This window comes from Achromobacter sp. D7-1, assembly GCF_059760445.1.
Window position 1 is genome coordinate 1 of sequence record NZ_JCBAMT010000041.1, and the last position, 56,230, is coordinate 56,230.

Here is a 56,230-nt window from a genome sequence, read left to right on the forward strand (position 1 = left end):
GCCGAGGACCCCGGAGCCATCCGAAGCGCAGCCCCACCGGGGCGAGCATCGGAATGGCGCAGGGCAGCCTCGGCGGCTTAAGAACCCTGACGTCCGCAAGCTCGAAGCCCTGCCGCCCCAAGCCGCCCGCATCTGCGGCAATCAGGCCTGCGGCCCGCCAGGCAGCACCAGCTTTTCCAGGTAATCCAGATCCTCGCGCACCAGCCGCAGCGATTCGCGCACGTCCGGCGAGCGCGGTCGCCGGGCGGCGTCGCGCAACAGTGATTGCACGGCCATGTCGGCCATGATGGCCGCAACTTCCGCGCGGCCCAGCCTGCCGTCCGGCTTGTACCACCATGCCGACCAGTTGCACATGCCGATGAGGCTGAAAGCCGCGACGTGGGGATCGACCATGCGGAACTGGCCGTCGCGGATGCCGTTTTCGATGACCCGGCTGAAGTTCTCCAGCACGTTGCGCCGCGACGCCTGCACGGCCGCGCGCTGCTTGGGCGTCATGTCAGCCTCGGTCCGGTCGGCCACGCGAAATTCGGCGGTGCGCGACAGGATCAGGTCGGCGTGCTGCGTGACCAGGGCGCGCAGCGCCTCGACCGGATCCAGGTCCTCGCGGGTGGCGGTTTCGCCGGCCATTTTCTTGGCCGCGCTCAGCACGTCTTCAGTCAGCGAACGCAGGATCGCGTCCTTGCTTTTGAAGTAGTAGTAGACGGCGGTGCGGCTCAGGCCCAGGGACTCGGCGATGTCCTGGATGCTGGTGCCGCCGGAGCCGCGCTTGATGAAGAGCGTGGCGGCGGCGTCGAGTATGGCGGTGCGCAGCGCTTCGCCCTTCAGCGCTCCCTTGGTGCTTGCGTCGTTCACGTTGCGATGTTCCTCGAATAGACCGTCCGGGACGGCCCCGTCCCGAAATTATGGCATGCGCGTTTCGGCTTCCCGGTCGCGCCGGGCATTGTTTTGCCCCTGTTGAGTCCCTCATTTTTGACGCTACTGTCAATTTTTTAAATTTAATTGACACTAAAGTCAAATATTCGTCTAATACGTCAAACCGAGGTCCACAGAACCTCGCCACAGGAGACGAATGTGACTACCGCCGCCCCCTCCAGCCAGATCACCGCAGGCTTTCTCAACACCGATTGGAACCCCCGCGACCTGCCCGCCGGCGCCTCGACCCGCAACGTCGTGCTGCGCACCGCGGACGGCGCCGCCACCTCCGGATCGCTGTACCAGCCGGCCGGCCCGCGTCCCGACACCGTGGTCTGCGTGATGCATCCGCGCGAGTTCATGGCCTGCCACTACCTGATTCCCGACATCGTCGGCGCCGGCTTTGCCGCCTGGTCGCAAGGCGCCCGCTCGGTCGGCAACGACCTCAGGCTGGAACATGAACAGGCGCTGCAGGACGTGGCCGCCGGCCTGCGCTTCCTGCGCGAGCAGGGCTTCAAGAAGATCGTGCTGCTGGGCAATTCCGGCGGCGCCGGCCTATATGCCTTCTACGCGCAGCAAGCCGGCCTGCCCGCCGGCGAACGCGTCGCCCGCACGCCGGGCGGCAAGGCCTGCGGACTGGATGAACTGGACATGCCCGAGGTGCACGGGTTGGTGCTGGTGGGCCCCCACCCCGGCCAGGGCGCGCTGCTGCTGAACTGCATCGACCCCTCGGTCGGCGACGAGAACGACGCCCTGTCGGTGGTGGCGGAACTCGATCCGCTGGCGCCCGAAAACGGCTACCGCCCCAAGGGCCAGGCGCGCTATGCGCCGGAATTCGTCGCCCGCTACCGTCAGGCGCAGCGCGACCGCGTGGCCCGCCTGGACGCGCAGGCGCGGCAGATCATCGCCGACCGCCTGGCGGCCCGCGCCGACGTCAAGAGCGGCGCCGACGCTTCCGCCGGGCGCCGTCGCCAAGCCGCGCACACGCCCGTGCAGGTGGTCTGGCGCACCGACGCCGACCTGCGCTGCCTGGACCTCAGCCTGGATCCTTCCGACCGCCACCCGGGCTCGCTCTGGGGCAAGGATCCTTACGCGTCGAACTACGGCGCCGTCGGCTTCGCCCGCTTCTGCACGCCCGAGAGTTGGCTGTCGACCTGGTCCGGCCTGTCGTCCAACGCCAGCATGGAACGCACCGCCGGCGGCATCGTCCAGCCCACCCTGATCATCGAATACACCGGCGACCAGGCCTGTTTCCCTTCCGACGTGCGCGCCATCCATGACGCCATCCCCGCGCCGGACAAGACCCACCTGCGCATCCGCGGCGACCACCACGGCCGCGCCCTGGCTGAAACCGAAGAACCCGGGCGTTACGCCGCCGGCCGCGAACTGGCCGCCTGGCTGCGCCAGCGTTTCCTCTAATCCGAATGTCGACGGAGCAAGTCATGACTGCAACCCCCAAGCCCCCCGCCCCCCTGCGCCTGCACGGCGTGGACCACACGGCGCGGCCCACCTGGCGCCTGCGCGAAACCGTCGCCTTCTACCGCGACATCCTCGGCCTGCCGCTGGTCCATGTGATCTCGGCGCGCGGCTGGGGCCCCGCCACGCACCCGGACTTCCTGCACTTCTTTTTCGATAGCGGCCAGGGCAGCACGATTGCGTTCTTCTACTACCTGGGCTCGGACGAACCGGAGGCGCTGCGCGGACGCAGCAGCATGCGGCCGCTGCCCGAGGACCATGTGTTCGACGCCACCCATACCGCCTGGCTGGTCGATAGCGAAGACGAGCTCAAGGCCTGGAAGCAAAAACTGCAGGACGCCGGGCTAGAGGTCTCCGTCGAAACCCGCCACGAGGTGATCGAATCCATCTATGTGCGCGATCCCAACGGCTACTTCATCGAATTCACGCGCAAGCTGCGCCCGTTGGGCGAGGTCGACGCGATCGACGCCGACCTGACGCTGCGCGCGGCCATGCAGGCCGAAGCCGATGCGGAATCGGCCGGCGGCCGCATCCGGCATATCGACGACGTCTGGGCGCGCAAGGCCGCGCTGCTGGAAGACCGGCTGCAGATGGCGGACAGCGCCGCCGAGCCGCGCGTGCGGATCTTCGTGCCCCGGGTCGAGGAATTCTCTTCCCTGGTGCAGGACGCTTCCGAGCGCGAGAACTGCACGGTGCTGCCGGGCGAGCATTTCGACTGCATCGTCGCCGACGGCCCGCTGGAGTTCCAGCGCAAGGCCCTGGGGCTCAAGCCCGCCGTCTGGTACGGCTTGTTCACCGGCGGCGTCAGCGGCACGATCGACGTATTGGATCGGGACCGCGTCCTGATCTCGGCCGTGCGCCACTGAGACACGGGCCAGGAGGAGACAACCATGCGAGATATACGCCACCCCATAGAGGGCGTGATCTACCACCACGCCGAACGGGCCCGCCAGTACTTCGCCAGCGGCGCGTGGGAGCGCTCGACCGTGGGCGCGGCGCTGCACGCCACCGCCCTGCGTTGCCCCGAGCGCACCGCGCTGATCATCGACGAAGGCAGCCTGAGTTTCCGCGAACTGGATGAACAGACCGATCGGCTGGCCGCCGCCTTGCTGAAACTCGGCCTGGCGCCGGCGGACCGCGCCATCTTCCAGATGGGCACCACGCTGGAAACGGCGCTGGCCCTGCTGGCCTGCTACAAGGCGGGCATCGTACCCGTCTGTTCGCTGCCGCAGCACCGCGAACTGGAGATCGGCCAGTTGACGCGCCAGACTCGCGCCCGCGGCTATTTCGTGCAAGCCGACTTCGGCAAGTTCGACCTGCCGGCCTTCGCCGCGGGCATGCTGGCCGCGAGCGACACGCTGGAGCACCTGGTCGTAGCGCGCGGCGACTCGCCGCACGGCGTGTCGCTCCATGCGCTGCTGGACGCGATGCCGCTGGCCGAGGCCCGCCTCATCCTGGCGGACCAGGGCCCCGGCTGCGAAGACGTGCTGAGCTTCCAGCTGTCGGGCGGCACCACCGGCATGCCCAAGATCATCCCGCGCTTCCATGCCGAGTACCTGGGCCATTCGCTGGCCTGCGCCCGGCGCTACAAGATGCAGGACGACGACCGCATCATCTGGGCGCTGCCCCTGCTGCACAACGCCGCCCAGGTCTATGTGCTGATTCCCGTGATCGCCATGGGCGTATCCGCGGTGCTGATGCCACGGGTCGACGTGCCGCGCATGCTGGAGCTGATCGAGCGCCACCGCGTCACCCGCGCCATGTCCATCGGGCCGATAGCGCCGCAGCTCATGGCCTTCCCCGACCTGGCGCGCTACGACCTGTCCACGCTGCGCCTGTTCATCACCATGAGCGCGGCCGACCGGCTCGAAGCCCATCTGAACGTGCCCTGCTCCAATCTGTTCGGTATCACCGAAGGGCTGCTGCTGGGCTCGCCCGCCGACGCGTCCGAGTACGAGCGGCACCACACCCAGGGACGCTCGGGCTGCGCCGAAGACGACATCCGCCTGCTGGCGCCCGGCACTGAGGAGCCAGTGGCCGAAGGGCAAATGGGCGAACTCTGCTTCCGCGGCCCCGCCACCCTGCCGGGGTTCTTCGACGCTCCCGCCGCCAACGCCTCGGCCTACACCTCCGACGGCTATTACCGCACCGGCGACATGATGACGGCGCGCGTGGTGGACGGGAAAACCTGCTACGCCTTCGAGGGCCGCCTGCGCGACAACATCAACCGCGGCGGCGAGAAGATCGGCTGCGAGGAAGTCGAGGCGCTGGTGGGCGCGCATCCGGCCATTTCCGAGGCGCGGCTGGTGGCCATGCCCGACCCTTTCTATGGCGAGAAAGGCTGCGTCTTCGTCATCGTCCGGCCCGGGCATAAGGCGCCGAGCCTGACGGAACTGGCGGATTTCCTCACCGGCCAGGGGCTGGCCAAATACAAGTGCCCGGAACGCATCGAACAGATCGAGGCCTTTCCCGTGACCAAGGTCGGCAAGCTCGACAAGGCCGCCCTGCGCCATAGCGTCGCGGAAATGCTCAACCAGGAGGCCGCCAAGGCCAGGGAGAACGGCAATGACCAGCACTGAATACGTAGTGAGCGAGACGCCGTTCATCGTGCGCCGCCGCGTCAAATGGGGCGATTGCGATCCCGCCGGCGTGGTTTACACCGTCACCTTCGGCGAATACGTGCTGTCGGCGGCCGAACTGTTCTACGGCCATCTGTTCAACGGCACGCCGCAGCGCATCAAGGACGAGCATGGTTTCGGCACGCCGACGCGCGCGCTGGCCTTCGACTTCCAGGCCTCGCTGTGGCCGGACGAGGAATTCGACATGTGCGTCAGGGTCGAGGAAATCCGCACCCGCACCTACACCCTGCACGTCGCCGGCAGCGTGCGCGGCCAGCCCGCCTTCGATGCCCGGCTGACCCCGATCTGCGTGGCGCGCGGCGAACGGCGCGCCATCGAAGTGCCCGCCGCGCTGCGCGGCGCCTTGCAGTCATATCAGGAAGCCTGCGCGCAGGCCGAAGCAAACAGGAGCCAAGCAAAATGAAGATCGCCATCATCGGAGCAGGCCCCGCCGGCCTGTACTTTTCGCTGCTGGCCAAGAAGCATGCCCCGCAGCACGACATCACCGTCTACGAACAGAATCCGCGCGGCGCCACCTACGGCTGGGGCGTGGTGTTCTCGGACATCGGCCTGTCCTTCCTGCGCGAGGCCGACCCGGAATTCTTCAAGGCCTTCGTGGCGCACCACGAACGCTGCGACTACATGGAGATCATCCACCAGGGCGCCCGCGTCCAGGTCCAGGGCAACCATTTCTCGCGCACGGCCCGCATCGACATGCTGGAAGTCCTGGAAAAAGCCTGCCTGGAAGCCGGCGTGAAGATCCTGCACGAGCAGCGGATCGAGGACATCGGGCGGCTGGCCGCGGAAGTGGACATGGTAGTGGCCGCCGACGGCAGCAACAGCGCCGTGCGCAAGCAGTACGCCGAGCACTTCCGCCCCAGCTTCGAACGCCGCCGCAACAAGTTCGCCTGGTATGGCACCCGCCAGCGCTTCCATCCGGTATCGCTGATCTTCCGCGAAACAGACCACGGCATCTTCATCGCCCACAGCTACCAGTACAGCAAGGATCTCAGCACTTTCCTGGTGGAAGTGGACCCGGACACCTGGCAGCGCGCCGGCCTGGACTCGGCCAGCGAGGACGCCAGCCGCCGCTATTGCGCCGAGGTGTTCCGCGCCGACCTGGGCGCGAACGAACTGCTGGGCAACCGCTCCTTGTGGTTCGAGGCCAGCATCGTGCGCAACGAGCGCTGGTCGCACGGCAACATCGTGCTGCTGGGCGATGCACTGCGCACCGTGCATTTTTCGCTGGGCTCCGGCACCCGGATGGCGATGCAGGACGCGATCGCGCTACATCAGGGCCTGACGCAGCATCCCGACGACGCGCAGGCCGCGTTCGCGCACTTCGAGGCGCAGCGCCGTCCGGCTTCGGCCAATTTCCAGACCGCCGCCGCGCGCAGCCTGGACTGGTACGAGAACGTGGCCGAGAAGATGCACCTGGACCCGGTGTCCTTCGCCTACGACTACATGCGCCGCACCGGCCAAGTCAGCCACGACGACCTGCGCCAGCGCGATCCGGGCTTCGCCGCTGCCTACGAGGCGCGGCATCCGGAAGCGGCCGCCGTGTCCTGAAGCGCTGTTTTGAGTACCCGGCCGCGGCGCTTTTATCCGCGCTTGCGGCCTCAACGATAAGCGGCGCCGGGAAGCGCCGCGAACCATCCATGGAAAGTGGAGGAGACATGAAAAATACCCTCTGGTGCATGGCGCTGACCGGCGCCCTGGCCTGCGCCTCGGCACAGGCCCAATCCGACAAATACCCCGAACGGCCGGTGCGCATCGTGCTGCCGTACTCGGTGGGCAGCGGTCCCGACGCCGTCGCCCGCATGCTGGGCGAACAGCTCACGGCGGCCTGGAAGCAGCCGCTCATCGTCGAGAACAAGCCCGGCGCCAACGGCTGGCTGGCGATCGGCGAGGTCAAGCGCGCCACGCCCGACGGCTACTCGCTGGCCGTGGTGGACAACACCCACATGACGCTGCAGCCGCAGCTCTACCGCAACCTGCCCTTCGATCCGGTCAAGGATTTCGTGCCGGTGGCGCCGATCTACACCACGCATTTCTTCATGGTCGTATCGGCCTCCTCGCCCTGGAACAATGTCACCGATCTGATCGCGGCGGCCAAGGCCCAGCCCGGCAAGCTGACCTACGGCACCTGGGGCATGGGCAGCGTGGCGCACGTGGGCACGTCCATGTTCCAGACCGCCACGCAGACCAACATGACCCACGTCCCCTTCAAGGACCTGGCCCAGCTCTACACGGCAGTGGCCAACGGCGAAGTGGACTGGGCCTTCGGCACCGCCGCCACGGTGCAGAACCTGTACCAGGCCAAGCGGGTCAAGCTGCTGGCGCTGGCGGCGCCGTCGCGCCTGGGTTCCTACGCCGACGTGCCCACGGTCAGCGAGGCTGGCGGCCCCAAGGACTTCGAACTGAAGACCTGGGTCGCAGCCTTCGCGCCCAAGGGCACGCCGGATGCCGTGGTCAAGCGCATCAATGACGCCATCGCCCAGGCCGTGGTGACGCCCGCGGTGCGCAAGCGTTTCGAGACCTATGGCTTTGACGCCTGGCCGCAGGATGCCGCCGCGCTGGCCCAGGCCCGCGACGCGGACTCGGCGCGCTTTGCGGCCGTGGTCAAGGAGGCCAATATTTCTTTGGACTGACGCCGGTCCGGGGGCCGCCCGCGCGGCCTCCCTCTCGGACGAGCGCCGATGACATCTGCCTCTGGCCGCCCCCTCAGGCCTTCGCCTCAGGCGCCCGCCTCAGGCGTCCGCCTCCGGCGCCTTGGGCGTGGCCGTCAGACGCTGCGCCATGAACTCCAGGAACTCGCGGGCCAGCGCCGGCAGCGTCCGGCCCTGCAATGTCAGCACCTGGATGCTCCGCTGCCGCATCTCCGGATTGCTGAACGGCACCGCGGCCAGACCCTCTCCGTCGCGCTGTCCCAACATGGTCAGGTAGCCCGACAGCGCCACGATGTCGCTGCCGGGCAGCATGGGCAGAAAGGCCGCGGAATGGTTGGATACATAGGCCGGCTCGATGTGCAGCCCCGCGTTCGCGCAAGCCGCGTCGAACAACTGCCGCACCGTGGTGCCCTGATCGCCCAGCGACAGCGGCACCTTCGCCAGGTCGCGCATGCTGAGGCTGCGCCGGCTGGCCAGCGGATGGTTCCGGCACATCACCGCATAGACCGGGGCGCGCACCAGCAGTTCGGTCTTGAGGCGGTCATCCTGCGCGGTGGTGTAGCGCAGCGCCAGCTGCGACAGGCCTTCCAGGATCTGGCGGCTGACTTCCTCGGGGCGTTCCACGTGCAGATGGAAACGGGCTTCGGGCCGGACCCGCTTGAACTCGGCCATGCACATGGGCAGGAAACGGTGGGCGAAACCCTCGGTGCAGGCCAGGCGTATGGTCACGTCGCCCAGGTGGCTGCGCTGGCGTATCTCGGTGGTGACGCGCTCTGCTTCCAGCGCCGCGGCATTGGCATAGGCGGCCAATTGGCGGCCGGCCTCGCTCAGTTCCATGCCGCGCGCCTGCCGCTCGAACAATGCAATGCCCAGCCCGTCCTCCAGCTTGGCGATCTGCCGGCTGACGGCCGAGGCCGCCACGTGCTGCGCAGCCGCGGCGCCGGCGATCGAGCCGCAGCGCGCGACCTCCAGGAAGTACCTCAAGCCCAGCGAAATCATGGCGCCCCTTTTATCCATGCCTTTATGGCAATGAAAGAATGCTAATTATCTAATTGTGGCATGCGGTGAAGCGTAATAACTTTGTGCCCCCCTCAGCATCCCAGGCAACGAAGTGATACGCGAACAAGCCCTGCTCCAAGCCGTTCAAGCCTATGACAACGGCGACCTTCAAGCCGCCCTGGCCCGCCGCGTCGCCTACGCGACGGAAAGCGAAGTGGCTGACCAAGCCCCCGCCCAGCACGCCTACCTGGACGAAGAGCTTGTTCCGCTGCTGCGGGACTTGGGCTTCGCCTGTGAGGTGCATCCCAACCCCTCCGGCGCCGACCTGCCTATCCTGGTGGCGCGCCGCATCGAGCAGGCCGGCCTGCCCACGGTGCTGATGTACGGCCATGGCGACGTGGTGCGCGGCAATGCCGCCAAATGGGAAGCCGGCCGCGATCCCTGGCGCCTGCAGGTCGAGGGCGACCGCTGGTACGGGCGCGGCACCGCCGACAACAAGGGCCAGCACAGCATCAACCTGGAAGCGCTGCGCCAGGTCATCGCCGCACGTCGCGGCGCGCTCGGCTTCAATACCATCTGGCTGATCGAGACCGGCGAGGAAGCGGGCTCCCCCGGACTGGCCGCCTTCTGCCAGGCCCAGCGCGAGGCGCTGGCGGCGGACGTGTTCATCGCCAGCGACGGGCCGCGCCTGAGCGCGCAGCGCCCGACCCTCTTCATGGGCTCGCGCGGCGCGGTGAACTTCGAACTGAAGCTGCGCTTGCGCGAACGCGGCTATCACTCAGGCAACTGGGGCGGCCTGCTGGCCAACCCGGCCATCGTGCTGGCGCACGCCATCGCCACGCTGGTCGATGCGCGCGGCCGCATCACGGTGCCGGGCCTGCGCCCGCCCCCCATTCCGGACGCGGTGGCCGAGGCGCTGGCCGACCTGGAAGTCGGCGGCGGCCAGGACGATCCCGACATCAACGCCTGGTGGGGCGAGCCCGGGCTGAGCGCGCCCGAGAAGGTATTCGGCTGGAACAGCCTGGACGTCCTGACTTTCGGCGCCGGCGATCCGGCCAAACCGGTCAACGCCATACCGCCCGAAGCCGTGGCCTGGTGCCAGTTGCGCTTCGTGGTAGGCACGGATTGGCGAGCGCTGGAGACCCACGTGAAGGAACATTTGCGCGCGGCGGGCTTCGAGGACGTGCAGGTACGCATCGGCATGCAGGCCGGCGCCACCCGCCTGTCACCCGACAATCCCTGGGTGCGCTGGGCCGCGACCTCGCTGGAGCGCAGCACCGGCAAGCGCCCGGCGCTGCTGCCAAACCTGGGTGGATCGCTGCCCAACGACATCTTCGCCGACCAGCTGGGCCTGCCCACCTTGTGGGTACCGCATTCCTATCCCGCTTGCGCCCAGCACGCACCCAACGAACACCTGCTGGGCAGCGTCGCCCGCGAGGGGCTGGCGATCATGGCTGGCCTGTTCTGGGACCTGGGCGATCAGGGCAACGCCCTGCGCCAGGCGGCCGCCAGCCCGTCTTCCAACGCCAACTGACCGGGACCTCCGTCATGACCGTCAAACTCCGCGCCGCCCTGGCGGCCGCAAGCCTTGCCGCCCTCGCGTATGCCGGCGGCGCCCACGCCGCCTATCCCGAACAGGCGATCAAGATCGTCGTGCCCTTTACCCCAGGCGGGGCGACCGACGCCGTGGCGCGGCTGCTGGCCAACAAGCTGTCCGGCAAATTCGGCCAGGCCGTCATCGTGGAGAACCGTCCCGGCGCCTCCACCGTGATTGGCGCGGAAGCGGCAGCGCGCGCGCAGCCCGACGGCTACACGCTGATGCTGTCGGGCAGCACCACCTACACCGTGCTGCCGGCGCTCAAGCCCGGCCTGCCCTATGATCCGCAGAAGAGCTACGAACACATCGCCATCGTCGCGATGGCGCCCGTGGTGCTGCTGGCCAAGAACGGGCTGGCGGCCGGCACCATCCAGGAAGCGGCCGCGCTGGCCAAGCAGCGCAGCGGCAAGGACAGCCTGATGTACGGCACCTTCGGCGCCGGATCGGCCCCCCATCTGGCAGGCGAAATGTACGCGGAGGCCGCGGGCGCGAAGATGACGCCGGTGCCCTACAAGGGCAGCGCGCAGCTGGTCACGGCGATGATAGGCGGCGAGGTCGACCTGGGCGTGGACACCGTGTCTTCGGCCGCGCCGCAGGTCCGCGCCGGCAAGATCCGCGCCTTGGCCGTGACGGGCGAGCGCCGCATGCCGCAGCTGCCCGACGTACCCACCTTCACCGAAGCGGGCATGCCGGATGTGTCTTTCGTCGGCTGGTACGCGCTGGTGGCGCCGGCGCGCACGCCGGCCCCGGTGGTCGACACTCTGAGCCGCGCCGTGGCGGAAATCATGCAGGATCCGCAAGTGCGCAAGTCGGTCGCGGACCTGGCGCTGGATCCCGTCTATTTGCCCGGGCCGGCATTCAAGGCGCAGATCACCAAGGAACTGCGCACCTTTTCAGAGGTCGCGGCGCGCGCCGGCATCACCCTGGACTAGCGGTAGCGGGCTGGCGCCTGCCCTCAGTCGGGCTGGGTGCGGGTGATCTTGGACCCTTGCAGGCCCATGCCGGCCATCAGTCCCTGTCCGCCGAATGGCACGGCGTATACATCCTGGCTCAGGGTGGTGGTGGTAATGCTGGCGGCATAGCTATCGTCCACCACGACCAGGCTGGGGCCGGCGCCAAGCGACCAGCCGTCGCTCTGGTCCAGGTACTGCAGCGCCGGCTCGTTCATGAAGAACAGCGCATAGCTGAACTCCTGCGCGCCGGCCTGAAGGCCGAACGAGACCGCCGATATGTTGTAGTAACCCTGGACCTTGCCGCCCCGGATGAGCGCGCCGTTGCCGGTTTCCGCGCCGACCAGCAGGCCGCCCTTCAGGATGCGGGGGAACACCAGCACGCCCACCGCCTTCTTGCCCAATTCACGTGTCCTGGGTTCCTGCTGGTACAGGCGATCCAGCGCGCTGCGCGCCTCCCGGCTGAGCTCGGCCGCGGACTCCGCCCTGGCCTGTGGCGCCAGGAAAAAACAGGCAGCCCACAAAAAAAGGCTGGCCGACAGCCAACCCCAACGGTACATAGGCAAAACGGACGCGCGACGCATACAGCCCCCTTGTCTGAAGGACGGCAAGCGCCAAGCGCGCTCGCCCCGACTTGCCAGTGCAGTATTGGCAGGCGCATGTGGCTTGTCAAGAGGCGTCCGCACCCGTGCTGGCGCCTGGGCATTCTCACACCATGGGCGGCGACGTCTCCCTTTCGGGATGGCGGTGCCTGGCCAGGGCATCGATGAATGCGGACACGCTCTTGGCCGCAGCCGCCGCGTCCACGATCAGCAGGCCCGCGTCGGCCTGGCCCGGTGCGATGCCTGCCGCAGCAAAGAGCTGCGCGCCTGCGCCCACGCCCATCAGACTCTTCCCGTGGCGGAACGCATCGCGCAGGAACTCCAGCGCACGCCCGTCCTCGCGCAGGCGCGCCACGGCGGCCTCGCCCCCCGCCACCACCGCCCCATCGAATAGCGCGGAAGGATGATTGTCGAGGGAGGCGTCGGCGTCCACGGCCCCGCCCTCATCCGTTGGGACGGGACCGATGCGCTGCCCCACCAGGCGCACCACGGCGCCGGCCGCGATCAGCCCTTGCGCCACGGCGGCCACGGCTTTGCCGTCCGCGCCTTCGGCCACCAGGATCGCAACCTTTCGAGTCGCGATGCCGGCCTCGCCAGGGCGCGCAGTCAGCGACAAGGCCGGCGACACTTCGATTTCCGGTTTGGGCGGGCGGTCGATCGCTCGCGGCAACGGGGCCGGCAAAGCCATGCCCAACTGATCCGCCACACCCTGAGCCAGCGCTTCGGACACATTGCGCAGCGACGCGACCATGCGCTGGCGCACCGCAGGCACCGTGACCTTGCTCAATTCGAAGGCGTAGGCATCGACGATGTGGCGTTGTTCCCAGTCCGCCTGGCTTTCATAGAACAGCGTTGCCTGGTTGTAGTGCTCGGCAAACTTCTCGGGATGTCCGCGCAGTTCGTCGCCCGTCTCCGGCTCCGGAAACGACACGAAGCCCTCCATGCCGGCCTGGAACGGACAGCCGCCGGCGAGCGAATTGGGCTCGTAGGCCACGCGTCCGCGATGGATGGCCTGGCGGTGCATACCGTCGCGCTGGTTGTTGTGCACGGGAGCCAGCGGCGCGTTGATCGGGATTTCGTGGAAGTTCGGTCCGCCCAGCCGCGATATCTGGGTGTCCACATAGGAATGGATGCGCCCCGCCAGCAGCGGATCATTGGTGAAGTCCAGGCCGGGCACGACGTGGGCCGCGCAGAAGGCAACCTGTTCGGTCTCGGCGAAGAAATTGTCGGGATTGCGGTCCAGCACCATACGCCCGACCGGCATCACGGGCACCAGTTCTTCCGGCACGATCTTGGTGGCGTCCAGCACGTCGAAGCTGAATCCTTCCGCCTGCTCCTCGGTGAACACCTGCACGCCCAGTTCCCATTGCGGGCCATTACCGGCATCGATCGCCTCCCACAGATCGCGGCGGTGGAAGTCGGGGTCGGCGCCGGACACTTTGACAGCCTCGTTCCAAACCTGCGAATGCGTGCCCAACAGCGGATTCCAGTGGAACTTCACCAGACGCGACTCGCTGGTGGCGTTGACGAAGCGGAAGGTATGCACGCCGAAGCCCTGCATCATCCGGTAGCTGCGCGGGATGGCGCGATCCGACATCAGCCACATCAGCATGTGGGTGGATTCCGGCATCAGCGACACGAAGTCCCAGAAGGTGTCGTGCGCGGATGCGGCCTGGGGCATGCCATGGTGTGGCTCGGGTTTGACGGCATGCACCAGGTCCGGAAACTTCATCGCGTCCTGGATGAAGAACACGGGCATGTTGTTGCCGACCAGGTCCCAGTTGCCCTCGTCCGTATAGAACTTCACGGCGAAGCCGCGCACGTCCCGGGCCGTGTCCTTGGAGCCGCGCTCGCCTGCCACGGTCGAAAAGCGCACGAATACCGGCGTGCGCTTGCCGGCTTCGGCGAACAGCGACGCGGCCGTCAGGTCAGTGAGCGGCTTATAGCATTCGAAGTAGCCATGCGCGGCTGAACCGCGCGCGTGCACGATGCGTTCCGGAATCCGCTCGTGGTCGAAATGCGTGATCTTCTCGCGCAGGATGAAGTCCTTGAGCAAGGCCGGCCCGCGCAGGCCGGCCTTCAGCGAGTGCTGGTTGTCGCTGACGCGCACACCCTGGTTGGTGGTCAGCATTTGTCCGCTCGAATCGGCCCGCACACGCTCCAGCCGTCCGTCGGCCGCATTGACCCCGGCCGCGGCTGCGCCCCCAGTCTTGTCCGAGGTCTCGGCTTCGGACAACGAACTGGCCGTCGCGGCAGGATCCGCGTCAGCCACGTGGGCGCCGGCATAGGGACAACGCGCCCCTTCCTCGCCATATTCCGCGGCCTTGCCGGCATTGTGGGGGATGGCCGCGGCCGTCGCGCCCACGGCCGCGGCGCGCTTGAGCGCCGGGTGGCTGGGCTTGCCCGCGGGGCCGGACGCCGGACCGCTGTCCGTATTCATGTAGGCCGTGTCCACGGCCGCGCCCGCGCCGCGCTTGCCTGCTGCTTTCTTGCCTGGCATCGCAATCTCCTAGTGGCTCAGCATCTTGCCGCGCGCCTGCTCGGCCCGAGACGCGCCAATGGCGCTCTCTACCTGCTTGACCTCTTCTGGAGGCGGCAGCACCGCAGGGAATCCCAGGGACTGGATCCACAACTCGCGCGACCAGCCTTGCGTGTGATAGAGGTGATGGTCCTCGTCCGTGGCGACGGCGTCGTACGCCTGCTTGAGCACCTTGGCCTGGTCGCCGCTGTGCTGTTCGGCAATCACGCCGATCAGGGACCAGTTGGCGTGGTCCTTGGTCTCGGCCAGCACCACGCATTCGGTGGCCACCAGTTGGGCCGCGTCCGGGTCGCCGGCGTTGATCGCCATCTTCATGGCCTTGACCAGCGATTCGCCGATATGGCGCACCACCTGCCTGCCCGGGGGTTGCGCCTCCGGATCCAGGCGCAACTGCTCGAATACGGTCAACAGTACGCGGCGATGGGTGCGCGTTTCTTCCAGGTAGCCGAGCCATTCCTTCTTCAGATCCTCATTCACCGCGCAGGTCACGGCGGTTTCATAGACGGCCAGGCCGCCTATCTCGGTCTCCAGGGCCTGGTACAACAATTCCTCGATTTGCGAGGTATTTCCGGCTTTGCGTTTCATTGGGCGCTCCTCTTTCGTTCACATGGGGCATCCGCGCATGCCCGCGGCGGATATGCGGATGGAGCGCCTACCCAGCAATTGCCATGCCCGGTCCGTGCTCGCTCGCGCTATGTCCAGGGCGGCCCGCGCCGGTTGCCGCCCGCGGCACGGAAAATACAAGTCGACGACGCGGTCTGCCTCGTCCCCATTTAGACTAGAATTGGAACTATTCTCAATAAAATCAGACCGTCCGGCTCGCGGCGGCACCAACAAGAAAGAGGCTCGTCCTGAAATCCGGTTTCCGCCTGTCCATGGCCTGGCTCCACACCTGGGTCGGCCTGTGGTTTTCCTGGCTGCTGTTCACCGTCTTCCTGACGGGCTCGCTGGCCGTTTTCTCCGAACCCATCACGCACTGGATGACGCCCGAGCACCAGGAGGCGGAAGCACGGGCCGCGCAAAAGGAAAGCGTCCCGGTAGACCGCGCCCGCCGGCTGGAACTGGCCGTGGACTATATGGCGCGCAACCATGCGGGCGCGGGTATGTGGGAAATCTGGCCGGTCGACCGCTTTCACAACAACGGGCTGACCGCCTATTGGTTCGACAAGAACGGCCAGTATGCCGACGCCGAACTGGACCCCGACACCGGCGCGGAACTTGACGACCACCACGAGGCCGAAGCCCGCGCAACGCAGGGCGGCTCGCATTTCGTGGATTTCCACTACACCTTGCACGACGCCGGCCTGGGCCTGTGGATCGTCGCCTTTGCCAGCATGGCCATGCTGGTCGCCCTGATTTCGGGCGTGGTCACGCACAAGCGCATCTTCAAGGACTTCTTCACCTTCCGCGCGAAGAAGGGCCAGCGCTCCTGGCTGGACGCGCACAACGCGGTGGCGGTCCTGACACTGCCCTTCCAGTTCATGATTGCCTACACCGGCATCGTGATATCGAGCGCGATATTGATGCCCGCCCCCGTCGCGGCAACCTATGGCGCCGACCCGCGGGCCAGCCGCCTCTTCCTGGCCGAACTGTCCGGCGAGGACCGGCCTGCGCGCACCGGCGTGGCTCAGAGCATGCCGGCGCTGGAACCCATCGTGGCCCGCGGCGAGCAACTGATCGGGCAGACGGCGCGCGCCATCGTCATCAACAACCCCGAAGACAGCTCCATGCGCATCGGCGTCTATGGCTGGAATGAAGCCACCGACGACGCCAGGAACATCAGCGCCACCACCGGCATGGCCGAATTTTCCGCCAGCGGCGAACTGCTGCGCGTACGGCCCCCAGGCGGGGTCCACGGCGGCGCGCCTTCCCTGACATTCCAGGTGATGAGCGGTCTGCATATGGTCAAGTTCGGCGGCCTGGCCATGAAATGGCTGTACTTCATCTGCGGCCTGGCCGGTGCGGCCATGATGGGCACGGGCGCGCTGTTGTTCATGGTCAAGCGTCGCGCCAAGCATGGCGGCGAATTCGGCAGCGCGACGGCGCGCGTGTACCGGTTGATAGAAGGTTTGAACGTGGCCGCGCTGGCCGGACTGGCCATCGCCTGCATCGGCTACTTCTGGGCCAACCGCCTGCTGCCCGTGGCGCTGGAAAACCGCGCGCTGTGGGAGCTGCGTTGCTTCTTCGCGATATGGGCGCTGACCCTGGCGCATGCCTGGCTGTGCAGCCCGCGCCGCGCCTGGATCTCGCAACTGGCCCTGCTGTCGGCGCTGTGCCTGCTGCTGCCGGTGCTGTCGCTCGTCACCCTGGGCGACCATCCCCTGGCGCAGATCGCCCGCGGCGACTGGGAAAGCGCGGGCGTCGAACTGACGTCCGTCGCGTTCGGCGTACTATCGGGCTGGGCGGCCCTGTTGTTGTGGCGACGGCCCGCAAGCGCGCCCGCCCGGCGCAATCCCCGCAGTGACGCAGAGGCGGCCGCATGAACATCAACGACCTGTACGCAATTTCCATGGCGCTGCTGCTGACCTACTCCGGCATGGCTTGCCTGAGCCTGGCCATGCCGCGCCATTACGACCAAATCTGGGGACGCGATCCGTCCGCCGGCCACACCCGCGTGCTGCGCGGCGCCGGCGTGCTGTTGCTGGCGCTGGCCTTGCTGCCCTGCGTCGGGCTGTGGGGCAATACCGTGGGCGTGGTGGCATGGCTGGGCTGGCTCTCGGCCGGCGCCCTGCTCTGGGTCGGCATGCTGTCCTGGGCGCCCCGCCCGGCCGCCGGCACCGCCGCGCTGGCCGTGGCGATATCCCTGGCCGGGGTCGGCATCGGCTTCTGAAGCTTCCGAAGCGCGCGTTTGATGCGCATCAAGCAAGACTGACATCCCAGCCGCGCGAGGCGATACGCGCACCATATGTGGTGGTAGAGTTTTCACACCCTACTACATATGGTGTCAGTCATGCATATCCAGCACATCCTCAAGCGCGACGGCCGGATCGCGGCGTTCGACCGCGACAAGATCGCCCAAGCCATGGCGGCGGCCGGCCAGAGCACCGGGGAACTGGACTTGGCGGGCGCACAAACGCTGACCGACGGCGTCATCGCCGCGCTGGCTGGCAGCCCCTGCCCTGGCGTCGAAACCATCCAGAACCGCGTCGAAGAAGCCCTGGTCCAGGCGGGCCACTGGCGCACCGCGCGCGCCTACATCGTGCACCGCGAACAGCACGCCCGGCTGCGCTCGCTGCGCCACACGCTGGTGGACGTGGAAAGCGCCATGGAGGAATACCTGGATCAGCGCGACTGGCGCGTCAACGCCAACGCCAACCAGGGCTACAGCCTGGGCGGCCTGATCCTGAACGTGGCGGGCAAGGTCACCGCCAACTACTGGCTGTCCAACGTGTTCGCGCCCGAAGCCGGCCGCGCCCACCGCGAAGGCGACATCCACATCCATGACCTGGACATGTTGAGCGGCTATTGCGCCGGCTGGTCGCTGCGCCAACTGCTGACCGAAGGCTTCAACGGCATCCCCGGCAAGGTGGAAGCGACTCCGGCGCGCCACATGTCGGCGGCCATCGGCCAGATCGTCAACTTCCTGGGCACGCTGCAGAACGAATGGGCCGGCGCGCAGGCGTTCAGTTCCTTCGACACCTACATGGCGCCCTTCATCCGCCGCGACGCCATGACGTACGCGGAAGTGAAGCAGTCCATGCAGGAACTCATCTATAACCTCAACGTGCCCAGCCGCTGGGGCACGCAGACGCCCTTCACCAACCTCACGTTCGACTGGACCTGCCCGCCGGACCTGAAGGAGCAGATCCCGTACATCGGCGGCGAGGAAATGCCGTTCTCCTACGGCGAACTGCAGACCGAGATGGACATGATCAACCGCGCCTACATCGAGGTCATGATGGCCGGCGACGCCAAGGGCCGCGTATTCACTTTCCCCATTCCCACCTACAACATCACGCCCGACTTCGACTGGGACCATCCCAACACCGAGCGCCTGTTCGAGATGACGGCGCGCTATGGCCTGCCCTACTTCCAGAACTTCCTGAACTCGGACCTGGAACCGCACATGGTGCGCTCGATGTGCTGCCGCCTGCAGCTGGACCTGCGTGAATTGCTCAAGCGCGGCAACGGCCTGTTCGGCTCGGCCGAGCAGACCGGCTCGGTCGGCGTGGTCACGGTCAACTGCGCGCGCCTGGGGTATACCTGCCGCGGCGACGAAGCGCGGCTGATGCAGCGCCTGGACCATCTGCTGGAGCTGGGCCGCGATGTGCTGGAAACCAAGCGAAAAGTGGTGCAGCGCTATATCGACCAGGGTCTCTATCCCTATACCCGCCGCTATCTGGGCACTCTGCGCAACCACTTCAGCACGCTGGGTGTGAACGGCATCAACGAGATGGTCCGCAACTTCACGGACGACGCCGAGGACATCACCTCTGCGGCGGGACACGCCCTGGCCGTGCGCCTCCTGGACCGCGTGCGCGCCCGCATGACCGAATTCCAGGAAGAGACCGGCCATCTGTACAACCTGGAAGCCACGCCCGCCGAAGGCACCACCTACCGCTTCGCCCGCGAGGACCGCAAGCGCTATCCCGCCATCTTGCAGGCGGGCAGCGAGACTCAGCCCTACTACACCAACTCCAGCCAGTTGCCGGTGGGCCACACCGACGATCCCTTCCATGCGCTGGAGCTGCAGGAAACGCTGCAAGGCAAGTACACCGGCGGCACCGTGCTGCACCTGTACATGAACGAGGCCGTGTCTTCCGCCGCCGCGTGCAAGCAGCTGGTGCGCCGCGCGCTGTCGAACTTCCGGCTGCCCTACATCACGGTCACGCCGACTTTCTCCATCTGCCCCAACCACGGCTATCTGGCGGGGCACCACGAGTTCTGCCCGAAATGCGATGCCGAGCTGCTGGCCAAGCAATCGGCATGCTGCACCCCGGCCTAGGACCTGGTCACCACGACAGGCCCCAACCGGACCGCCGGGCAGCCGCCCGGCATTCACTCCCTGAGGAACCGCCATGCAAACCTTGATCGCTCCCGAAGTCACCACCGCTCCCGCCCTGCGGCTGGACGACAGCCAGCGCGTGCGCTGCGAAATCTGGACCCGCGTCATGGGCTACCACCGCCCCGTCGCTTCCTTCAACACCGGCAAACAGGGCGAATTCAATGAACGCCGCTTCTTCGTCGAACGCAGCGCCTGAAGGCGCGCCACAAGCCGCCGCGTCCACCCCGGGCTGCGGCCCGGGCACGCGGCGGCTGACCGCGCGGCCGGCCTACCCGGCGCCGCCGCAACCGGTGGCCCAGCCCCTGCCGCGGCATTCGCCCGCGGTCGGCGGGCTGGTGCCTTTTTCCACCGTGGACTGGCCGGGGCAACTGGCCGCGGTCGTGTTCATCGCGGGCTGCCCCTGGCGCTGCCACTACTGCCACAACGTCGAACTGCAGACCCGCGCCGCGCGCTACGACTGGCGCGAGACGCGCGCCTTCCTGGAAACGCGCAAGGGCCTGCTCGACGCCATCGTATTTTCCGGCGGCGAACCCTTGAGCGAGCCGCGCCTGCCGCAGATGATCCGCGACGTCAGGCGCATGGGTTACCGCGTCGGGCTGCATACCGCCGGCATCTACCCCCTGCGCCTGGCCGACGTGCTGCGGTACCTCGACTGGGTCGGCCTGGACATCAAGGCCGACGCCCAGGGCTATGACGACATCACCGGCCGGCGCGACTCGCAGCGCCCTGCGCTGGCGTGCCTGGCGCAGCTGCTGGCTGCCGACATCGACTTCGAATGCCGCATCACCTGGCATCCGGACTGGCTGGACGAAACCCGGCTGCTGGCCCTGGCGCGCGAGCTGGCGCGCCGCGGCGTGCGCCGCTTTGCCGTGCAGGGCGCGCGCCGCTCGCCCGACGCGCCGCCGGTGCGCGCGCTCGGCGCGCCGGCCCTGGCGCTGCTGATGCAATGGTTCGAGGAGTTCGCCTATCGCTGAGCGGGGTGCTGCTCCGCTTGATCCTGCGCAAGGCGACCCTCTCCCCCTTGCTCTAGCCTCTGTCCACTTGAAAAGAGGAAAGACTCATCATGACGTGGTTCAAATCACTCACCCTCGCCGGACGCGAATTGCTGCCCATTGTCCAGGGCGGCATGGGCGTCGGCGTATCCGCCCATCGCCTGGCCGGCGCGGTCGCCAGCCAGAACGCCATGGGCACCATCGCCAGTGTGGATTTGCGCCATCACCATCCCGATCTGATGGAAAAAACCGAGCGCTGCCATGACCGCGACGTCATCGACGGCGCCAACCAGGTAGCCCTGGACCGCGAAATACGCGCGGCGCTGGACACGGCGCAAGGCCGCGGCCTGGTGGCCGTAAACGTGATGAAGGCGGTGCGCGACCATCCCGCCCTGGTGCGCCAGGCCTGCGAAAGCGGCGCCCATGCCATCGTCATGGGCGCCGGCCTGCCGCTGGACCTGCCCGAGATGACGGCCGACTATCCCAAGGTGGCGCTGGTGCCGATCCTGTCCGAGGCGCGCGGCGTGGCCGTGGTGCTGAAGAAATGGATGAAAAAGGGCCGCATGGCCGACGCCGTGGTGATCGAACACCCCGGCCACGCCGGCGGCCATCTGGGCGCAGCCCGCCTGGACGACATCCACAGCGAACGCTTCGACTTCCAGCACGTGCTGGCCGATTGCCACAAGCTGTTCCAGGAACTGGCGCTGGGTTCGGACGCGCCGCGCCTGATCGTGGCGGGCGGCGTCGGCAGCCACGAGCAGGTGCGCCATTGGCTGGCCAACGGCGCCGACGGCGTGCAGGTCGGCACGGCCTTTGCCGTCACCCAGGAAGGCGATGCGCACGAGAACTTCAAGCGTGTGCTGATCGACGCCGATCCGGACAAGCTGGCCGAATTCACCAGCGTGGCGGGCCTGCCCGCCCGCGCCGTGGAAACGCCCTGGCTGACGCGTTATCTGCGCCAGGAAAAAACGCTGCAGGCCAACACCCGCTGCGACGCGCGGCGCTGCAGCCAGCGCATGGACTGCCTGACGCAATGCGGGTTGCGCGACGGCCTTTCGCGCTTCGGCCAATTCTGCATCGACCTGAAGCTGGCGGCCGCCATGCGCGGCGAAGTCAGCCGCGGGCTGTTCTTCCGCGGCGCCTCCAAGCTGCCCTTCGGCAGCGCCATGCGCTCCGTGCGTGAATTGATGGACTACCTGCTGCACGGCGAGATGCCCGCCACCGCTTGAGACCGCCGGCTTCGCTGAGGGCGGACTTTCGGATAATAATTGAACGACGTACAATATTATTCGTCGTTCAATTATTTCCGCCACCATGGACTCTTCCGCCTTTCCCCCCTCCGAATCCACGGCCCCCGAAGCCGGGCGTCGCGAACGCAAGCGCCTGCAAACCCTGGACCATCTGGCGCAAACCGCCTGGCGGCTGTTCGAAACCCTGGGCTATGACGCGGTCACCATGGAACAGATCGCCGCCCAGGCGGACGTATCCAAGGGAACGCTCTACAACCATTTTCCCGTCAAGGAAGCCCTGCTCGCGCATCGCTTCCATGAGGAACTGGCCGCCAGTGTCCACGCGCTCCAGCCCGCGCTGCGTGCCCTGCCGTCCCTCGCGCAGCGCCTGACGCGGCTGCTGCATGCCTCGGCGCACTGGTCCGAATCGCACCGCGCCTATCTGGGTCCCTACCTGCGCTACCGGCTGTCGACGCTGCAGCCCGGCACACGCGACGACGACCGCTATCCGCGCAGCGGCATGCAGGCGCTGTACACCGCGCTGATCGAAGAGGCGCAGGCCGCTGGCCAGGCCCGGACCGATCTTGCCGCCAGTCAACTGGCCCACCTGCTTCAATTCCTGTATCTGGGCGCGATGCTGCGCTGGCTCGACCTGCCCGGCGCCAGCCTGAAGGCGGAGTTCGACGCCGCCATCAGCCTCTTCGTGCGCGGCGTGGCGCCCGCGGCCGCGCCATGACTGCCGCCGTGCTGGATTGGGCCGGCGCAGCGCTGGCCGGCCCCCAGGCCGCGGGCGGCAAGGGCTGGCAGCTGGGCCGCATGGCGCAATTGGGCGTACCTGTGCCGGACGGCTTCGTGCTGCCCGCCACGCTCAGCCTGAACCGCGAGCCGGGCCAGGCGCCGCTGCCCGCCGTGGCCCAGGCTCTGCGCGATGAACTCGCCGCGCGCGGCTGGCTCGAGCGGCCGTTGGCCTTGCGTTCGTCCGCCCCTCAGGAAGACTCGGCGGGCGCTTCGTTCGCGGGCATCCATCTGTCCTGCCTCAATGTGCACGGCGCCGAAGCGGCAATCGACGCCGTCCGGCAGATCTGGGATTCGCAATGGACGCCGCAGGCCTGCGCCTACCGGCAGAAACTGGGACTGAACCCGGCCGGCATGGCGGTGGTCGTCATGCCGCTGATCGACGCCGCCGCCTCCGGCATCGCCTTCACCATCGACCCGGTCTCGGGACGGCATGACGAGATACTCATCCACGCCAACAGGGGCTTGGGCGAATCGCTGGTCGACGGCGAGGCGGACGGCGACGAATACCGCCTGCGCGAAGACTATTTGCGCCAGGCATGGCCCCTGGCCGCGCGCCGCATCGGCGCCAAGCGCCACGCCAGCCAGCCCGCCGGCGCCTCGGGCACCGTGCTTGCGCCCACGCCCGCCGCGCGCGCGGCCCAGGCCGTGCTGACCGACACGCAGGCCGAAGCCCTGGGCGACATCGTGCGCGACGCGGCGCGCGCCCTGGACTATGCCGGCGGCGGCTATGACATCGAATGGGTCTGGGATGGACGACGCTTCTGGATCGTGCAGGCCCGCCCCATCACCGCGGCGGCGCGCCACACCTATCCGGCGCTGCGCGCGCAGCCCGCGTACTGGTCGCGCGGCAACACCCGCGAGGTCCTGCCGCTGGCCATGTCGGCGCTGGAATGGGATACGGGCCGCGTCATGGCGCAACGCATGCTGACCACGGGTTTTGAACTTAGCGGCTACTCCACCCTGCCAGGCGTGCGGCTGGCGGCGCTGTTCCAGGGCCGGGTCTATCTGGACGCCTCCGTCATCCAGTGGGTCGGCCATGACGCGCTGGGCGTGCCGCCGAAAGCCATGAACGCGCTGCTGGGCGGCCCGCAGCCCGAGATCGCGGTGCCGCCCCTGACGCTGGCGCAACGCCTGCGGCATGGCGCGCGCATCCTGCGCTACCTGCGCCGCGCGGCCCCCTTGCGCAAGCAGGCGGAACTGGACCTGCCGCGACTGTTCGCCCGCGCCCAGGCCTGGCTGGACCAGCCCGCGCCCGCGTCCAACGCCGAGTTGGGCGCCCGTTTGCGGGAGCAGTTCCACACAGTGCTGGCGGCGGACCAACTTTTCTTCCTGCAGGGTTCAGGCGGCGGCGCGCTGCATAAGCTGCTGGAAATGGTCGAGAAAGCCTGCCCGGGCGAAGGCCACGCGCTGACGGCCGCGCTGCTGGCCGGCGGCGAACCCAGCGTGACGGCGGCACAGAGCTACGCCCTGATGGCGCTGGCCAGGCTGGCTGCCGCCGACGCGCAGGCCATGGACTGGCTGCGCGATCCGGCGCGCGACAGCGCCGGCTGGCACAGCGCCTTGCAGGACGGCAGTCCCTTCAAGCAGGCCTTCGCGGACTTCCTGCGCCAGTATGGCCACCGCGCCGTTTATGAAACCTATCTGCGCAACCCGCGCTGGCGCGAAAACCCCGCCTACCTGCTGGACAGCGTGCTGCAACTGGCCGACGCCGATCTTGCCGCCTTGCGCGCCCGGCAGGACAGCTCGGCCAGCCAGGCCCGCCAGCGCCTGCGCGCGGCATTGCCCTTCTGGCAGCGCCCGCTGGCCGCCAAGCTGCTGACCGCGGCCGGCCTCGAAGGCAGGCAGCGCGAAGCCGCGCGCAGCGTGCTGGTGGCCTATCTGGCGGTGGCCCGCAAGAATGCCCTTGCGCTCGGCCGGCGCTTCGTCCGTCCAGACGGCCTGGCCGCCGCGGACGACGTCTTCCATCTGACCGCCGCCGAACTCGTCGCCCTGGCCGAAGCCAGGCTGGCTCCCGCCGCCGCGGGCCACCGCGCCGCCCTACGCCGCGCGCAGCTGGAGTCGTGGGCCTCGACCCCGGATCGCGACGTCATCGCCGAATACGCCGAATACGCCGAGGCCCGCGCGGCCGTACCGACGTCCCCCGCAACTGGCGATTCCGGTTCCGCCGCAGCCTGGCACGGCACCCCCGCCGCTGGCGGCCGCGCGCGGGCAAGCGCCTTCGTGGCCCGCACGCCGTCCGAAGGCCTGGCCATGCCGGCGGGCGGCATCCTCGTCGCCGCGTCCACCGACCCGGCCTGGACGCCGCTGTTCCTGCGAGCGGGCGCGCTGGTCATGGAGGCTGGCGGCTATCTGTCGCACGGCGCCATCGTGGCGCGCGAGTTCGGCATCCCGGCGGTGGTCAATGTGCAGGGCATCATGCAACAGGTCGCCACGGGCGACGTCCTGGAGGTGGACGCATCGCGCGGCACGGTGCGGCGGCTGGTTCGCGCTGCCAACCCCGGCGCTCGCGACGAGTAAATGCAGCCCAGCGCCTTCTGGCGTCCTGTGCCACAGGGCCAGGACGCTAACGCGCCGCAGCCAGGTCGAACTGGAACACCGCGCCCGATCCGGCGTGGTCCACCAGCCTGATCTCGCTGTGATGCAGCTGCAAAATGCGCTGCACGATCACCAATCCCAGACCGCCGCCATCGCCCGGGCCGCGGTTCAAGGCGCTGGCCCGGGTGAAGAGGCCGGCGCGCAGCGCCTGCGGAATCCCCTCGCCGGTATCGCTGACCTGCACCTGCACCAGGTTCTGCGCGCTGCCCAACCGCAATTCGATGAGCCCCCCTGGCGGACTGTGGCGGATCGCGTTGTCCAGCAGGTTGGTCAGCACACGCTCGATCAGACCCAAGTCCGCGCGCACCGGCGGCAGCTCCTGCGGGATATCCGTGGTCAGGCGCTGCTGGCGGGCCTCGGCCGCCAGTTCGAACTTCTGGATCACGTCCTGCACCAGTTCCGGCAAGGAAAAGGTTTCGGGCTCCAGCCGCACCAGCCCGGACTCCAGGCGCGCCAGCTCGAAGAGTTCCTGCGCCAGGCGGCCGACCTTGCGGCTTTGCGCCAAGGCAATGTCCAGGTAGCGGCGGCGTTCGTCGGGATCCAGCGACTGGTCCTTCAGCCTCAGCGTTTCCAGATAGCCGTGCAGCGAAGTCAGCGGCGTGCGCAGATCGTGCGAGATGTTGGCGACCAGGTCGCGCCGCTGCTGGTCCTGGCGCGTCAATTCGCGCCACTGGTCCGAGATGCGCTTGCCCATCTGCACGAAGCTGCGCCGCAGCACCGCGATCTCGTCGCCATTGCGGTCCGAGGCGTCGCCCGGACGCTCCAGCGCGGCCAGGGCCTGCCCGTCGTCGCCGTCGAAGGCGCGCACAGCCCGCGTCAGGCCGCGCAGCGGGCGCGTGATCAAGGCGAAGGCCGCCAGGCCCGCCACCAGCCCCAGCAGAGCGACCAGCGCAATGGACCACAGCGTCGTGCGCAGCACGGAGCTGCGCGACACCGCCATTGCCAGCGCGTCGTGCGCCTGGCCTTGCAGCACCACGTAGACATAGCCCTTCTCCTGACCGCCCACGCGCACCGGCGCGGCGCTGAAGACCTTGCGCGCGTCCAGGCTGCGCGGATCGTCGCCCGTGATGGGCAGCATCTCGCCCGCCAGCAAGCGCTGGACGGGGCCCAAGTCGACGCGGTCGCGCTTGATCTGGCCGGCGGGCGCGGCATCGCCCACGATGCGGCCGTCGTTGGACAGGAGATAGACCTCCACCGCGGGGTTCACCGCCATCAGCATGTCGAACAGCGAGCGCACCGCGGCGGGCTTCCAGCCATTGGTGTCCATCAATTCGTTGGCGCCGGCGATGTGCTGCGCCAGGCCGCTGGACAGGCGCTGCACGACCTCTTGCTCGTAGCGGGAGTTGGCCGCGATCTGCAGCCACGCCGAAGCGCCGCAGCAGGCCAGCAACAGCAGCGCGAACACGGCCGACAGCCGTTGGGTGAGCGTGAACCGCTTCATGATGCGCCTCCCGCGCCGGCCGGTCCCGCGGCGAATTTGTAGCCCTTGCCCCAGACCGTCAGAATGCGTTGCGGATCGGACGGGTCCGCCTCGATCTTGGTGCGCAGCCGGTTGATGTGGGTATTGACCGTGTGTTCATAGCCTTCGTGCTGGTAGCCCCATACCTGGTTCAGCAGATCCATGCGCGAGTAGACCTTGTCCGGATGCCGCGCGAAGAAATGCAGCAGGTCGAACTCGCGCGGCGTCAGGTCCAGCCGGCGGCCGTCGACCTCGGCCGTGCGCGCCACCGGATCGAGGGACACGCCATGCAGGGCCAGGCTGCCGGCGTCGATGCGCGCATTGCGCTCCAGCGCGTCGCTGCGGCGCAGCAGCGCCCGCACCCGCGCCACCAGTTCCAGCATGGAGAACGGCTTGGCGAGGTAATCGTCCGCACCCAGCTCCAGGCCCAGGATGCGGTGCACCTCGCTGGAGCGCGCGCTGGTGATGATGATGGGGGTGTAACGCGCCATGGCGCGGGCCCGCTTGCAGATCTCCAGGCCGTCGATGCCGGGCAGCATCAGATCCAGCACCAGCGCGTCCCAGCTGCCTTCCTCCAGCCGCCGCATGCCTTCGTTGCCGTCGGCGGCATGTTCGACCGCATAGCCTTCGTCCCGCAGATGCAGGCGCAGCAGTTCAGCGATGTGGGCGTCGTCTTCGACGATGAGTACGCGTCGGGGCGTGTCCATGGGCGGGAAACTCTATAGAGGGGCTATGCGCCTATTGTCGCCAATCCGCGCCGCCGAGTTATCACAATTAATTTAAGTTTGCGTGAGGACTTCGGTATCGGCCCCGGAGAAGAATGGCTCCAACGACAACAAGCCCTCCGGAGCCCCGCCATGTTGGCCACTCCCGCAAGCCACGACGCGCCGTCCATGCCGCCGGCAAACGCTCCCATCCATCCGGGCTGGCTGCGCATCATGCACTGGCTCAATGCCCTGGCCGTGGTCATCATGGTCACCAGCGGCTGGCGCATCTACAACGCCTCGCCCCTGTTCGACTTCGTGTTTCCCCGTGAGATCACGCTGGGCGGCTGGCTGGGCGGCGCCCTGCAATGGCACTTCGCCGGCATGTGGCTGCTGTTCTTCAACGGCGTCCTGTACCTGGCCATGAATCTGGCCACCGGCCGCCTCTGGCGCAAGTTCTTCCCCTTGAGCATCCGCGGCCTGGCCGCCGACCTGGGCGCGGCACTGCGCGGCAAGCTCGCCCACGCCGACCCGCGCCGCTACAACCAGGTGCAGCGCCTGGCCTACCTGTTCGTGATGGCCGATATCGCCGTGCTGGTCCTGTCCGGACTGGTGCTGTGGAAGTCGGTGCAGTTCGACCTGCTGCGCGAACTGATGGGCGGATACGAAGCCGCGCGCCGCGTGCATTTCATCGCCATGGCCTTGCTGACGGCGTTCGTGGCGGTCCACCTGGTGATGGTAGCGCTGGTGCCGCGCAGCCTGATCGCGATGATCCGCGGCAAATAAGGAGCCCACCGTGAGCCAGCACAAACGTCCCTCCCTGCCCGGCCTGGACGGCCCGGCCGTCCTCAAGGAAGCCGGAAAGATCCTGGAAAAGCGGATCGAACAACCCTCGCGCCGCGCCTTCCTGCGCAGCAGCCTGACCCTGGGCGGGCTGGCCATGCTGTCGGGCTGCTCGCTGTCGGACGATGAAAGCGTGGAAAAGGCGCTGACCGCTGTTTCGCGCTTCAACGACCGGGTGCAGGGCTGGATCTTCGACCCCAACAAGCTGGCGCCGACCTATCCCGAATCCATGATCACGCGGCCCTTCCCGTTCAACGCCTATTACGGCATCGACGAGGTGCGGCATGTGGACGAGGAATCGTTCCGGCTGGAAGTCAGCGGCCTGGTCGCCGACAAGCGCCGCTGGCGGCTGGAAGAACTGCGCGCCATGGCGCAGATCGACCAGGTGACGCGGCACATCTGCGTGGAAGGCTGGAGCGCCATCGGCAAATGGGGCGGCGTGCCGTTCTCTGCCTTTCTCAAGCGCGTAGGCGCGGACCTGAACGCCAAGTACGTCGGTTTCAAGTGCGCCGACGACTACTACACCAGCATTGACATGCCCACCGCGCTGCATCCCCAGACCATCCTGGCGCTGACCTACGACGGCCAGACGCTGCCACCCGAGTACGGCTTCCCCATGAAGCTGCGCATGCCCACCAAGCTTGGCTACAAGAACCCCAAGCATATACAGGCAATTTTTGTCACCAACACCTACCCAGGCGGTTACTGGGAGGACCAGGGCTACAACTGGTTCGGCGGCAGCTAGGTGGAATCTTTCATACTCCATAAAGGAACGCATCATGAAGAAAATCGCTACCACCGCCGCGCTGTCCCTGTGCCTGGCCTTCGGCGCCACGGCCGTCCACGCCGCCGACAATATGAGCAAGGACGCCGCGGGCGGCGGCTCGATGTCCAAGGATTCCATGTCCAAGGACGGCATGTCGAAGGGCGGCATGTCCAAGGATTCGATGTCCAAGGACGGCATGTCGAAAGACGGCATGTCCAAGGGCTCCATGTCCAAGGAAGGCATGTCGAAAGACGGGATGTCCAAGGATTCAATGTCCAAGGACGGTATGTCGAAAGATGGCATGTCCAAGGACGGCATGTCGAAAGGCGGCATGTCCAAGGACGGCATGAGCAAATAACACCCACCCGAGCAGCCCTGATCCGGAGCATGTCATGAGACTACACCGCAGGCAGTTCCTGGGCCTGGGCGGCGCGGCGGCCATCGCCGCCGGCCTGGCCCCGGTCCTGACCGCGCGCGGCGGCCCGGCCGCCGCCGCCCAGACCTTTCCCTACACGCTGAGCGACGCGCAATGGCGCGAACGGCTGTCGCGCGAGCAATATGACGTTCTGCGCCGCGAAGCGACCGAGCGCCCCTACTCCAGCCCGCTGGACAAGGAGTATCGCAAGGGCGCCTACGCCTGCGCCGGCTGCGCCCACCCGCTGTTCTCCTCTTCCACCAAGTTCGACAGCGGCACCGGCTGGCCCAGCTTCTGGCAACCGCTGGATGGCGCCGTCGGCGAGACCAAGGACCGCAGCTTCGGCATGACGCGCGTCGCCGTGCATTGCGCCAACTGCGGCGGCCACCTGGGCCATGTCTTCGATGACGGCCCGCGCCCGACCGGACTACGCTATTGCATGAATGGCGTGGCCCTGGCGTTCACTCCCCAGGCCTGAATATCTGGCCCCACCTTCCGGCCTTCCGCCACCAGGAGACATCATGTCCGCCACCCGCCTGCCCCACAAACTCTGCGCCGCGCTGGCCGCCGCCTGCGGCCTGCTGGGCGCCGCCGCGGCCAACGCCGCCGAACAGGCCTTCATCATTCCGCCCCCGGCCCTGGACCAACCCGCGGCCGCCGCGCCACAGAAAGCCGTCATCGCCGGCGGCTGCTTCTGGGGCGTGCAGGCCGTGTTCCAGCACGTCAAGGGCGTGACCTCGGCCGTCTCCGGCTATGCCGGCGGCCAGGCATCCACCGCCAACTACGACACCGTCAGCGGCGGCCGCAGCGGTCACGCTGAAGCCGTGGAGATCACCTACGACCCCGCCCAGGTCAGCTACGGCCAGCTACTGCAGATTTATTTCTCGGTGGCCCACGACCCGACCCAGCTCAACCGCCAGGGTCCCGACAGCGGCACCCAGTACCGGTCCGCGGTCTTCCCCGCCGACGACAGCCAGCGCAAGGTCGCCGAAGCCTACATCGCGCAGTTGAACAAGGCCGGCGCCTATCCCAAGGCGCTGGCCACGACGATAGAGCCGCTGAAGGCCTTCTACCCCGCCGAGGACTACCATCAGGACTATCTCGTGCGCCATCCGTACAGCATGTACATCATGGTCAACGACGTGCCCAAGGTCGAGAACCTGGCCAAGACCTTTCCGCAGCGGTATCGGGACAAGCCGGCGTTGGTGATGAAAACGGAGAAGTAATGCTGCGTCCGGCGCGTTGCGATGCTAACGTGCCGGATCGTTCCGCCGTTTCCGGAATGCGCTTTCTCTAAAGCGCAGCCACCCGCCCGATGCCCCCTCGATCCCATCACATTCCTCCTGCGCACCCCTGGCTCGCCATTACCGTGCTGGGCCTGGCATCCTTCAGCATGGTCGCGACCGAGTTCGCGCCCATCGGCCTGTTCTGGGCCTTGGCCGCCGCCGCCGCCACGCGCATCGCGGCGCCCGGGCGCGCCGGCCTGGCCACCGCCATCCAGCTGAACTTGCCTGGCGGCCGACCAAACTGGAAAATCCGCGCATGACTGACACGCTTCTCGTTTTCGCCGTGGTTGCCTTCGTGGGCATTGCGACACCCGGCCCGACGGTTCTGCTGGCACTTGCCAACGGCGCGAATCTCGGGGTCCGCGCGTCGCTGCCCGGCATGATGGGCGCGGTGCTGGCGGATTTCGTACTGATCAGCGCGGTGGCGCTGGGCTTGGGCGCCTTGCTGGCGGCCTCCGAATTCTGGTTCTCGGCCATCAAATGGATTGGTGTCGTCTATCTTGCGTACCTGGGTATCCGGCTATTCCGGTCGTCCGGTTCGGTGACGCTACCCGCCGAGTCTTCCGCGCAAGCGCCCGCCGGCCGCTCGGTCTTTCTACGGAGCTTCCTGGTCGCCGTCACCAATCCCAAGGGCTATCTGTTTTTCTCGGCCTTTCTGCCGCAGTTCATTTCCACGCAGGCGCCCCAGATACCGCAGTACGTCACGCTGGCGACCGTTTTTTCGGCCATTAACCTTCTCGTCATGTTTACCTATGCGTCCGCTGGCGCCAAGGCGATCCGCTTGCTCAAGCGCGACGGCGCCCTCTGGTTGGATCGCGCCTGTGGCGGCGCATTGCTGGCCTTGGCCGGCTCTCTGGCGCTGTATCGCAGGAATCCCTGAGTACACGTTCGGCAAGGTGACTTGCGTATTTTGTGGGCTGAATTCGACGGCGGGTCAGAAAACCGCCCAAGCCACCTGCTATTTTGGCAGGAAGCCGTGATGCGCCACAATCATGGGTTGGCGAGCAAACGAATTCAGGAGAAAACCAGCAGTGAACGACGCCCGCATGCCGGATATTGATGCCCCCGAAGACCGCAAAGAGCAGCTACCCACGCTGTGGCGCGACGACGGCTGGACCGCCCGCATCATCAAGAACGAGGAAGACGACGGCTGGGCCGTGGAAATGACCATGGACGGAGAGGCCGAGCCGGCGCTGGTCGGTCCATGGACCATGGGCCGCGACAAGAAGAACCCCAAGCCGCTCGATTCCCCCGCCTTCATCACCCTGGTCAAGACCGCCAGGGAAGTCCTGCGCCGCCACGAGCAGCAATTGCACGCCACGCTGCACAAGAGCGTGAAAATCGACGCCGCCGCCGGCCGCCTGACCGTCAAGCTGGATATCGTTCCCGATGAAGACGAGCCGTACGCCGTACTGAGCGCCTACGATGAATCCGGCGAGCAACTGGCACAAACCCATGTTGCGCCGACGTACAAGCTGAGCGTACAGCGCGCATCGGAGTGGGCCAGCGGCGGTTTCGGGAAGCACGGCTGAGGCGGGCAAGCCGGCCTGGCAGGACGAGGGCGCCCGGCTGGCTGGCGCCTCAATGCCCCGTCGAATCCCCCTCCCGGCTGGCTTCGAACAGGAACCACGTGCGCCTTTCGGTTTCATCGATCCAGTTTTCGATCAAGCTGGAGCTGGCGATGTCGCGGTGCTCGTCGGTGATGTTGTGCGCTTCGCGCAGCGCCGCGGCCAGGACCTTGTTGTCCTCGCGCAGCTCGGCCAGCATGTCCAGGGGCTGCACATAGTCCGCGTCGTTGTCCGAGATACGCTGCGAGCGTGCGATATGCCCGATGGACCGGAGCGTCGTGCCGCCGATCTTGCGGATGCGTTCCGCGATGGGGTCCGTCATCGCGAACAACTGGTCGCCCTGCTCGTCCAGCAACAGATGGTAGTCGCGGAAATGGGGCCCGCTGACATGCCAGTGGAAGTTCTTGGTCTTGAGATACAGCGCGAACACGTCGGCCAGTATCTGGTTCAGCGCGGCGGAAATATCCCTGGTGGCCGCCGACGCCAGGTCGGTCGGCGTCGCCAGCGGGCGCTTGCGCCGCTCTTTCAGGGCTTTGGTGGTCTTCTCATCCAGTTTCTTGGCCATGGGTCGCAACTCCTAGGAATGATGGTGAAAACGCACGCGCGGCGCAGCTCATACACGCCACGACTACGCTAGCGTAATTCCGCCCGTGCACTTTTGCCAATGTCCTGGATCAAGGCGCGGCCTCTTCTTTGACCATGCCCTGCATCGAGGCTCCGCCGCTTCTGAAATCCAGCCCGGCTAGGAGTATGCTACGCCGCGTCAATTCAGCCGGATCCATTCATCGCTATGCGCGGCAATCCCGACGCCAGGCAAGGCGCCCTCGCCCTGCACGGGTTTTACTTCCTGTATTACGGCCTGCAGGGAGTCAGCATTCCCTTCCTGCCCTTGTGGTTCGCCAGCCGCGGCCTGGATCCCGCCATGATCGGCCTGATCGTCGCCACGTCCTTCCTGCCCAAGATCCTGTCCACGCCGGTCGTCGCGCACGTGGCCGACCAGACCGGCCGCGCGCACGCCTTGATCGCCGCGGCCCTGGCGGCGTCGCTGGTGCTGTTCGTCTGCTACCCGTTCAGCAGCACGCCCGGCTGGCTGCTGGCGATCACCCTGCTGCTCAACGCCGTCTTCCCGGCGGTGCTACCGCTGATGGACCGCATGGCCATCGCCAGCGGCCGCGGCCAGGGCAGCTCCTACACCGTCATGCGCGCCTGCGGCTCGCTGGGCTTCGCCGTGGTCACCGTGGCCGGCGGCTACCTGATCAAGACCTTCGACGCCGACTGGGTGATGTGGCTGTCGATCCTGCTCATCATCGCCTGCCTGGCCTGCGTACGGCTGCTACCCCGCGCGGCGCGCCCCGCCGCCGGTGAAGCGCCCGCGCCTGCGGTGCGCCTGCCCATGCTCGAGGTCCTGCGCGACCGCCCCCTGTTGATGTGCATCGCGGCGGCCTCGCTGGTCCAGGCCAGCAACGGCTTCCTCTATTCCTATTCCGCGCTGTACTGGACCGCCAGCGGGCTGTCGACCTCGCTGATTTCGATGCTGTGGGTGGTAGGCGTGGCCAGCGAGGTCCTGTTCTTCTTCCTGGCGCCCCGCATCCTGGCCCGCACAGGCGCGCAGTGGCTGATCCTGGCGTCCGCCGTCATGACGGCGGTTCGCTGGGCCGGACTATCCGCCACCACCGATCCCACGCTGATCGCCGCGCTGCAGCTGCTGCAGTGCTTCACCCTTGCGGGCAACAACGCCGCCATCATGTGGTACATCACGCGCCACGTGCCCGCGGCGATCAAGACCTCGGCCATTGCGCTCTATGCGCTGTTGTCGGGCGGGGTCTTCATGTTCGCCAGCATTCAGCTGGGCGGCGCGCTGTACCGCAGTTATGCGCCGGGGGGATTCCTGGTGATGTCGCTGTGCGCCATTGGGGCGGTGCCCTTGGTGATCTACGCCGAAAAGCTGCGCAGAAACGCGGAAGCACCCGGCGCCTAGAAGCTGCTGGACGAAAAAAAAGGCCTCGCGAGCGAGGCCTTGTCTGTCAGCAGCAGCCGATCCGCTTCTTCCCGCCATAGCGCGCGTCCTGCCGCTCGCGGAAAAAGGCTTCGTAGGTCATCGGCTCCTGGTCAGGGTGCGTGCGCCGCATGTGCGCCACATAGGTCTCATAGTCCGGCACGCCGACCATCAGCCGGAGCGTCTGCCCCAGGTAGCGGCCGGCGGCGCCGGCCGCGGAACTCATGTTGGTGAACAGCATGCGTCGTCTCCCCTTTCGCTCAGTCCGCGCCGGCAGCGGCCGGCAGCGTTTCGTACGGCATTTCGCGCGAGGTGGGCTTGTTCTCGTTGCGCGCGCGCTGCACCGAACGCAGGCCGAACACCACGATGCTCACCACCACGAAGATGAAGATCGCGCAGAGGCCGGCGTTGATGTAGTCGTTGAGGACCACGCGCGACATTTCGCCCAGGGACTTGGCCGGAGCCAGGACCTTGCCTTCGGCGATGGCCGCGTTGTACTTGTCGGCGTGCGCCAGGAAGCTGACGCGCGGGTCGGCGTGGAACAGCTTCTGCCAGCCGGCGGTCAGCGTGCATGCCAGCAGCCACAGCGTCGGCAGCACCGTCACCCAGGCGTAGCGGTCGCGCTTCATCTTGAACAGCACCACCGTGCCCAAGGTCAGCGCGATCGCGGCCAGCATCTGGTTGGCGATGCCGAACAGCGGCCACAGCGTGTTGATGCCGCCCAGCGGATCCACCACGCCCTGGTACAGGAAGTAGCCCCAGGCCGCCACGCACAGGCCGGTGGCGATCAGGTTGGCGGGCAGCGAGTCGGTGCGCTTGAGCGTCGGGGCGAAGGTGCCCAGCAGGTCCTGCAGCATGAAGCGGCCAGCGCGGGTGCCGGCGTCGACCGCCGTCAGGATGAAGAGCGCTTCGAACAGGATGGCGAAGTGGTACCAGAAGGCCATCATGCCCGGGCCGCCGATGGCCTGGTGCAGGATGTGCGCCATGCCCACGGCCAGCGTGGGCGCGCCGCCCGCGCGGGAGATGATGGTGCTTTCGCCCACGTCCTTGGCGGTCTGGATCAGGTCGGCCGGCGTCACCACGAAGCCCCAGCTGGAGACCACCTGGGCGACCTGGTCGGGGGTGGTGCCGATCACGGCTGCCGGGCTGTTCATGGCGTAGTAGATGCCCGGCTCGATCACGCAAGCCGCTACCAGCGCCATGATGGCGACGAAGGATTCCATCAGCATGCCGCCGTAACCGATGTAGCGGGCCTGGGTTTCGTTCTCGATCAGCTTGGGCGTGGTGCCCGAGGAGATCAGGGCGTGGAAGCCCGACACCGCGCCGCAGGCGATGGTGATGAAGAGGAACGGGAACAGGTTGCCCGACCACACTGGACCGGTGCCGTCGACGAATTGGGTCAGCGCGGGCATTTTCAGCTCGGGCGCCACCACCACGATGCCGATGGCCAGGCCGACGATGGTGCCGATCTTGAGGAAGGTCGACAGGTAGTCGCGCGGGGCCAGCAGCAGCCACACCGGCAGCACCGAGGCGATGAAGCCGTAGATGATCAGGATCCAGGTCAGGCCCTTGCCGTCGAAGTCGAACATCGGGCCGATCACCGGGTGCGCGGCCACGTCCTGGCCGAAGGTGATGGCGGCCATCAGGCCGACGAAGCCGATGATGGACACTTCGCCGATCTTGCCCGGACGGATGTAGCGCAGGTACACGCCCATGAACAGCGCGATGGGGATGGTCGCGGCCACCGTGAAGGTGCCCCAGGGCGAATGCGTCAGCGCCTTGACCACGATCAGCGCCAGCACGGCCAGGATGATGACCATGATCATGAAGGCGCCGAACAGCGCGATCACGCCCGGGATCTTGCCCAGTTCGGACTTGACCAGGTCACCCAGCGAACGGCCGTCGCGGCGGGTCGAGATGAAGAGAATCGTGAAGTCCTGCACGGCGCCGGCGAACACCACGCCGGCCAGGATCCACAGCATGCCCGGCAGATAACCCATCTGCGCGGCCAGCACCGGGCCCACCAGCGGACCGGCGCCGGCAATGGCGGCGAAGTGGTGGCCGAACAGCACGTGCTTGTTGGTGGGCACGTAGTCCAGGCCGTCGTTGTGCTTCCATGCCGGCGTCATGCGCGTCGGATCCAGCTGGAAGACGTTCTTGGCGATGAAGCGGCTGTAGTAACGGTATGCGATCAAATACACGCATACGGCGGCGATCACCACCCATAGCGCATTGATGGTCTCCCCTCTGGCCAGCGCCACGGTGCCCAGCGCGAACGCGCCCAGTACCGCAACCGCCAGCCAGACCAGGTGCTGACCCAGTCCCTTACTGCTGGTTTGCATAAGTGCTCCTCTTGCCTCCCGCCATGCTCTTGGCGTGAAACGCTTTTATCGTCCCGCGGAAGGCAGACTCATTGTTGTGGGGTGGTGGACGCGCGCGTCCACGCAGCGCCGTGTCGACGCGGACGCTAGTATTTCGTTTTGACCATGCAGCAACAAGCGCGAAACTACGCAAGTCCGCTACGTGTTACTACGCAATGCGCCGCAGCATGATTTGGCGGAAATCGTAAAATCCAAGCTGAAATTTCCCGTCCTGATTGCGGGACGCAACATGTTGCATTGCAATATTCGCGTTCGCGCTGATACAAATCCTTCATGAAGCTGCGCCTGAAAATCCTGCTGCTTGCCGCGGTGCCCCTGCTGGTGGCCGTCGCCGCCATTACGGTGGCCGTCTACGTGCAAGGCCTGCAACTCGCGCAGCGCGAAAAACAAGTAGTGGAAAGCGCCTGGCTGGCCAGCAAGGAAGGCGAGCTGCGCCACTACGTCAATCTGGCCTACAGCGCCATCGCGCCCCTGCAGGCCGCGGCTGACGACGACGCCACCCGCCAGCGCGCGCTCGACCTGCTGGCGCAGATGGAATTCGGCCACGACGGCTACTTTTTCGTCTATGACCTGCAGGGCAGGAACCTGATGCACCCGCGCCAGCCCGAACTGGTCGGCCAGGATCTCTGGGAACTGCGCGACACCAAGGGCCAGCCCGTCATCCAGAACCTGCTGACGGCCGCCCGGCGCGGCGGCCAGGACGGCGAAGCGGTGCATTACCTGTGGGAAAAGCCGTCCACCCTCCAGACCGAGGAAAAACTCGGCTATGTGGTGGTGCTGGAACGCTGGGGCTGGATGCTGGGCACCGGCATCTATCTGGACGACGTGCAGCAAGCGCTGGAACGCATCGACGCCGCCGCGCAGGCCAATATCCGCAGCATGTTCGCCTGGGTGGCAGGCATCGCCGCCGTGTCCATCCTGGGCGTGGCCGCCTGCGGCCTGGCCCTGAACATCAGCGACCACCGCCAGTCCGACGCCAAACTGAGACTGATGGCGCGGCAGCTGGTGCGCTCGCAGGAAGACGAGCGCGCACGGCTCTCGCGCGAACTGCATGACGGCATCAGCCAGGTGCTGGTGTCGATCAAGCTGTCCCTGGAAGCGGCGCGCGAACGGCTGCGGCAGACACTGCCGGGCGAACCACGCCAGCTCGCCCACATCGATACCCCGCTGGGTGGCGCGCTGGACCGGTTGAACACCGCCGTGGGCGAGGTCCGCCGCATTTCGCACAATTTGCGGCCCACGCTGCTGGACGACCTGGGCCTGCCGGCCGCGCTGGAACACCTGGGCCGGGAGTTCGCCATTCCCAGCCAGGACGGCGCCCCGCCGCTGGCCGTGCGCCTGCATACCGCCGGGCAGCCGGAGAAGCTGCCCGAAGCCTACGCCACTGCCCTGTTTCGCGTCACCCAGGAAGCCTTGACCAACGTCATCCGCCACGCCGGCGCCACGCGTGCCGACCTGACGCTGGCCTATTCTTCGCGCGACCTGCGCCTGACCATTGCCGACGACGGCCGCGGCTTCGACTATGCCGAAGTGCAGCAGGATCCGCGCCGCGGCATCGGCCTGCGCAATATGCGCGAACGCATGAACGCGCTGTCCGGCACGCTGACGTTCCGCTCCACCTCCCACGGCACGGTGCTGCAAGCCTGGCTGCCGCTGCCCGCCGCCCCCGTTTCCACGAGCCCCGAAGCATGACCGAAGCCATCCGACTGCTATTGATCGACGATCACCCCCTGGTACGGGACGGGCTGCGGCTGCGCCTGGAAACCGTGCCGCAGCTGCGGGTGGTGGGCGAAGCCGGCAACGCCGCCGCCGCCCAGGCCTTCCTGGCCGCCTGCATGGCCGAGGACCCACAGGGCGGCACCTTGCCGCATCTGGCGCTGATGGACCTCAACATGCCGGGCGTGGGCGGGCTAGAGCTGACCGCCCTGCTGCATGAGCGCTATCCGCAGATCGCCGTGCTGGTGCTGTCCATGCACGACAACCCCGAATACATGGTGCAGGCGGTCAAGGCCGGCGCGCGCGGCTATCTGCTGAAGGACGAGCCGGCGCAGGAGATCGTCACAGCCATCGACGCCGTCATGGCCGGCCGCAGCTATTTCAGCGCCGCGGTGGCCGTGCGCCTGTCGCAGGCCACGGCGCCCGCCACCATGCTGACGCAGCGCGAACGCGACGTGCTGCGCCACATTGCCAGCGGCGAGGCCAACAAGCAGATCGCGCAGGCGCTGGGATTGTCGGTGCGCACGGTGGAGACCCATCGCCTGAACATCAAGCGCAAGCTGGGCATAGATGGGCAGGCGGAATTGATCAAGTACGCCGTCGAGAACCGGGGAGTCTGATCCGGGCCGGACCCGAACCCCGTCTGATCGTTTTCCCGCGCTGCGGTAGACTTGCAGCACTACGCTACACACAGTAAAGCGCCGCAACCAGCGCCGCCCCCAGGAGTCCCCGATGTCATTGGAAAAGCACTACACCGCCATTCTCGAACAACTAGGGGAAGATCCGTCCCGCGAAGGGCTGGCCGACACGCCGGCGCGCGCGGCCAAGGCCATGCGCCACCTGTGCCGCGGCTACGACCAGAACCTGGACGAAATCGTCAACGGCGCGCTGTTCACCTCCGACACGCGCGAGATTGTGCTGGTCAAGAACATCGAGCTGTACTCGCTCTGTGAGCACCACATGCTGCCCTTCATCGGCAAGGCGCATGTGGCCTACCTGCCCAACGGCAAGGTGCTGGGCCTGTCCAAGGTCGCGCGCATCGTCGAGATGTACGCGCGCCGCCTGCAGATCCAGGAGAACCTCAGCCGCCAGGTGGCAGAGGCCGTGCAGTCCGTGACCGACGCCGCCGGCGTGGCCGTGGTCATCGAAGCGCAGCACATGTGCATGATGATGCGCGGCGTGGAAAAGCAGAATTCGTCCATGGTGACCTCCGTCATGCTGGGCGAATTCCACGACAACCCCTCGACCCGGGCCGAGTTTCTGAGCCTCATCCGCTAGCAGGATCTCCCTCCCCCTTTTGGCGCATGTCGCGGGCCGCCTCGCCGGCCGCATCCCGCCGCGCCGGCCGCGCCAGTCCTGGCGTTGCCGGCGAGGCAGGCGGGCCTGGATCTTTTTGGCTCCTACTGATTAGGGCATCTGGACCTAGCGTTCTGGCCCCATCCGGGCAAACTGGCTTCAGCCGGTCGCGCCGGAGCGCGGCCGTTCCCTCCCGGAGATCTCCATGAACGCGATATTCCGCCTCATCCGCCGCTGCACCCTGGCCGGCCTGGCCGCCGCGCTGCTGGCCGCTCCCGCCTATGCCCAGACCAAGCTGGTGGTGGGCTACCAGCTGATCGTCGGGCCGTTCCTGTCGGCCATCGCCGACGGCAGTTTCGACAAGGCATTGAAGGAGGCCGGCTACCAGGTGGACTGGCGCCAGTTCACCTCCGGCGGCGACATTTCCACTGCGCTGGCTTCCGGCAACGTGCCGGTCGGCGTGCTGGGCTCCACCGGCATCACCGCGGCCGCCACCCGCGGCGTGGACATGGAGCTGTTCTGGATCCTGGACAACATCGGCAAATCCGAGGCACTGGTGGCGCGCAACGGTTCCGGCATCAACAGCACGGCCGACCTGAAAGGCAAGCGCGTCGCCACGCCCTTCGTGTCCACCTCGCACTTCCATCTGCTGGTAGGCCTGGAACAGGTCTGGAAGATCAATCCGCGCGACGTCCGCATCCTGAACATGCAGCCGCCGCAGATCGTGGCCGCCTGGCAGCGCGGCGACATCGACGCCGCCTACGTCTGGCCGCCCGCGCTGACCGAGATCGCCAAGAGCGGCAAGATCATTGCCGACTCGGAACAGATCGGCAAAGCGAGCGTGCCGACTTTCGACGGCATCGTGGTCGACCGCGCCTGGGCCGCCAAGAATCCCAAGTTCATGGCCGCCTTCACCAGCGTATTGGCCAAGTCCTATGCGGACTACCGCGCCAACAGCGCCAAGTGGACGGCCGACTCGCCCCAGGTCAAGAGCATCGTCAAGCTGATCGGCGGCAAGCCCGAGGACATGGTCGAGGCGCTCCAGTTGCTGGTCTTCCCGACGGTGCAGGAACAGGCCTCCAATGTCTGGCTGGGCGGCGGCAAGGAGTCGGGCGCCGCGCGCGCCTTCGCGGCCAGCGCCAAGTTCCTGAAGGACCAGAAGCAGATCGACAAGGCCCTGGCCGACTACAGTCCGCACGTCACGGACAAGTACGCCAAGGCGGCAGAGAAGTAAGCGACGCGCCCGGCCAGGCGGGCCGTCCGGCGCCGCCTGCCTCGCGCCCCGCAGGGCTGCGCGCAGCCCGTCGCAACTAGGGGAGCCGGCATGACCATGCAGTCCACATCCGCCACGCAGAGCCTGTGCGCGGAGAAAGTCAGCGTCACCTACCCCGGCCTGCACGACAGCGGTCCGGTCATCGCGTTGCAGAACGTCAACCTGACCATCCAGCCGGGCGAGTTCGTCGTCGCGCTGGGCGCCTCGGGTTGCGGCAAGACCACCCTACTCAGCCTGCTGGCCGGGTTCCTGTCTCCCACCGAGGGCGAGATCACGCTGGGCGGCCGGCCTATCGTGGGTCCCGGCGCCGACCGCGGCGTGGTGTTCCAGAAGCATGCCCTGCTGCCCTGGCTGAACGTGCTGGAGAACACCGAATTCGGCCTGAAGCTGCAAGGCGTGGACAAGGAAACCCGTCGCGCCCGCGCCCGCCGCAACCTGGAACTGGTGGGCCTGCAGGACTTCCACCGCCACATGATCTACCAGCTGTCCGGCGGCATGCAGCAGCGCGTGGGTATTGCGCGCGCGCTGACCTGCAACCCCGCCATGCTGCTGATGGACGAGCCCATGGCGGCGCTGGACGCGCTAACCCGCGAGACCATCCAGGAGCTGCTGCTGGATATCTGGCGGCAGACCAACAAGATGTTCTTCTTCATCACGCACAGCGTCGAAGAAGCGCTGTTTCTGGGTTCGCGGCTGATCGTCATGTCGCCCCGCCCGGGCCGCATCACGCACACCTTCACGCCGGACTTCAACCGGCGCTACCTGGAGACCCGCGATGGCCGCAGCATCAAATCCAGTCCCGACTTCATCGCCATGCGCGAACAAGTCCTTGGCATCATCTATGGCGACGAGCGAGCCTCCTCCCCCCAAGGCTTCCATGGCTAGCAGCCGCCCGCGCCACAAGCCCGCGGCGCCAGGCAGGGTCTACGGCGCGCCGGGCGCGGGCTACAGCGGCCACATCAGCCTGATCACCAGCCTGGCGCTCATCGGGCTGTGGTTCCTGGTGACCAGCGCCGGCTGGGTGCGGCCCTTGTTCCTGCCCTCGCCCTTGGCCGTATACGACAAGTTCGTCTCGGCCATGACCGACGGCGTGGCCAATTCGACGCTGACGGAACATGCGCTGGCCAGCCTGTCGCGGGTGTTCGGGGCCTTCTTTCTGGCCTGCGTGACCGCCATTCCGGTCGGCATCCTGATGGGCGTGAACCGCTACGCGCGCGGCATCTTCGATCCGCCCATCGAGTTCTACCGCCCGCTGCCGCCGCTGGCTTATCTGCCGCTCATCATCATCTGGTTCGGCATCGGCGAATTCCCCAAGGTCCTGCTGATCTACCTGGCCATCTTCGCGCCCATGGCGATCGCGGCCCGCGCCGGCGTGCGCTCGGTGTCGATCGAACAGATTCACGCTGCCTACGCGATGGGCGGCACGCCCGCGCAGATCGTCTGGCACGTCATCCTGAAGGCCGCCATGCCGGAAATCTTCACCGGCATGCGCATCGGCATCGGCGTGGGCTGGACCACGCTGGTGGCCGCCGAAATGGTGGCCGCCGACCGCGGCCTGGGTTTCATGGTGCTGAACGCCGCCCAGTTCCTGGCCAGCGACACCGTCATCATGGGCATCATCGTGATCGGCGTGTTCGCCTTCGCCTTCGACCTGCTGGTCCGCTATCTGGAGAAATTCGCCATCCCCTGGAAGGGACGGGTCTGAACGCCGCACGGGCAATCCCTCATTCCTTCCCCCATCCGGCTCCTCTATCCTCAAGAACGGCGCCTGCGCAGCGGCTACCGGCTGCGCGGGCCTACACAAGGAGCCGTCATGTCCAGCCAGGCCTCGATGCTCAAGCCTGTGTTGTGGGAGCGCCTGTTCGAACGCGAAAGCGCGCCCAATCTCAGCCTGCAGGGCTGCGTGCGCCAGATGCTGGTGTCCGCCATCCTCAGCGGCCACCTGCCGCCCGGCACGCCGGTGCCGTCCAGCCGGCATCTGGCCGACCAGCTGCGCATTGCGCGCAACACCGTCGTGTTCGCGTATCAACAACTGGTCAGCGAAGGTTATCTGGTGTCGCGCGAACGCAGCGGCCACTTCGTCAGCGACACGGTCATGCGGGGCCATTCCGGACCCGCGTCCGACGCCCCGCCCGGCGACGCTGGCGAACCGGACGTGCACTGGGACGAAAGGCTGCGCTTCCGGCCATCCCGCCAGCGCAACATCACCAAGCCGCGCGACTGGCAGAAGCAGCCCTATCCCTTCGTCTACGCGCAGTTCGACCAGGACCTGTTTCCCACCGCGGAATGGCGCGAGTGCTGCATCAAGGCGCTGTCGGTGCTGGACATCCGCAGCTGGGCGCCCGACCTGATCACGCACGACGATCCCGCGCTCATCGAACAGATCCGCACCCAGGTCCTGCCGCGCCGCGGCGTCTGGGCGGACGCCGAGGAAATCGTCATCACCGTGGGCGCGCAGCACGCGCTCTATCTGCTGGCCGACCTGCTGGTCAATGAAGACACCGTGGTCGGCATGGAAGACCCCGGCTACCCCGACGCCCGCAACATCTTCGCCAGCCACACGCGCAACCTGCTGCCCTTGCCGGTGGACGAACAAGGGCTATGCAGCGGCACCCATCTGCTGGGCTGCGACTACATCTTCGTCACGCCCGGCCACCAATGCCCCACCACGGTGACGCTATCGCCGGAGCGCCGCCAGAACCTGCTGACGCTGGCGCGCCAGGCCGACAGCCTGATCATCGAGGACGACTTCGAAAGCGAGAGCCGCTGGGGCGAAGGCGCGATTCCCGCATTGAAGAGCCAGGATCGCGACGGCCGCGTGATCTACGTGGGCAGCCTGGCCAAGTCCTTCGCCCCAGGCTTGCGCATCGGCTACATCGTGGCCCCGCGCGAGCTCACCGCCGAATTGCGCGCCCTGCGCCGCCTGATGCTGCGCCATCCGTCGGCTTACATCCAGCGCGCGTTTTCGCTGTTCATTTCGCTGGGCCACCACCATTCACTGCTGCGCAGGCAGTCCCAGGCCTACCAGGAACGCGGCACCGAACTGGCCCGCGCGCTGGCGCGGCACCTGCCTGATTTCAAGTCCATCCCCATCACCGGGTCCTCGTTCTGCTGGCTGCAAGGGCCGCCCTGGCTCAATGCGGTCGAGCTGTCGGAGGCGGCGCTGGCCGAAGGCGTGGTGGTCGAGCCGGGCGACGTTTTCTTCATGAACGGCGCCGACGCGCCGCGCAACTTCCTGCGCGTCGGTTTCACCTCGATCCGGCCGGAACACATCGAGCCCGGCATCGCCAGGCTGGCCAAGGTGGTCGAGCGCTACCGCCGTGCCGCCGCCGGCAATAAAAAGGCCCCTGAGGGCCCGGACCTGCACACGCTAGAGCATTTCGTCTCGTAGGTAGTACCAACGGTACAGCAGGCCCTGGCCCAGCCTGCGGAACGGCGCGAACATATGGCCCGGCAAGGGCGAGTCGTAGATCGGCAGGTCCCAGGCCACGCCGTCCTTGCCCATCAAGCGCTGCGCCAGGCGCTTGCCGGCGTGGGCCGAGAACGCCACGCCGTTGCCGCCATAGCCGAAGGCGTAATAGACCGGCTGCGCCGGATCGGGCTGCGTCACGCGCGGCATCATGTCGTGGCTGACGTCCACCCAGCCCCACCAGGAATAGTCCACGTCCACGCCCGCCAGCGTGGGAAACTTGCGCGCCAAGCCCTCGCGCAGCAGCGCCAGATGACGCGGATGCTGCGCGTCGGCGCCGCGCAAGGCGCTGCGGCTGCCTATCTGCATGCGGCCGTCTGGCAGCAGGCGGTAATAGAAGCGCAAGGTCCGCGTGTCGGTGATGAACACCGTGCTTTGCAGGCCCGCGGCGTCACGCTCCGCCGGGGTCAGCACCCGCGTCACCAACGAGTTCGACAGCACCGGCATGATGCGGTTGTCCAGCAGGCGGTTGACGCCTTGCGCGGTGTAGCCGCCGGTGGCGAATGCCACGCGGCGCGCGCGTACATAGCCGTTCGGGGTCTGCAGCCGCACGCCGCCGTTCTCCGAACGCCAGCCCAGCACCGGGCTGCCCGGATGGATACGCACGCCCAGCGCCCGCGCCTGGCGCATGTAGCCATAGGCAAGCTTCAAGGGATGCACGCCCACGCCGTCCGGCTCGTGCATCGCGCCCACCGCCTCGCGGTCGTACACGTAGCGTTCGCGCAATTCCTCCCTGCTCAGCATCCTGGCGTCGTAGCCGAACACCTCACGCATCACGCGGGCTTCGTTCTCCAGGAAGGCCATCTTCTTCTGGCGGTGCGCCGTGTAGAGATGACCGCCCGGCTGCGCGTCGCAATCCACCTGGGCCACCAGGCTCTTCCAGTATTCAAAGCCTTCGCGGATCTCGGCGTCCAGGCGCTTGGCGGTCGCCAGGCCCCAGCGCGCTATCCATTGCGAGCGGTACAGGCGCCCGGATGCGTTCTGCCCCTGCCCGCCATTGCGGCTGGTGCAGCCCCACACCGCGCGGTTGGCTTCGAGCACCACGGCCTTTACGCCGAAGTCACGGGCCAGCGTCAGGGCCGCCGACAGGCCGGTAAAGCCGGAGCCCACGATCACCACGTCGGCGTCGATATCGCCTTCGACCGGGCCGTCGTCCTCGGGCGGCTGGCCGGCGGTCGCGACCCAGTAGGTGGGCGCGTAGTCCTGGCCGCGCCCGGGCGGGGACACCAGCGGATCGTAGGCCGGGTTATACGCGCTGATCGCCGTCCGGCCAGCGGGGGCCGGACCTACAGATTGGAAGGACATTTGAGTATCCATGCTGCGTTCCGGTTGCTGGGCGCGAAAGGCGTCCTCAGCCGCGCGCCGGCAAGGCCGGGCGCTGCTTGCGGTAAGCGTTCTTCACGCGGATCTTGCCGTCGTGGAAGGTGAACACGTCCACCATGTCCGCCTCCACGCGGGAGCCGTCGGCGGCGGTGCCTGTAAAAGTGGACTGGGATACGCCGCGGTCGCCCGCGACCCAATGCGTGGCGTTCTGCCACTGCGCATCGGGGAAGTTCGCCCAGGCCGCGGCGAAGGCCGCGCGCACCGCGTCTCGCCCTTCATGGCGCGCGCCCCATCGTTCGGGGCCGGCCACGGTCTCGAACACGCAGTCCTCGCTCATGAAGGACATCAGGGCGTCGATATCGTGGCGGTTCCAGGCCGCCGCGAATTCGGCCAGCATGTCGGCGGTGACGGTCTTCTGCATTGCATACCTCCGATAGACGCCGGCGCGACGCGCGCCAGCATTCAGATCAAAGGTAAGTGAGCCCTGGTGCAGGGTCTAGAACCAGAAGCGGGAAATCGCTTGCACCAGACGGGGGCCAGGCGCTCGTGCGGCGGCCGGCGTCAGCCGGGCGCGTCGATCCCGGCAAGATCGATGCCGCCTCCCGCGCCTGTCGGCGCTACAGCACCATCCCGCCGTCGATCGTCAGGCTCGACCCCGTCATGTATCCCGATTCGGCGCTCGCGAGCCATGCGACCAGCCCTGCGATTTCGTCAGCGCTGCCGGTCCGCTGCAGTGGAATCATCGGACGGACCATGTCGAGATAAGGGGCCGCCAATTCGGTCTCGACAGGCCCTGGCTGCACGTTGTTGATGGTGATCCCGCGCGGCGCCAGGTCGATGGCGATGCCCTTGACCATCGTGGCCACCGCGGCCTTCGTCATTGAATAGACGCTCGCGGCCGGGCCCCCGATGCGCACGGCCACATTGCTGCCGATCGTGACGATGCGGCCGCCGTGCGCGAGGTGCGCAACCCCTGCCTGGATGGCCAGGAACACGCCTCGCACGTTAATGGCCAGCATCTGGTCAAGATCCGCCAGGCTCACTTCGGCCACCCCGCCCAGCTTCATGATGCCGGCGTTGACCACCACGACGTCAAGCCGCCCGAAACGCTCGACCGCCTGCGCGACGGCCTGCCGGATCGCCTCCGCATTCGCGCTGTCGGCATGGATGGCCAGCGCTTTCGCCCCGCTCGCCTCGATCGCGGCGGCGGTTTCCCGCGCCCGCTCGGGGGCCGAGACGTAGGTGAACGCCACGTCCGCGCCGTCGGCAGCCAGCCGCCGCGCAATGGCGGCGCCAATGCCGCGCGAACCGCCGAATACGATGGCGGCCTTGCGCGCGCCGTTGGTAGTACCTGTCATGATTCACTCCTTTGTAGACTGATTGGGTCGATAGGTCGCCGTAGGAAACGCCGGCAAGTCCCCGGCGCATTCTCCCGGCCACATCGAATCAATCAATCACAAAGATATGAACAGGTAATCCAATTAATTCATGTCTCTCTGGGGCACTCCTTCAGGCCGACGCTTGCGCGAGCCAGGCGTCCATGTTGGCAGGGTCGATGGCGCCGCGCAGGCCAATAAGCACCAGCGACGGCGCGTCCAGATCGGCCGGCGGCCTGGCCTGCGTGTCGTACCGCACCCGCCGCCCGGCCAGTTGGACCAGCACCAGGCCATGCCGGTCGGTACGCACCCAGCCCTTGGCGCGCAGCAGCTGCCTGGGCGCCTCGCGCAGCCTGTTGGCGAACCTGTCGGCGTCGAGCAGCGCAGGCGCGCGCCATAGCCAGCTCTGGAAAGGGTGGTCGGGCTCATCGGACGTTGCGGGGTGGATGTGTCCCGGATGTCCGCAAGCGCCGCTGGCGCATGCACGCGCGAGACCGTGCATCTCGCCCTCGCCCAGCAGGTGACGCAGATCCACGCGCCCTTCCCGCGCCTCGACCATCGCGGCCCCGCGCGTCGCCGCATGCAGCCACTGGCGCAGCGCCGGCAATTCCTCGGCGGACGCGAGGTCGGTCTTGTTCAGCACCAGCAGATCCGCGGCCTTGAGCTGGCGTTCCAGCGTATCGGCCAACAGGGGATCCGCCGCCAGCGCGCGCACGTTCGCGGCGTCGGCCAGGACCACCACGCCCTCCAGCTGCAGCATGGGATCGGCCATGCCGACCTGCGCGATGCGGCCTGGATCCGACACGCCGCTGGCTTCGATCACGATCCATTCGGGCAAGGGGTCCAGCGCCAGGACGCGCGCCAAGGCGTCGTCCAGGCCACCTGCCATCGAACAGCAGACACAGCCGTTGGCCAGCCTGATCACCTGGTCGCTGCGCTGCGCGATCAGTCCGGCGTCGATGTCCACCGGGCCGAAGTCATTGACCAGGACCGCCGCACGGCGGCGAGTGGTGGATAGCACATGATTGAGCAAGGTCGTCTTGCCCGCGCCCAGAAACCCGCCCACCACGGTCAGCGCGATGCGCGCTCCGCCCAACGGCGCCATCTCAGGCCTCCCGCAACGCCAGCGGCCTGCCGCCGATGACCGTGCCCAGCACGCGTACGTCCTTCAGCTGCTCGGGCGGCACTTCCAGCGGATCGTCCTGCAGCACGCAAAAATCGGCATGCTTGCCGATCTCGATGGAGCCCACCAGATGGTCCAGGTGCAGGGTGTAGGCCGCGCCCAGCGTCACGGCGTGCAGGGCCGCCTCCACGCCGATGCGCTCGGATTCGCCCAGCACCTTGCCCGAGGAAGTCTGGCGATTGACCGCGCACCAGGCCGTGAACAGCGGTCCCAGCGGCGTGATGGGCGCGTCCGAGTGGATGGAGAACGGCACGCCGGCGCGCGCCGCCGAAGCGCAGGCGTCCATGCGGTTGGCGCGGTCCGGCCCCATGGTCAGGGCATGGTGCGCATCGCCCCAGTAAAAGATGTGGTTGGCGAAAAGATTGGCGCACATGCCCAGACTGGCCATGCGCCGGAACTGCGCCGCGTCGGCCATCTGGCAATGCTGCAAGGTATGGCGGTGGTCCCGGCGCGGACTGCGGCGCAGGGCGCGGTCGACGGCGTCGATGGCAAGCTCGGTGGCTTCATCGCCATTGGTGTGGATATGCAGCTGCACGCCGGCATCGTGATACGTCTGGACCATGGCGTCCAGTTCGGCCGGCGCGATCACCCAGATGCCGTTGGGCGCGCCGTTGTAGTAGCCCGGCCAGCGCAGCCTGGCCGTAAAGCCCTGGATCGAGCCGTCCACCACCAGCTTGACCATGCCCAGATGCAGCTTGTCGTTGTTGAGCCGCCGGGCATCCTCCAACTTGGCCAGGCAGCGCGCCGGATCGCCCGCATACGTCAGCGCGGACGCGGCGGGCACGATGCGCACCGGATAGTCCGGTTCAGAGGTGATGCGCGCCAGCGTCGCCAGGCCGTCGTCCCCCAGCTCGTTGACCAGGTCCGTGGCGGTCGTGACGCCTGCCCACTGAGCCACCTTGCCGAACATGCGCAGGCCCTCTTCCGACACGCCCACGGTGCGGAACGGGCTGCCGATCAGGCGCATGACGGGAAACATGGCCGCGAATTCGCAGAGCTCGCCGCTGGGGCGCCCATCGTCCATGCGGGTAATGCCTTCGATATCGGTATCGCGGTCGATGCCGGCACGCGCCAGCATCGGGGTATTCACGTTCATCAGGTGCATGCTGGCGTGCATCACCACCACGGGCCGCTCGGCGGAAACGGCGTCCAGGTCCTGCACACGCATGCGCGCGCCGTCGAAGAAGATCGGATCGAAGCCCCAGCCGATCAGCGTTTCGCCGGCTGGTAAGGCACGCTCGGCCTCGCTCAGCCGGGCAGCCACCGCGTCGAAGCTCTTCAGGCCTTCCCAAAGCCGGCCGTCCGGCCCGCGCCGGTCGTAATAGCCCACGTACACGAACTTCCACATGCCGCCTTCCGGCAGGTGGCAATGCCCTTCCACCAGGCCGGGCATGAGCACTTTGTCCGCATAGCGTTCGTCAAGTTCGGCAGGCCCCCAGCCCGCCAGGTCTTCGCGGCTGCCCACGCCCAGGATGCGGCCCTCGCGCACCGCCACATGGGTGGCGCGCGGCTGCATCGGGTTCATGGTCAGGATGCTGCGCGCGGCATAGATCGTGGTTCGTGCGCGGGTCTGGGTCATCGGTCTGTCCTTCTATCGGAGGGTGGGCTTATCCCTGCAGCGGCGACACCAGGACGCCATCGCGGGATTCGACGAAATGGCAGGCCACGCGGTGGCCCGGCGCCACTTCGCGCAGAGCGGGCTCGCGCGTGGTGCAGAGCGGCTGCGCGGCCGGGCAACGGCCGGCGAAGCGGCAGCCGGGCGGCGGATCGACCGGGCTGGGCGGATCCCCCGCCAGCCGTACCCGGCGGGCGGCAAGTTCGCGCCCGCCCTTCACGGTCGGCACCGCCGACATCAGGGCGACGCTGTAGGGATGCAAGGGGCGCGTGAAGAAGGCGTTGCGCGAGGCCTGCTCGATGATCTTGCCCAGATACATGACGGCGATGTCGTCGCAGATGTGCTCCACCACCGCCATGTCGTGCGAGATGAACAGGAATGACTGCCCCTGCTCGCGCTGGATGCGCCGCAGCAGGTTCAGGATCTGCGCGCGGATGGCGATGTCCAGGGCGGACACCGGCTCGTCGCAGACGATCAGGTCCGGCGCGCTGGCCAGGGCCCGGGCCACGTTCAGCCGCTGCCGCTGTCCGCCAGAGAACTGATGCGGAAACAGCTGCCGCTGTTCCGGCCGCAAGCCCACCAGTTCGAACATGCGGGCCACCCGCGCCTCGCGTCCGCCCGGCGGATCGATGCCCATCAGGTCCAGTGGCGACCGCACGATATCGCCCGCGCGCTGGCGCGGATTGAGAGAGGAATACGGATCCTGGAACACCAGCTGCACGCGGCGGCGCATGCGGCGCAGGGCCGAACCGCCCAGCGCCGTCATATCGGTGCCGTCGAAGTGTATGGAACCCGCGGTCGGATCCGCCAGGCGCAGCACCGACAAGGCGGTGGTGGTCTTGCCCGAACCGGACTCGCCCACGATCGCCAGGGTGCGACCGCGCTGCAGCTCGAAGGACACGCCGTCCACGGCCTTCACGACGACGGGCTTGCCATCGCGTCCGCGTCCGCCAATGGGGAAATGCACGGCAAGATCGCGCACGGACAGCAAGGCGGGAGATTGCGGTGATGTCATCGCGCTGCCTCCGGATACAACCAACAGGCCACTTCCTGGCCCTCGCCCACTTGGACCAACGGTGGAAATGCGTCGCGGCAACGGGCCATGGCCTGCCCGCAGCGCTCCATGAACGGACAGCCCGCGCCGCGCTCCCAGATCGAAGGCACCACGCCGGGAATCTCCGGCAGGTCCGGGCGGATGTCGTCGGGCTCGCGGTCCAGTTCCGGCAGACAGGCGATCAGCCCCTGGGTGTAGGGATGGCGCGGCTGCGCCAGGATTTCGCGCACGCCGCCCTGCTCCACCACCCGCCCGCCGTACATGACCACCACGCGGTCGGCCATTTCCGACACCGCGCCCATGTCGTGCGTGATCAGCAGTACCGCGGTGCCGCGCCGGGCCTGTTGCTCGCGCAGCAGGTCGAATATCTGCGCCTGCACAGTCACGTCCAGCGCGGTGGTGGGCTCGTCGGCGATCAGCACGTCCGGATCGCAGGCCAGCGCGATGGCGATCATGACTCGCTGCCGCATGCCGCCGGACATCTGGTGCGGATAGTCGTCCACGCGCCGCTCGGGCAAGGGGATACCCACCGACTTCAGCATGTCGATGGCGCGCTCACGGGCCTGGCTCTTGCTCAGGCCCTGATGCAGGCGCAAGGGCTCCGCAATCTGGTCGCCGACCGTGTACACGGGATTCAGCGCCGTCATGGGCTCCTGGAAGATCATCGATATCTTGTTGCCGCGCACCCGACGCATGGCCTCTTCGTCGTGGCCGGCCAGGTCATCGCCGCGCAGGCGCACGCTGCCCCCGCCTATGCGCCCCGGCGCGGGAATCAGCCGCATGATGGCCAGCGCCGTCATGCTCTTGCCGCAGCCGGATTCGCCCACCAGACACAGGGTCTCGCCAGGGTTCAGGGCAAAGCTCACCGCGCTCAGCACCTCGGCCGCGCGCCCGCGCGCCTGGAATTCCAGGCTCAGGCTATCCACCTCCAGCACCGGGGCGTTCATGCCCGCCCCCGCGAGTTGGGATTCAGCGCGTCGTTCAGCCCGTCGCCGATCAGGCTGACGGCCAGCACGGTCACGAAGATGGCGGCGCCCGGCAGGGTCACCGCCCACCACGCGGTCAGGATGTAGGGGCGGTTGCTGCCTATCATCAGGCCCCAGCTCATGATGTTGGGATCGCCCAGGCCCAGGAACGACAGGCCGGCCTCGAACAGAATCGCCATGCCTATCGCCAGCGTCGCGGACACGATCAGCGGCGCCAAGGCATTGGGCAGGATCACCCGCCAGATGATGCGGGCGTCGCCCGCGCCTATCACCCGCTCCGCCAGCACGTACTCGCGGCGTTTCAGCCGCAGGAATTCGCCGCGCGCCAGCCGCGCCGTGCCTGTCCAGCTGACCACGCCGATCGCCACCGCGATGGTCGCGAGCGAAGGCGAGAACAGCGTCACCAGCACCATGGCGAACAGCAAGGTGGGCAGCACCTGGAAGAACTCGGTGATGCGCATCAGGGTTTCGTCGATCCAGCCGCCGTAGTAGCCTGCCAGCGCCCCGACCGTCAGCCCGATGGCCATGGACAGCACCGCCGCCACCACGCCCACCAGCAGCGTGGCGCGGCCGCCGTAGACCATGCCGGTCAGCACGTCGCGGCCCAGGTAGTCGGTACCCATCAAGGCGTCCGCGCCCGGCGGCGTCATCGGCGCGCCGGCGATCTCGAAGGGGTCCGCCTGCATGACCATGGGGCCGAAGATCGTCACCGCCAGGATGACGGCCAGCAGCAGCACGCCGGCCAGCGCCGAGGGATTGCGCGCGAACACCCGCAGGGCCTCGTACGACGGACGGGCCGGCGGCCGCGCCGTCTGGGCCTGCAAAGCGGCAACGGGAACGGCGGAAGGAGTCTGGCTCATGAGGTCTTGATCCTGGGATCGATCAGGCGGTAGGCCAGATCGGTAAGCTGATTCATCACCACCACCAGCAGCGAAGCGAACAGCAGGATGCCCAGCAGCGTGGGATAGTCGCGCCTGAGCACGGAATCGAAGGCCAGCCGCCCCAGCCCCGGCCAGTTGAAGACCGTCTCGACCAGGATCGCGCCCGCCAGCACATTGCCGAACTGCAGGCCCAGCATGGTCACCACCGGCAGCACGCCGTTGCGCAGCGCGTGCTTGTACAGCACGGTGCGTTCCGGCAGACCCTTGGCGCGCGCGGTGCGGATGTAGTCGGCCGACAGGGCCTCCATGACGCTGGCGCGCGCCAGCCGGCTGTACTGCGCCAGGTAGACAAATGCCAAGGTGAAGGCCGGCAGCACCAGATGGTGCAGCACGTCCAGCACGCCGGCCCAGCCGTCCTGGGGTCCGCCGGCAGAGCGCATGTCGGACACCGGGAAGATCGGCAGCACCGAGGCGAACAGGATGATGAGGATAATGCCGGTCCAGAACACCGGCGCGGAATAGCCCACCACCGACAGCAGCGTGATGCCTTGCGACAGCGGTCCATTGGGCTTGCGCGCGGCCAGCGTGCCCAACAGCGTGCCTGCCAGGAAAGCGCTCAGCACCGAGGTCACCACCAGCAGCAGCGTGGCCGGCACGCGATCCCAGATCAGTTGCGCCACCGGCACGTTGAAAAAGTAGGAATAGCCCAGGTCGCCGCGCAGCACCTGCATCAGATAGATGCCCAGCTGCGTCAGGAAGGGTTGATCCAGCCCGTACTGCGTGCGCAACTGCGCCCGCAGTTCTTCGCTGATGCCGCCCATGGAGCCAGCAATGGTCTCCACCGGATCGCCCGGCGAGATGTGGATCAGCAGGAAGTTCAGCGTCACCACGGCCAGCAGCAGCACCAGCGCGTAGGCCAGGCGGCGCAGGAGATAGCGCGTCATGGCGGCCCCCTACTGCAAGTAGGTATCGTCCATGGGCGAGATGACGCCCCAGATCCCGTCCGGCAGCCCGTGCACCTTCTTCGAGGACAAGGTGTGGTACGGAATGACCGTGAGGAAATCGATGGGTACGTCCGCGGTGACCAGGCGCTGGAATTCGGCGTAGAGCGCGCGGCGCTTGTCCGCGTCGGTTTCGGTGCCAGCCTGCTCCAGCAGCTCGTCCACCTTGGGATTGGCGTAGGACTGCGTATTGGTCCAGATGATGTCGCGGATGTTGCTGGACAGATAGGTGCGGTGCACGCCGATCACCGGATCGCCCCAGTTGAAGACGATGTCGGTGGTCATGTCGAAATCCTTGCTGGCGATGCGCTTGGCCCAGGTCGGGAAGTCCGGCGAGGCGCGCACCTGCACCGCGATGCCGACCTTCTTCAGCTGGCTGCGCAGGTACTCCGCCACGTTCTTGCCCTGCACGTCGGAACCCGGCATATAGTCCACGGTCAGCGACAGGCGTTCGCCCTTGGCGTCCTTCTTGAAGCCCGCTTCTTCCAGCAACTGTTCGGACTTCTTCAGGTCCAGCGGATACTTGGCGACGTCCTGGGTGGCGAACGGGCTGGTGCCGATGATGGGACCGTCGGCGGGCTGGGCGAAACCGGCGTTCAGCGCCTTGGTGATGAAACCTTTGTCGGTGGCGTAGGCGATAGCCTGCCGCACCCGCACGTCGTTCAGCGGCTTGCGCGCGGTGTTGAAGGCCAGCCAGCTCAGCGCGCCTATACCTTCGTAGCCCTTGCTGGTCATGACGATGGCGGGATTGTCCTTGGCGCGCCGCAGGATGGTGGGCTCGGTCATGAACGGCAGCACGCCGATGTCGCCGCGTTCCAATCCGATCAGCAGATTGGTCGCGTCCGGATTGATCTTCACCACGATCCGGTCCAGGTAGGGTTTGCCGGGCAGGAAGAACTTGTCGAATTTCTCCAGCACAATTTCCTGCCCGGGCTTGAACTCCTTGAACTTGAACGGACCCGACCCGACCACGTCGGCCGAATTGCGAGGGTGGTTCTTCAGGTCCTGGCCGTCGTCATAGATGTGCTTGGGCAGCACCGGCATCAAGGCCGGCGACAGCGCCAGCAGGATGGCCGGATGCGGCTTGTTCATGCGCAGCACCACCGTGTAGGGGTCCGGCGTGTCCACGGCCTCCACCGGCGCGAACATGGTCTGGAACGGGTGGTTCTTCTTGACCGCCATGACGGAAAACGCCACGTCGGCCGAGGTCACCGGCTTGCCGTCATGGAACAGCGCGTCCTTGCGCAGATGCAGGGTCAGCGACTTGCCGTCCGGCGCCAATTCCCAGGACTGGGCCAGATAGGGTTGCGGCTTCCAATCGGCGTCGTAGCGCAGCAGGCTGGCGAACAGCTGCGTGCTGGGCAAGGCGGTGGCGATGCCCGACTGCACCGCGCCGTTCAGGTGACGCGGCACTTGCGTCGAACCGATCACCAGCGTGCCGCCCGGCTTGGGCGCGTCCGCGGCCATGGCTCCGCCCGCCAGGGCCAGCGCCGTCAGAATCGTGGTCAGGCATTTTTTTGCGCTGCGCATGTTCTACCCCTTGATCTTGTGTGTCGCGAACCATTCAACGGATGGCCTTGGGGGTAGCGTATCCAGCCTGAGGGTCCAGGCTTAGTACCAAACCGCCGGACTTTTTGGAGCCAGTCGCGTCGACGGCCGGAACTCAGGCAGCCTGCGCCCGCGCATACAACGAGGCCACCGCGCAGCTGTTGACGCGGGCTTGCATGGAATCGGAGCGGCTGGTCAGCAGCACGGGCACGCGCGTGCCTAGCACCAGCCCGGCCGTACCCGCGCCGGCCAGCCAGGTCAGTTCCTTGTAGAGCATGTTGCCGGCCTCGATATCCGGCACCAGCAGGATGTCGGCATCGCCCGCCACGCGCGACACGATGCCCTTCTGGTCGGCCGCCTCGCGCGAGATGGCGTTGTCGAAGGCCAGCGGGCCGTCGATATCGCCGCCGCGGATCTGCTGGCGGTCCGCCATCTTCGACAGGGCCGCCGCATCCAGCGTGGCGGGCATGGAAGGGTTGACGGACTCGGTGGCGCACAGCACCGCCAGCTTGGGCCGTTCCACGCCCAGCGCGCGCGCCAGGTCGATGGCGTTCTGCGCGATGTCGGCCTTTTCCTGCAGGGTCGGCGCGATGTTGACGGCTGCGTCGGTCAGGATGAAGAGCTTGGGATAGGCCGCAACCGCCATCACGAAGGCATGGCTGATGCGTCTGTCGGTGCGCAGGCCTGCTTCGCGCGCCACCACCGCCGACATGAAGTGGTCGGTATGCAGGCTGCCCTTCATCAGCATGCGCACCGCGCCATCGCGCGCCAGCGCCGCCGATGCGCGCGCGGCCTGCACCTCGTCGTCGGGCGTATCGACCACTTCCAGCTCGCCTTCGCGCAGCCCCAGGTCCGCCATCAGGGTGCGCAGCCGGCCCGCGGGGCCGACCAGCACTGGTTCGATGTAGCCCGCGTCGCGCGCCTGCACGGCCGCGCCCAGACTGGTCGGACACAAGGGATACGCTACCGCAGTGCGCAAGCGTCCGGCCGCCGCGCAGCACGTCGATCACGCGCGCCTTCACGTCGGGCCAGACGTCTCGCAGCTTGTCGACGGGGGAATGGGCCATCGGGCTGCCGGCCCCGACCCGCACGGTCACGACACTGACCCGC

At 67.4% G+C, this 56,230-nt stretch carries 53 protein-coding genes and 1 pseudogene; 32 read left to right on the plus strand and 22 right to left on the minus strand.

Annotated elements, in window-relative coordinates:
• Positions 1–141: 141 nt before the first annotated feature.
• The gene (locus AC6LKD_RS18125) at positions 142–852 is read right to left on the minus strand and encodes a TetR/AcrR family transcriptional regulator (protein WP_013393567.1); all 711 of its coding nucleotides are present in this window, start codon (positions 850–852) and stop codon (positions 142–144) included.
• A 219-nt stretch (positions 853–1,071) separates the two neighbouring features.
• Here AC6LKD_RS18125 and AC6LKD_RS18130 point away from each other — a divergent pair, with 219 nt between their 5' ends.
• From AC6LKD_RS18130 to AC6LKD_RS18155, 6 genes are all read left to right on the plus strand, one after another.
• Positions 1,072–2,331, plus strand: coding sequence for an alpha/beta fold hydrolase (locus AC6LKD_RS18130; RefSeq protein WP_498117006.1), 1,260 nt, complete (start codon positions 1,072–1,074; stop codon positions 2,329–2,331).
• A gap of 23 nt (positions 2,332–2,354) precedes the next feature.
• Positions 2,355–3,254, plus strand: a complete 900-nt coding sequence (locus AC6LKD_RS18135; protein ID WP_498117007.1) for a VOC family protein — start codon at positions 2,355–2,357, stop codon at positions 3,252–3,254.
• A 24-nt stretch (positions 3,255–3,278) separates the two neighbouring features.
• Positions 3,279–4,967 carry an AMP-binding protein gene (locus tag AC6LKD_RS18140; protein WP_013393564.1) on the plus strand — a complete coding sequence of 563 codons (1,689 nt, stop codon included), beginning with the start codon at positions 3,279–3,281 and terminating at the stop codon, positions 4,965–4,967.
• Positions 4,954–5,430, plus strand: coding sequence for an acyl-CoA thioesterase (locus AC6LKD_RS18145; RefSeq protein ID WP_013393563.1), 477 nt, complete (start codon positions 4,954–4,956; stop codon positions 5,428–5,430). Before AC6LKD_RS18140 ends, AC6LKD_RS18145 begins: the two co-directional genes overlap by 14 nt.
• Complete coding sequence (locus tag AC6LKD_RS18150; RefSeq protein WP_013393562.1) at positions 5,427–6,575, plus strand: FAD-dependent monooxygenase; 1,149 nt, start codon at positions 5,427–5,429, stop codon at positions 6,573–6,575. Before AC6LKD_RS18145 ends, AC6LKD_RS18150 begins: the two co-directional genes overlap by 4 nt.
• Before the next feature lie 107 nt (positions 6,576–6,682).
• Positions 6,683–7,657 (plus strand): Bug family tripartite tricarboxylate transporter substrate binding protein, encoded by a 975-nt coding sequence (locus AC6LKD_RS18155; protein ID WP_013393561.1) that lies wholly within the window; start codon positions 6,683–6,685, stop codon positions 7,655–7,657.
• A 99-nt stretch (positions 7,658–7,756) separates the two neighbouring features.
• Here AC6LKD_RS18155 and AC6LKD_RS18160 read toward each other — a convergent pair whose 3' ends face one another.
• Positions 7,757–8,674 carry a LysR family transcriptional regulator gene (locus AC6LKD_RS18160; RefSeq protein ID WP_492276892.1) on the minus strand — a complete coding sequence of 306 codons (918 nt, stop codon included), beginning with the start codon at positions 8,672–8,674 and terminating at the stop codon, positions 7,757–7,759.
• A 112-nt stretch (positions 8,675–8,786) separates the two neighbouring features.
• Between AC6LKD_RS18160 and AC6LKD_RS18165 the strand changes: the two genes are divergently transcribed.
• Positions 8,787–10,208: a M20 family metallopeptidase gene (locus tag AC6LKD_RS18165; protein WP_498117008.1), complete on the plus strand. Its 1,422-nt coding sequence runs from the start codon at positions 8,787–8,789 to the stop codon at positions 10,206–10,208.
• A 14-nt stretch (positions 10,209–10,222) separates the two neighbouring features.
• On the plus strand, positions 10,223–11,203 hold the full coding sequence (locus tag AC6LKD_RS18170) for a Bug family tripartite tricarboxylate transporter substrate binding protein (RefSeq protein WP_498117009.1): 981 nt from the start codon (positions 10,223–10,225) through the stop codon (positions 11,201–11,203).
• A gap of 23 nt (positions 11,204–11,226) precedes the next feature.
• On the opposite strand, the gene AC6LKD_RS18175 is transcribed toward AC6LKD_RS18170, so the two are convergent.
• The 3 genes from AC6LKD_RS18175 to AC6LKD_RS18185 form a co-directional block, all read right to left on the minus strand.
• Positions 11,227–11,805: a lipid-binding SYLF domain-containing protein gene (locus AC6LKD_RS18175; RefSeq protein WP_013393557.1), complete on the minus strand. Its 579-nt coding sequence runs from the start codon at positions 11,803–11,805 to the stop codon at positions 11,227–11,229.
• A 124-nt stretch (positions 11,806–11,929) separates the two neighbouring features.
• Positions 11,930–14,323 carry a catalase gene (locus tag AC6LKD_RS18180; RefSeq protein WP_498117010.1) on the minus strand — a complete coding sequence of 798 codons (2,394 nt, stop codon included), beginning with the start codon at positions 14,321–14,323 and terminating at the stop codon, positions 11,930–11,932.
• 9 nt (positions 14,324–14,332) lie between these two features.
• On the minus strand, positions 14,333–14,947 hold the full coding sequence (locus tag AC6LKD_RS18185) for a ferritin family protein (RefSeq protein ID WP_492276887.1): 615 nt from the start codon (positions 14,945–14,947) through the stop codon (positions 14,333–14,335).
• 290 nt (positions 14,948–15,237) lie between these two features.
• Here AC6LKD_RS18185 and AC6LKD_RS18190 point away from each other — a divergent pair, with 290 nt between their 5' ends.
• The 8 genes from AC6LKD_RS18190 to AC6LKD_RS18225 all read left to right on the plus strand — a co-directional run bounded on the left by AC6LKD_RS18190 (position 15,238) and on the right by AC6LKD_RS18225 (position 24,903).
• Positions 15,238–16,845 (plus strand): PepSY-associated TM helix domain-containing protein, encoded by a 1,608-nt coding sequence (locus AC6LKD_RS18190; protein WP_498117012.1) that lies wholly within the window; start codon positions 15,238–15,240, stop codon positions 16,843–16,845.
• On the plus strand, positions 16,842–17,192 hold the full coding sequence (locus AC6LKD_RS18195) for a DUF3325 domain-containing protein (RefSeq protein WP_492276885.1): 351 nt from the start codon (positions 16,842–16,844) through the stop codon (positions 17,190–17,192). The genes AC6LKD_RS18190 and AC6LKD_RS18195 overlap by 4 nt, the downstream gene beginning before the upstream one ends.
• 120 nt (positions 17,193–17,312) lie before the next feature.
• Positions 17,313–19,307 (plus strand): ribonucleoside triphosphate reductase, encoded by a 1,995-nt coding sequence (locus AC6LKD_RS18200; RefSeq protein WP_498117014.1) that lies wholly within the window; start codon positions 17,313–17,315, stop codon positions 19,305–19,307.
• A gap of 73 nt (positions 19,308–19,380) precedes the next feature.
• Positions 19,381–19,563: an anaerobic ribonucleoside-triphosphate reductase gene (gene nrdD / locus AC6LKD_RS18205; RefSeq protein ID WP_013393551.1), complete on the plus strand. Its 183-nt coding sequence runs from the start codon at positions 19,381–19,383 to the stop codon at positions 19,561–19,563.
• Positions 19,529–20,341, plus strand: a complete 813-nt coding sequence (locus AC6LKD_RS18210) for an anaerobic ribonucleoside-triphosphate reductase activating protein (protein ID WP_013393550.1) — start codon at positions 19,529–19,531, stop codon at positions 20,339–20,341. The genes nrdD and AC6LKD_RS18210 overlap by 35 nt, the downstream gene beginning before the upstream one ends.
• A gap of 89 nt (positions 20,342–20,430) precedes the next feature.
• Positions 20,431–21,588: an NAD(P)H-dependent flavin oxidoreductase gene (locus AC6LKD_RS18215; RefSeq protein WP_013393549.1), complete on the plus strand. Its 1,158-nt coding sequence runs from the start codon at positions 20,431–20,433 to the stop codon at positions 21,586–21,588.
• A gap of 85 nt (positions 21,589–21,673) precedes the next feature.
• Positions 21,674–22,324 carry a TetR/AcrR family transcriptional regulator gene (locus AC6LKD_RS18220; protein ID WP_013393548.1) on the plus strand — a complete coding sequence of 217 codons (651 nt, stop codon included), beginning with the start codon at positions 21,674–21,676 and terminating at the stop codon, positions 22,322–22,324.
• On the plus strand, positions 22,321–24,903 hold the full coding sequence (locus tag AC6LKD_RS18225; protein ID WP_498117015.1) for a PEP/pyruvate-binding domain-containing protein: 2,583 nt from the start codon (positions 22,321–22,323) through the stop codon (positions 24,901–24,903). Before AC6LKD_RS18220 ends, AC6LKD_RS18225 begins: the two co-directional genes overlap by 4 nt.
• A 46-nt stretch (positions 24,904–24,949) precedes the next feature.
• On the opposite strand, the gene AC6LKD_RS18230 is transcribed toward AC6LKD_RS18225, so the two are convergent.
• Positions 24,950–26,422, minus strand: a complete 1,473-nt coding sequence (locus tag AC6LKD_RS18230) for a sensor histidine kinase (protein WP_498117017.1) — start codon at positions 26,420–26,422, stop codon at positions 24,950–24,952.
• Complete coding sequence (locus AC6LKD_RS18235; protein WP_498117018.1) at positions 26,419–27,147, minus strand: response regulator transcription factor; 729 nt, start codon at positions 27,145–27,147, stop codon at positions 26,419–26,421. The genes AC6LKD_RS18230 and AC6LKD_RS18235 overlap by 4 nt, the downstream gene beginning before the upstream one ends.
• Positions 27,148–27,297: 150 nt before the next feature.
• Between AC6LKD_RS18235 and AC6LKD_RS18240 the strand changes: the two genes are divergently transcribed.
• From AC6LKD_RS18240 to AC6LKD_RS18275, 8 genes are all read left to right on the plus strand, one after another.
• Positions 27,298–27,930 carry a cytochrome b/b6 domain-containing protein gene (locus AC6LKD_RS18240; RefSeq protein ID WP_498117019.1) on the plus strand — a complete coding sequence of 211 codons (633 nt, stop codon included), beginning with the start codon at positions 27,298–27,300 and terminating at the stop codon, positions 27,928–27,930.
• A gap of 10 nt (positions 27,931–27,940) precedes the next feature.
• Positions 27,941–28,732, plus strand: a complete 792-nt coding sequence (locus AC6LKD_RS18245; protein ID WP_498117020.1) for a molybdopterin-binding protein — start codon at positions 27,941–27,943, stop codon at positions 28,730–28,732.
• A 34-nt stretch (positions 28,733–28,766) separates the two neighbouring features.
• Positions 28,767–29,111 (plus strand): pentapeptide MXKDX repeat protein, encoded by a 345-nt coding sequence (locus AC6LKD_RS18250; protein WP_498117022.1) that lies wholly within the window; start codon positions 28,767–28,769, stop codon positions 29,109–29,111.
• Positions 29,112–29,145: 34 nt separating this feature from the next.
• A complete protein-coding gene (gene msrB / locus AC6LKD_RS18255) occupies positions 29,146–29,646 on the plus strand; it encodes a peptide-methionine (R)-S-oxide reductase MsrB (protein WP_498117023.1) in 501 nt (166 codons plus the stop codon).
• Positions 29,647–29,689: 43 nt separating this feature from the next.
• Positions 29,690–30,394, plus strand: coding sequence for a peptide-methionine (S)-S-oxide reductase MsrA (gene msrA / locus AC6LKD_RS18260; protein WP_498117024.1), 705 nt, complete (start codon positions 29,690–29,692; stop codon positions 30,392–30,394).
• 89 nt (positions 30,395–30,483) lie between these two features.
• Positions 30,484–30,714 carry a hypothetical protein gene (locus AC6LKD_RS18265; protein ID WP_148260603.1) on the plus strand — a complete coding sequence of 77 codons (231 nt, stop codon included), beginning with the start codon at positions 30,484–30,486 and terminating at the stop codon, positions 30,712–30,714.
• Entirely contained in the window at positions 30,711–31,334 is a 624-nt protein-coding gene (locus tag AC6LKD_RS18270) for a LysE family translocator (RefSeq protein ID WP_013393538.1), read from the plus strand. The genes AC6LKD_RS18265 and AC6LKD_RS18270 overlap by 4 nt, the downstream gene beginning before the upstream one ends.
• Positions 31,335–31,485: 151 nt before the next feature.
• The gene (locus AC6LKD_RS18275; RefSeq protein ID WP_013393537.1) at positions 31,486–31,986 is read left to right on the plus strand and encodes a hypothetical protein; all 501 of its coding nucleotides are present in this window, start codon (positions 31,486–31,488) and stop codon (positions 31,984–31,986) included.
• Between the two features lie 49 nt (positions 31,987–32,035).
• Here AC6LKD_RS18275 and AC6LKD_RS18280 read toward each other — a convergent pair whose 3' ends face one another.
• On the minus strand, positions 32,036–32,587 hold the full coding sequence (locus AC6LKD_RS18280; RefSeq protein WP_013393536.1) for a Dps family protein: 552 nt from the start codon (positions 32,585–32,587) through the stop codon (positions 32,036–32,038).
• A gap of 225 nt (positions 32,588–32,812) precedes the next feature.
• Here AC6LKD_RS18280 and AC6LKD_RS18285 point away from each other — a divergent pair, with 225 nt between their 5' ends.
• Positions 32,813–34,000, plus strand: a complete 1,188-nt coding sequence (locus AC6LKD_RS18285) for an MFS transporter (protein WP_498117025.1) — start codon at positions 32,813–32,815, stop codon at positions 33,998–34,000.
• A gap of 46 nt (positions 34,001–34,046) precedes the next feature.
• Here the strand turns inward: AC6LKD_RS18285 and AC6LKD_RS18290 are convergent, their stop codons facing one another.
• Both AC6LKD_RS18290 and AC6LKD_RS18295 read right to left on the minus strand, forming a co-directional pair.
• The gene (locus tag AC6LKD_RS18290) at positions 34,047–34,259 is read right to left on the minus strand and encodes a YbdD/YjiX family protein (RefSeq protein WP_013393534.1); all 213 of its coding nucleotides are present in this window, start codon (positions 34,257–34,259) and stop codon (positions 34,047–34,049) included.
• A gap of 19 nt (positions 34,260–34,278) precedes the next feature.
• On the minus strand, positions 34,279–36,360 hold the full coding sequence (locus tag AC6LKD_RS18295; protein ID WP_207467606.1) for a carbon starvation CstA family protein: 2,082 nt from the start codon (positions 36,358–36,360) through the stop codon (positions 34,279–34,281).
• Between the two features lie 312 nt (positions 36,361–36,672).
• Here AC6LKD_RS18295 and AC6LKD_RS18300 point away from each other — a divergent pair, with 312 nt between their 5' ends.
• The 7 genes from AC6LKD_RS18300 to pdxR all read left to right on the plus strand — a co-directional run bounded on the left by AC6LKD_RS18300 (position 36,673) and on the right by pdxR (position 44,075).
• Positions 36,673–38,091, plus strand: a complete 1,419-nt coding sequence (locus tag AC6LKD_RS18300; protein ID WP_498117027.1) for a cache domain-containing protein — start codon at positions 36,673–36,675, stop codon at positions 38,089–38,091.
• Positions 38,088–38,735, plus strand: a complete 648-nt coding sequence (locus AC6LKD_RS18305; RefSeq protein WP_498117028.1) for a response regulator — start codon at positions 38,088–38,090, stop codon at positions 38,733–38,735. The genes AC6LKD_RS18300 and AC6LKD_RS18305 overlap by 4 nt, the downstream gene beginning before the upstream one ends.
• 112 nt (positions 38,736–38,847) lie before the next feature.
• Positions 38,848–39,393 carry a GTP cyclohydrolase I FolE gene (gene folE, locus AC6LKD_RS18310; RefSeq protein ID WP_013393530.1) on the plus strand — a complete coding sequence of 182 codons (546 nt, stop codon included), beginning with the start codon at positions 38,848–38,850 and terminating at the stop codon, positions 39,391–39,393.
• Positions 39,394–39,616: 223 nt separating this feature from the next.
• Positions 39,617–40,645 (plus strand): taurine ABC transporter substrate-binding protein, encoded by a 1,029-nt coding sequence (tauA, locus tag AC6LKD_RS18315; protein ID WP_498117029.1) that lies wholly within the window; start codon positions 39,617–39,619, stop codon positions 40,643–40,645.
• A gap of 90 nt (positions 40,646–40,735) precedes the next feature.
• Positions 40,736–41,569, plus strand: coding sequence for a taurine ABC transporter ATP-binding protein (locus AC6LKD_RS18320; protein ID WP_013393528.1), 834 nt, complete (start codon positions 40,736–40,738; stop codon positions 41,567–41,569).
• Entirely contained in the window at positions 41,562–42,389 is an 828-nt protein-coding gene (locus tag AC6LKD_RS18325; RefSeq protein WP_498117030.1) for an ABC transporter permease subunit, read from the plus strand. The genes AC6LKD_RS18320 and AC6LKD_RS18325 overlap by 8 nt, the downstream gene beginning before the upstream one ends.
• 108 nt (positions 42,390–42,497) lie before the next feature.
• A complete protein-coding gene (pdxR, locus tag AC6LKD_RS18330) occupies positions 42,498–44,075 on the plus strand; it encodes a MocR-like pyridoxine biosynthesis transcription factor PdxR (RefSeq protein WP_498117031.1) in 1,578 nt (525 codons plus the stop codon).
• On the opposite strand, the gene AC6LKD_RS18335 is transcribed toward pdxR, so the two are convergent.
• From AC6LKD_RS18335 to trkA, 12 genes and pseudogenes are all read right to left on the minus strand, one after another.
• Entirely contained in the window at positions 44,055–45,458 is a 1,404-nt protein-coding gene (locus AC6LKD_RS18335) for an NAD(P)/FAD-dependent oxidoreductase (protein ID WP_498117032.1), read from the minus strand. The two genes, pdxR and AC6LKD_RS18335, sit on opposite strands and share 21 nt — an antisense overlap.
• A gap of 46 nt (positions 45,459–45,504) precedes the next feature.
• Positions 45,505–45,897 (minus strand): nuclear transport factor 2 family protein, encoded by a 393-nt coding sequence (locus AC6LKD_RS18340; protein ID WP_013393524.1) that lies wholly within the window; start codon positions 45,895–45,897, stop codon positions 45,505–45,507.
• A gap of 196 nt (positions 45,898–46,093) precedes the next feature.
• Positions 46,094–46,834: an SDR family NAD(P)-dependent oxidoreductase gene (locus AC6LKD_RS18345; RefSeq protein WP_498117033.1), complete on the minus strand. Its 741-nt coding sequence runs from the start codon at positions 46,832–46,834 to the stop codon at positions 46,094–46,096.
• A gap of 151 nt (positions 46,835–46,985) precedes the next feature.
• A complete protein-coding gene (locus tag AC6LKD_RS18350; protein WP_498117034.1) occupies positions 46,986–47,957 on the minus strand; it encodes a CobW family GTP-binding protein in 972 nt (323 codons plus the stop codon).
• Position 47,958: 1 nt separating this feature from the next.
• The gene (locus AC6LKD_RS18355; protein WP_498117035.1) at positions 47,959–49,614 is read right to left on the minus strand and encodes an amidohydrolase; all 1,656 of its coding nucleotides are present in this window, start codon (positions 49,612–49,614) and stop codon (positions 47,959–47,961) included.
• Positions 49,615–49,642: 28 nt separating this feature from the next.
• Positions 49,643–50,665: an ABC transporter ATP-binding protein gene (locus AC6LKD_RS18360; RefSeq protein ID WP_498117036.1), complete on the minus strand. Its 1,023-nt coding sequence runs from the start codon at positions 50,663–50,665 to the stop codon at positions 49,643–49,645.
• Positions 50,662–51,651: an ABC transporter ATP-binding protein gene (locus tag AC6LKD_RS18365; protein ID WP_013393519.1), complete on the minus strand. Its 990-nt coding sequence runs from the start codon at positions 51,649–51,651 to the stop codon at positions 50,662–50,664. Before AC6LKD_RS18365 ends, AC6LKD_RS18360 begins: the two co-directional genes overlap by 4 nt.
• Positions 51,648–52,550 carry an ABC transporter permease gene (locus AC6LKD_RS18370; protein ID WP_498117037.1) on the minus strand — a complete coding sequence of 301 codons (903 nt, stop codon included), beginning with the start codon at positions 52,548–52,550 and terminating at the stop codon, positions 51,648–51,650. Before AC6LKD_RS18370 ends, AC6LKD_RS18365 begins: the two co-directional genes overlap by 4 nt.
• Positions 52,547–53,515, minus strand: coding sequence for an ABC transporter permease (locus tag AC6LKD_RS18375; RefSeq protein WP_498117039.1), 969 nt, complete (start codon positions 53,513–53,515; stop codon positions 52,547–52,549). The genes AC6LKD_RS18370 and AC6LKD_RS18375 overlap by 4 nt, the downstream gene beginning before the upstream one ends.
• 9 nt (positions 53,516–53,524) lie before the next feature.
• Positions 53,525–55,102, minus strand: coding sequence for an ABC transporter substrate-binding protein (locus AC6LKD_RS18380; RefSeq protein ID WP_498117041.1), 1,578 nt, complete (start codon positions 55,100–55,102; stop codon positions 53,525–53,527).
• A gap of 133 nt (positions 55,103–55,235) precedes the next feature.
• Positions 55,236–56,075, minus strand: coding sequence for a bifunctional enoyl-CoA hydratase/phosphate acetyltransferase (locus AC6LKD_RS18385; RefSeq protein ID WP_498117042.1), 840 nt, complete (start codon positions 56,073–56,075; stop codon positions 55,236–55,238).
• Positions 56,062–56,230: pseudogene (trkA, locus tag AC6LKD_RS18390) on the minus strand (Trk system potassium transporter TrkA); the annotation flags it as partial. The gene AC6LKD_RS18385 and the pseudogene trkA, both read right to left, overlap by 14 nt.

Coding starts and splice junctions, on each gene's coding strand:
- AC6LKD_RS18280 (WP_013393536.1), bottom strand. CDS start 32,587: ATGGCCAAGAAACTGGATGAGAAGACCACCAAAGCCCTGAAAGAGCGG.
- AC6LKD_RS18150 (WP_013393562.1), top strand. CDS start 5,427: ATGAAGATCGCCATCATCGGAGCAGGCCCCGCCGGCCTGTACTTTTCG.
- AC6LKD_RS18190 (WP_498117012.1), top strand. CDS start 15,238: ATGGCCTGGCTCCACACCTGGGTCGGCCTGTGGTTTTCCTGGCTGCTG.
- pdxR (WP_498117031.1), top strand. CDS start 42,498: ATGTCCAGCCAGGCCTCGATGCTCAAGCCTGTGTTGTGGGAGCGCCTG.
- AC6LKD_RS18235 (WP_498117018.1), bottom strand. CDS start 27,147: ATGGACACGCCCCGACGCGTACTCATCGTCGAAGACGACGCCCACATC.
- AC6LKD_RS18215 (WP_013393549.1), top strand. CDS start 20,431: ATGACGTGGTTCAAATCACTCACCCTCGCCGGACGCGAATTGCTGCCC.
- msrB (WP_498117023.1), top strand. CDS start 29,146: ATGAGACTACACCGCAGGCAGTTCCTGGGCCTGGGCGGCGCGGCGGCC.
- AC6LKD_RS18350 (WP_498117034.1), bottom strand. CDS start 47,957: ATGGCGCCGTTGGGCGGAGCGCGCATCGCGCTGACCGTGGTGGGCGGG.
- nrdD (WP_013393551.1), top strand. CDS start 19,381: ATGCAAACCTTGATCGCTCCCGAAGTCACCACCGCTCCCGCCCTGCGG.
- AC6LKD_RS18145 (WP_013393563.1), top strand. CDS start 4,954: ATGACCAGCACTGAATACGTAGTGAGCGAGACGCCGTTCATCGTGCGC.
- AC6LKD_RS18360 (WP_498117036.1), bottom strand. CDS start 50,665: ATGACATCACCGCAATCTCCCGCCTTGCTGTCCGTGCGCGATCTTGCC.
- AC6LKD_RS18250 (WP_498117022.1), top strand. CDS start 28,767: ATGAAGAAAATCGCTACCACCGCCGCGCTGTCCCTGTGCCTGGCCTTC.
- AC6LKD_RS18220 (WP_013393548.1), top strand. CDS start 21,674: ATGGACTCTTCCGCCTTTCCCCCCTCCGAATCCACGGCCCCCGAAGCC.
- AC6LKD_RS18135 (WP_498117007.1), top strand. CDS start 2,355: ATGACTGCAACCCCCAAGCCCCCCGCCCCCCTGCGCCTGCACGGCGTG.
- AC6LKD_RS18180 (WP_498117010.1), bottom strand. CDS start 14,323: ATGCCAGGCAAGAAAGCAGCAGGCAAGCGCGGCGCGGGCGCGGCCGTG.
- AC6LKD_RS18380 (WP_498117041.1), bottom strand. CDS start 55,102: ATGCGCAGCGCAAAAAAATGCCTGACCACGATTCTGACGGCGCTGGCC.
- AC6LKD_RS18175 (WP_013393557.1), bottom strand. CDS start 11,805: ATGCGTCGCGCGTCCGTTTTGCCTATGTACCGTTGGGGTTGGCTGTCG.
- AC6LKD_RS18345 (WP_498117033.1), bottom strand. CDS start 46,834: ATGACAGGTACTACCAACGGCGCGCGCAAGGCCGCCATCGTATTCGGC.
- AC6LKD_RS18305 (WP_498117028.1), top strand. CDS start 38,088: ATGACCGAAGCCATCCGACTGCTATTGATCGACGATCACCCCCTGGTA.
- AC6LKD_RS18340 (WP_013393524.1), bottom strand. CDS start 45,897: ATGCAGAAGACCGTCACCGCCGACATGCTGGCCGAATTCGCGGCGGCC.
- AC6LKD_RS18185 (WP_492276887.1), bottom strand. CDS start 14,947: ATGAAACGCAAAGCCGGAAATACCTCGCAAATCGAGGAATTGTTGTAC.
- AC6LKD_RS18355 (WP_498117035.1), bottom strand. CDS start 49,614: ATGACCCAGACCCGCGCACGAACCACGATCTATGCCGCGCGCAGCATC.
- AC6LKD_RS18365 (WP_013393519.1), bottom strand. CDS start 51,651: ATGAACGCCCCGGTGCTGGAGGTGGATAGCCTGAGCCTGGAATTCCAG.
- AC6LKD_RS18140 (WP_013393564.1), top strand. CDS start 3,279: ATGCGAGATATACGCCACCCCATAGAGGGCGTGATCTACCACCACGCC.
- AC6LKD_RS18320 (WP_013393528.1), top strand. CDS start 40,736: ATGACCATGCAGTCCACATCCGCCACGCAGAGCCTGTGCGCGGAGAAA.
- AC6LKD_RS18335 (WP_498117032.1), bottom strand. CDS start 45,458: ATGTCCTTCCAATCTGTAGGTCCGGCCCCCGCTGGCCGGACGGCGATC.
- AC6LKD_RS18295 (WP_207467606.1), bottom strand. CDS start 36,360: ATGCAAACCAGCAGTAAGGGACTGGGTCAGCACCTGGTCTGGCTGGCG.
- msrA (WP_498117024.1), top strand. CDS start 29,690: ATGTCCGCCACCCGCCTGCCCCACAAACTCTGCGCCGCGCTGGCCGCC.
- AC6LKD_RS18265 (WP_148260603.1), top strand. CDS start 30,484: ATGCCCCCTCGATCCCATCACATTCCTCCTGCGCACCCCTGGCTCGCC.
- AC6LKD_RS18160 (WP_492276892.1), bottom strand. CDS start 8,674: ATGATTTCGCTGGGCTTGAGGTACTTCCTGGAGGTCGCGCGCTGCGGC.
- AC6LKD_RS18200 (WP_498117014.1), top strand. CDS start 17,313: ATGCATATCCAGCACATCCTCAAGCGCGACGGCCGGATCGCGGCGTTC.
- folE (WP_013393530.1), top strand. CDS start 38,848: ATGTCATTGGAAAAGCACTACACCGCCATTCTCGAACAACTAGGGGAA.
- AC6LKD_RS18270 (WP_013393538.1), top strand. CDS start 30,711: ATGACTGACACGCTTCTCGTTTTCGCCGTGGTTGCCTTCGTGGGCATT.
- AC6LKD_RS18240 (WP_498117019.1), top strand. CDS start 27,298: ATGTTGGCCACTCCCGCAAGCCACGACGCGCCGTCCATGCCGCCGGCA.
- AC6LKD_RS18290 (WP_013393534.1), bottom strand. CDS start 34,259: ATGCTGTTCACCAACATGAGTTCCGCGGCCGGCGCCGCCGGCCGCTAC.
- AC6LKD_RS18225 (WP_498117015.1), top strand. CDS start 22,321: ATGACTGCCGCCGTGCTGGATTGGGCCGGCGCAGCGCTGGCCGGCCCC.
- AC6LKD_RS18195 (WP_492276885.1), top strand. CDS start 16,842: ATGAACATCAACGACCTGTACGCAATTTCCATGGCGCTGCTGCTGACC.
- AC6LKD_RS18285 (WP_498117025.1), top strand. CDS start 32,813: ATGCGCGGCAATCCCGACGCCAGGCAAGGCGCCCTCGCCCTGCACGGG.
- tauA (WP_498117029.1), top strand. CDS start 39,617: ATGAACGCGATATTCCGCCTCATCCGCCGCTGCACCCTGGCCGGCCTG.
- AC6LKD_RS18170 (WP_498117009.1), top strand. CDS start 10,223: ATGACCGTCAAACTCCGCGCCGCCCTGGCGGCCGCAAGCCTTGCCGCC.
- AC6LKD_RS18375 (WP_498117039.1), bottom strand. CDS start 53,515: ATGACGCGCTATCTCCTGCGCCGCCTGGCCTACGCGCTGGTGCTGCTG.
- AC6LKD_RS18155 (WP_013393561.1), top strand. CDS start 6,683: ATGAAAAATACCCTCTGGTGCATGGCGCTGACCGGCGCCCTGGCCTGC.
- AC6LKD_RS18370 (WP_498117037.1), bottom strand. CDS start 52,550: ATGAGCCAGACTCCTTCCGCCGTTCCCGTTGCCGCTTTGCAGGCCCAG.
- AC6LKD_RS18210 (WP_013393550.1), top strand. CDS start 19,529: ATGAACGCCGCTTCTTCGTCGAACGCAGCGCCTGAAGGCGCGCCACAA.
- AC6LKD_RS18300 (WP_498117027.1), top strand. CDS start 36,673: ATGAAGCTGCGCCTGAAAATCCTGCTGCTTGCCGCGGTGCCCCTGCTG.
- AC6LKD_RS18325 (WP_498117030.1), top strand. CDS start 41,562: ATGGCTAGCAGCCGCCCGCGCCACAAGCCCGCGGCGCCAGGCAGGGTC.
- AC6LKD_RS18230 (WP_498117017.1), bottom strand. CDS start 26,422: ATGAAGCGGTTCACGCTCACCCAACGGCTGTCGGCCGTGTTCGCGCTG.